Raw genomic sequence first — 45,282 nt, forward strand, 5'->3', positions numbered from 1 at the left:
GCCGCCAACTCGCCGTCCGTGCCCGCCGCCTGATCGACACCGGGGCCCTCACCCCCCGGGGGGGGGGGGGGGGGGGGGGGGGGCGCGGCCCCCCCCCCCCCCCCCCCCCCCCCCCCCGCGGCGGACGCGGACGGCCGGAGGGCCACCCGTGGGCGGGTGGGCCCCGTTCGGCGGCCCCCCACCCGGCCCCCCAGGAAAGGCGGGCGCCCCCGCCCGGCACGCACGATGCCAGAGAGGTCCGCCGCCCGGCGGGCCGTCGGGCCGCACTCGGGAGGGTCTGCCGTGACCGCAAGTCTGGAGCAGCTGCGCCGCTGCCACTTCGCCGTCGATCTGGGGGCGGCCCGCACCAGGGTGTACGTCAAGGGTGCCGGGATCGTCGTCGACCAGCCGTCCGTCGCCGCCGTGAACACCCGTACGGGCGCACTGATCGCGGTCGGCGAGTTCGCGGAGAAGATGACCGGCCGCACTCCGGGCTTCATCCGGGTCGTGCGGCCCGTGACCGGTGGCACGGTCGTCGACATCGAGATGGCGCAGCGCATGCTGCGGCAGCTGATCGGCGACCGGACCCGCCGCGCGCTGCGCCGCAAGCCCCGGCTGCGGGCCGCGGCCTGCACCCCGCACGACGCCGACCCGCTCGCCCAGCGCGCCGCGATCGAGACGCTGGTCGGTCTCGGTGCCCGCCGGGTGGAGCTGGTGGACACGCTGATCGTCGCCGCCGTCGGCTGCGGTCTGCCGGTGGAACAGCCCGAGGCGACCATGATCATGGTGTGCGGTGCGGCCGCGACCCAGGTGGCGGTGCTGTCGCTGGGGGCGATCGTGAAGGCGCAGCGCATTCCCGTCGGCGGTGAGGCGGTGGACAACGCGATCGTGCAGCACCTGCGTCATCATCACGAGCTGATGCTGCCGAGCCAGTCCGTACGGCCCCTGCAGCTCGCACTGTCCGGCAACGGGCTCACCGCGCAGGGCCCGGAGTCGACGGAGATCCACGGCCGGGACGTCGCCACCGGCCTGGCCCGGACTGTGACGGTCGACACGGCCGCCGTGCGGCAGGCCATCCAGACCCCCCTCACCGCCATCCTCGACGGCATCGGCAGGGTGCTGCGCGAGTGCCCGCCCGATCTCGTCGCCGACCTCGTCGACCGCGGCATCATGATGGTCGGCGGGAGCGCCCTGCTGCCGGGCCTGGACCAGTTGCTGCGTCAGGCCACGGGCATGCCGGTGCACATCGCCGAGCGCCCGGAACTGTGTGCCGTGGAGGGGCTGGGCGCGATGCTGGAGGGCAGGATCGCGCCGATGGTGCTGGATCCGCTGAGGGCCTGAGCCGCACGGGGCGCCTGAGCCGCACGGGGCGCCTGAGCCGCACGGGGCGCCTGAGCCGTGCGGGGCGCCGTCAGCGGGAGAACCAGCAGCGGATCGTGGTGCCCTCGTCGCCGGTGTGCACCCGTACCAGGTCGGCGAGCAGGTTGACCATCAGCAGCCCCCGCCCGCCGCGCTGGTCACGGGAGGCGGGCCGACGTCCGGCGAGCGGGTCGGTGAACCGCCCGCGGTCCCGGACCTCGCACAGCACCCGGCCCTCCTCGCCCCAGACCCGCAGCACCCCCGACCCCCCGCCGTGCAGCACGCTGTTGGTGGTCAGCTCGGCCGTGGCGAGCGCCAGGTCCTCCAGGGCGACACCGGTGAGGCCGAGCCGCCGTCCCTCGTCGGTGGCGGCGTACCGGGCACCGGGCAGCGAGTCGTCCACGAACGGGAAGGTCATGGCGTCCGCCACCAGCGGCAGCGGCTCGTTGCAGCGGGCGAGGACCGCGTCGGGGGCGTAGTGCTCGCTGGGCCGCCGCGAGCGGGAGCCGCCGGTGATGACGCTGGGGTGGGTGGCGTGGGCGTCCTCGATGACGTGCGCGGGCAGCCGCGCGGCGTCGTAGGGGCACAGAACGGTCGCCGTACGGCCCTGGAACGCCCTGTTGATCAGTGCCTCGTGCTGGACGCAGGCCGGGTACTCGCTCACGGAGCGGCCCGCCCAGATCGGCTCGCCGACGATCCGCACCCGGCGCCCGTCCGGGCAGGCGTCGGCGAAGGCGCGCAGCACGCCGGGGATGATCCGGCCGGGGTTGCGTCCGGCCTCCCGCATGTCCAGGAGCCGGAGCCGCTCCGCGTCGGCGCCGAGCGCGTCCCGGACCAGCCGCAGCCGGTCACCGGGCACGGCGACCGCCACGGGTTCGCCGGCCGCAAGGCCCTCGCGGACGAAAGGGACGACGCCGTCCAGGTACTCCTGGTCGTCCCCGTAGAACAGAGCGGGGTGGACGAAGGGATCGAAGGGATCGAAGGGATCGAAGGGGGGTTCCAGGGGCGCGCCGGCCGCGGTACTCCTCATGACATCGACACCTCGACCGCCCGCAGGCCGGGCCAGAACGTCTCCAGGACCCTGCGCAGAGCGGGCGGCGGCCGGCGCACCACGAGCCGGCGTCCGTCGCCGAGCCGCCCGGCGGCGGCCGCGAGCGCGCCGGCTCCCGCGACGTCGACGAACGTCACCTCGGACAGTTCCAGGTAGTACACGTCCTCACCTTCGCGCACGGCCTGCTCCAGTACGCCTTCCCAGATCGGGTGCGTGGCCAGACCGATCTCCCCGGCCGCGCGGATCCCCCGGCATCCCTCCAGCGGGCGCACCGTCAGGGACGGCCCCGGGCCTCCGGTTCCGTACGACGTCCGATGACTACTGCCCACGACCCGTCTCCCCACGCTCCCGGGAGCGCGCCTACCCGCACCGGTTCCCGGCCATTCCCCGCCGCGGTGTGTAGTACGCCGCAAGGTGGGCAGGCGCACCGGCAGCGCGGCCGGGACCGTGCGCAGCCTACCGCTCCGGTGCCGGCCGGACCCACCCCGAAGCCCCGGCGATGCCCCGCGCACCGACCAGGCGGTGACACGGCCTCCGCGGCATCACCCCTCTCCCGGGAAGGACGGACACCTTGGTCATCGGCGGTCGTATGGACGCGGACCGGGCGCTGCTCGCCCCGAGCGGCGAACTGGTCCGGGGCAGCGCCCAGGCCCTCTCCGAGAAACTGGACCAGCTGCCCTCCGGCACCGCCCGGATCGATCTGGACATGAGCGGCGTGTACTTCATGGACACGGCGGCGCTGGACTTCCTCGAGGTCCTGCGCGACCACGGCAGGCGGCGGTCGGTGCCGGTGACGGCCACCGGCTGGAACGGGCAGCCGCGCCGCATCCTGGAGCTGGCCGGCCTGGACACCACGGACCCGTTGCGTTCCCCCGCCCCGGAGGGCATACCGTCGCCGGTCGCCTCGGCGGTGGCGCGGGAGCGCGAGGAGCGGCTGCGGCTGCTCCAGGAGGAGGTCGAGCAGCTCCGGCAGGCGATCGCCTCCCGCCCGGTGATCGACCAGGCCCGCGGCATCCTGATGGCGACGTACGGCTGCACCTCGGACGAGGCCTGGCACATCCTGCGCGAGGCGTCCCAGCTGTCCAACACCAAACTCCGCGACGTCGCGGAGGCTCTCACCGCTTGCGCGGAGGCGGAGGGCACTCCCCCGCCCGAGGAGGTCCGCACCGCGCTGTCCCGGGCACTGGCCCGCCGCCCCGGACTCGGCGCGTAGGCCCGTATACCGGCCCGCCGCCCGGCAGGGTGAGTCCGCCCGCGCCGGGTACCCGCCGGGCACGACCGGCGCGATCAGGAGGCGGCACGATGAGCGACCACACTCCTTCCCAGGCCGAGGGCGACCGGGACGACGCCGAGTGGACCGTCCCCGACATCCCGCACACCACCCCCTCCCAGGCCGAGGGCGAACGCGACCCGGCGGACGCCACCGACCCGTCCGACGACAACGCGGAGCGGGGCTGAGATCCCCTTCGGATGCGGATACGCCTGGGTCCGGCTGACGGCCTCGACGACGAGCCGCGGTCCCGACCGGAGCGAGGGTTTCCCGGCCTCCGCGCGGGCAGCGGCGACTCCGGGGCTGTTCCCGTACGGGCCCGCCGCACCCACGTGCCGACCGCGACCGGCCGCGAACGCGCGGTCGAGGAGTTCACCGCCGCGGCCGGGGACGCCGAGCGCGCGCTCGGCGTCGACCACCCGACCACCCTCACCCACCGCGTCAATCTGAACTTCTGGCGCGGCCAGGCCGGCGAACCGGCCATGGCGCTCGCGGAGTTGGCCACACTCCAGCCCCGCATCGAGAGCGTGCTCGGCGCCGATCACCCCCGTGCGCTGCGGACCCGCCAGCAACGCGCCGAACTCCTGGAACTGCCGGGCGAAAACGACGCGGCGGCCACCCTGCTCACCTCGCTGCCGGCCGACATGATCCGCGTCCAGGGCAGCGATCACCCGCGTACACACGAGGTCGCGGAGGCGCTGGCCCGCTGCGGCGGGCGAAAGGCCCGTTGAGCCCTGCGCGGGCCCGCGGTCTGCCTGGTGGGGCGGGTGGGACTCGAACCCACGGCCGACGGATTATGAGTCCCTTGGGGATCTTGGCGACCCTTGCCGATCAACGCTCATCTTTGACGTTTCCCCAGGTCAGACGCGCTGATCAGTGTCAGTCCTGTGTGGTGCTTATCGATGTGTTTCTGTCCTTGTGGCCCCTCAATGGCCCCTGACGGTCTTCGAGGCCGACGCTTACCACAGCAACAGCCGCGTCCGCCCAGCTCAGCCGAGGGGCATGGAACCTTCGCACAGCGGAGTCCCTTACCGACGCGATGCTGCTCCATCCCAGGTACCGGGGTGGAGCATCACCCCTGACATCAAGAGGCGATCCTGCCCATCGGACTGCGCATGGCCTGGGTCTCAGCCTGTCGATCGCGTCAGCCGAGGACGTAGGTCTCATCACCGAAGTCAGCGACGATCTTCAGCTTGCCGCCGAGCGCCTTGACATAGGCAGCGAGGGTGTCGACCTCGCTGCGCTCCAGTTGACCCTTCTCGATGCGTGAGACGCGGGCCTGGGTGACACCCATGGCTTCGGCAACCTGGACCTGCGTGGTGTGCTGCCGCTTCCGCAACTCGGCGAGGCGGTGCACACGAGAGGCCAGGACCATCGCCTGAGCCCCCTTCTGGATCTGATCCTTTTCGGCATCGGTGAAGGCGAATTCCTCGGCCAGGTCTCCCCAGGAGACGGCCTGCGGGTCCTTGAGGTGATCAGTCATCGTGCCCCGTCCTCTCCATCGATTCGTTTCAGATGCTCCGCGTACGCCTGCTCCGCCTGGGGCACCGCGACGCGGTACCAGCCGGACCAGTTGCCCGCCTTGTCACCGCCCACCAGGATCACGGCCTGGCGGTCCGGATCGAACACGAACAGCAACCGCACTTCCGTGGCCCCTGCCGAGCCGGGGCGGAGTTCCTTGAGGTTCGACAGCACAGAGCCCTTGATCGTGTCCACCAGAGGCCGACCCAGCGCGGGACCTTCCTCCTGAAGGGCAGTGACAGCCTGGATGACCTGAATCAGGGTGTCGCGGTCAGTACGGCGCAGGCCGTGAAGCCACGAAAGAGCTGGCTCGACCACGACAATCTTCCAGGCCATACACGCGTCCCCCATCTGCACTTTATTACACTGACAGCATACACCACTGAGGTCATAATGGGAGTGGCTGCTGCGGTTCTCGCAGTCACCTCCGAGCTCGACGACACACCCCGAAGGCAAGAATCGTCCCCACGTTTGGCCGGGCAGTGCTGGAGTCCGTCGCGAGGGCCCGCGCGGAGAGCTTGTCCGCGAAGGAGTTGAGGCGCGGCTGGGGCTGGAACTGGGCCCGGCCTCGGCCCGGACCACCCCGACACGCTGACCACTCGCCACAATCTCGCACAGTGGAGGGCCGAGACAGGGGATGTGGCGGGCGCTGTCGTCGCTGAGGCAGAACTCTTCGGGCTGTTTCCTTGTCCCTCGGCCTGCGCACCGGACGTATCGGCATCCGCGCCGCCTCCGCTACTGGCCCGGTACTCGACTGGCCGCGCTGTGGACGGCAGCTCCATACCCACACACGCAAATGGGACAAACGAACCAGCCCGGAAACACCGCCGAGGTGGACACGTCGGCGCCGTCCTGGCCCCTGCTCGACCCCTGGATCTTGATATCGAGCCTTAGGACAGCCATCCCGGAAGTCGGCGACAACCTTGACCGCCTACTCCGCCGCAGGTCAGAGAGGTCGGAGGCCCCCCAACCAGCGCCGCACCCCAAAGACGTGAGCAGCGGATTCAGTCCGTTGAGCGAAAGTTGACGCTCCAACAGCCCACGAGGAACGTTTGCGCAAGTCAGGGCACTACTAAGGTGGGGCGGGTGGGACTCGAACCCACGGCCGACGGATTATGAGTCCTTTGAGGATCTTGGCGGTCCTTGCGTCTCTACGCCGATCCAAGGCGTTCTTGCAGGTGAGACGCGCTCTTCAGCGTTGGGATCAGCTGATCTTTGTCGGTCTGTTCCTGTCCTTGTGTCCTCAACGCGTCCTCACACGGCCATTTACGGGAGGTCTTCCCCGTGGGGTGCCTGCGGCCGGCGGTCCGCGCCCATGCGACGAGCCCGTTCTCGCGAGCCGACCGGAGCCCAATGCGGGCGGCGGATTCCGGGAGCCGCACACGTGGGAATCGTGCGCAGTGGGCAGAGCGCAGGGGCGGGCCCGATCAGTTGGCCGAGGTGTTCCGTGTCATCTCGGCTGCCTCGGTGATGGCGCGTTGTCTGAGAACGCCGAACAGTTGCATCGTGACGGCGGCCAGGACGTCGTTCCCGCCGACAGTCCGCCCGTCCCCGCGGCGGGTGGACAGGGCGAGGAGGGGGTCCTTGAGCAGCGGGGCCGGGGCCGGCTCGCCCGGCACCACCAGAGTGGCCGTCCCGAACCGCTTGACCCCGCCCTCGCGGACGGCCTTGGCCGCGTCCCGGGCCAGGGCCGTCAGGAACACGCTCGCGATTCCGTCCAGGTCACGGACCATCGCCGGGACCGCCCTCACCCCCCGGCTCCCCAGCAGCCTTCTCACCCCCGCCTCGAACCGGTGGGCGCCAGCCACACCACTCGGTGTACGCGCCCCGCGGCGCTCACGAAGAGACACGAGCGCACCATCGGCGTTGCGCACCTCGCCCATCAGGCCGTGGAAGGTCGGGCTGTGCAGATACCACGCCGATCCCACCTCCACCTCGACGTTCCGGTCGATCGCCGAGATGAGGTCCTTGGGAATCAGCCTCGTCCTGGCTTCCTCGGCCGCCGCGCTTCTCGCGCCGTCGATGATCTCCGTCAGCACGGTCCGCGTCACCGACGCGGCGGCCCACACGGCCGGCCGGGAGACGTGCAGCGAGGTCACGTCCCTGAACACCGCTTTGACGAGCTGAGGCTTGAACGGCAGGTCGGTCACGACGGAAGCGGTCTGCGGACCGCTGCGCTCGGTGCGTAGGAGTTGTGTGGTCATCGAAGAATGTGCTTTCTGCTGTCGGAGGTGTCAGTGGCCCATGCCGCACCAGGCGGCGAGAACACAGAGCTCTGCGGAGGGCGCCGAGCCGCCACAGGGCCTGCCGGGCGGGGCCGCCGGCACACAGAGGTGCAGGCGGCCCGGCCCGGATTCTCGGCGTTCCGGCGACCGGGCGTGAGGCAGGGGAGGCCACCCGGGCGACGCGCTGTGGTGCGGCGCCGTGCCGGTCAGGCCACCTGGTACCTGCCGGCTTCCAGGAAGTGGCGCAGTGCTTCGGGTGTGTCGTCGTCGAGGGCGGCGTTGGCTGCCGCGCGCAGGGCCGGGCTGATGGACGGGTCGGCGAGGACGCGGGCGATGGCGACGCGGTCGTCCTCGGCCTGGGCGATCCGGTAGCCGGTCTCCAGCCAGGCGCGCATCGCCTCGGGGTCGTTGGCGTCCAGGAGGGCGTTGGCTTCTCGTGTCACACGCCGGCCGCTGTCCGGGTCGGCGAGGATCCGGAGTATGGCCACCCTCTGGTCGTCGGCGTCCGGCTCGTCCGCGGACGAGGACACCGCGAGCGCCGTCACCGCGGTCGGTGCCGCCGTGGCGGCGAAGGACGGGGTGGCGAGCAGGAGGGCCGGGGCGAGGATGCCCGCGGCAATGCCGGGCGTTACGCGATGCAGTCGCAAGGGGAATGCTCCTCTTCGTTTGCTGCGGAGGTGAGTTGACGACGCCTCAGGGTGTTCACTTCGGTGATGCTGCCACCCGGGTCTGACAGCGGCACCTGCCCTCCTGCGGTTGCAGGGCACCGTCGCCGCGGACGTGGTCGGTGTTTCATGGCGGCACGCCTTCGGGAAGGGCGGCCTCGGGCGCGGCTCGTGGCTGTCGGGGCATGATCGAGGCGAGACGATTCCTGGGGGCGGTCGTGGTGTGGTCCGAGCGTGGCACCGGGCCGCGCTCGGCGCCGCCCTCACCGTGGCCGCGTACGGCATGTCCTTGCTGCTGGCCGGCAAGGACGCGTTGAGGCCAGGACCTCTGCTGCCTTCCACCGCGGACCATATACAAAAGATCTTGTATCTTGGTATACTCCAGTTGATATACACAGGAGGGCACCCATGAGTCGTACCGTGATCGACCTCGACGACGATGCCTTGGAAGAAGCGGCCAAGGAACTCGGCACCACCACCAAGCGCGAGACGATCAACACCGCCCTGCGGGAAGTCACGGCCCGTTACCGGCGTCTGCGCGCGCTCGACGAAGCCCGCGAGCTGGTGACCGACGGCGCGCTGGACATGGACCTTCTCCTGGACAAGAGCAAATACCGCCCCACGAGCACAGCCGACGCCGCCTCCGACACCGGAGCGCATGAGTGACCGTCGCCGATTACCTCATCGACACCTCCGCGCTCGCCCGCGTCCTGCTCCGCCAGAACACGACCGACTGGGATGACAGGATCGGCGCCGGCCTCGTCGCGATCTGCGACCTCACCGAACTCGAGGTCCTCTACTCAGCCCGTTCGGCCGCAGACCGTACGCGTGTGAAGGCGGCGCTCGACGCCCACTACGTCTGGTGCCCCATGCCGGACGGCGTCTACCGCCGCTCCCGCGTCGTCCAGGAACAGCTGACCGCCAAGGGTGAGCACCGCAGCGCGGGCCCCGTCGACCTCCTAGTGGCTGCCGCCGCCGAGGAAGCGGGGCTCACACTGCTCCACTACGACCGCGACTTCGACACCATCGCCCGCACCACGGGACAGCCGGTCCGCACGATCGACCTCAGGCAGTAGAGCCTCCACAGCCGCACAGTCGCCGATGAGGAACGGGGTCGCCCGCGGCAACGGCCTGACGACGACTCAGCCGAAGCCCGAGCGCACGAGCCACGGGAATGACTGGCCAACCAGGGAACTCACCCGCGGCCCGTACCGTTCGTCAACCTCGCTCGTGACCCCTTGCTCTCGGTCCCGGGTAGCCGAGGACGGGCACTTCGGATTGGTGCCAGGCAGCCATAGCACTGAGCCCGCACCGTGCACGCTGCCTTGAGGTGACCTCGAAGGCAGACTTCACGGTACCTGCGTCCTCACAGCGTCCTCAATGACGCCTCCGGCTCCTCGCTGAGGCCGCTCTTGGGCTCCTCCCCCACCACGCTCCGGCGCATTCACGCAGGTCAGCGCAATGCCTACCGCCACCCGCCGCCCGCCGTCGAACTCGCGAGCAGCGGATTCAGTCCGATGAGCCCGAGTTGACGTTCCGACACCTCAGAGGAGACGTTTCCGCAGGTCAGCAACGCGGCGCACCTTCGGTGCGCGCCGGGGGCGTGGTAAATCCCGTGGCGCGCGCCGAGGATGCTTCTGTCTGCCCTGACGTGGGCTGATACCGGTCCGGGACGCTGGAGGAGTTCGTTCCGGCCGAAACCGAGGTCTCTGTGATGCCCGCGAGCTCGCAGGTCAGCATGGTGCCGAGGGCCGTCCACGGGAACCGTGGAGTGTTGCTGTGAGCACGTGCGTCAGAATCCCTGATTCACCCTGGCCCTCCCGGAACGGCGTACCGCTCGGCCGTTGAGGGAGGGAGCGCGACATGGACGTACTGCACGAACGCTGCGCCGGTGTCGACATCAGCAAGAAGGACGCCAAAGCGTGCGTCCGCACCCCAAGCACGAAGCGGCGGGGGTCGTTCACCACCGAGACCACGACCTGGGGCTCGACGACGAACGCGGTGCTCGCCCTACGAGAACACCTGATCACCGCCGACGTCACCCTGGTAGTGATCGAGGCGACATCGGACTACTGGAAGCCCTTCTACTACCTGCTGGCCGACGAGTTGAACGTGATCCTGGTCAACGCGCGGCACGCCAAGAACCTGCCCGGCCGCAAGACGGACGTCTCGGACGCGGCCTGGCTGGCCCAGCTAGGCGCCCACGGCCTGGTCCGTGCCTCGTTCGTGCCCGACCAACCGGTACGCGAACTGCGGGACCTGACCCGCTCCCGCACCCAGATGACCCGCGAACGCGGCCAGATCGTCCAGCGCCTGGAGAAGCTGCTGGAGGACACCGGCATCAAACTGGCCGCAGTCGCATCCGACATCATGGGCGTCTCCGGCCGGGCCATGCTCGAAGACCTCATCGCCGGGGAACGCGACCCGCAACACCTCGCCCAGCTGGCCAAGCGCAAGCTCCGCAACAAGATCCCCGAACTCACCGAGGCGCTGACCGGACGCTTCCGCGAACACCACGCGTTCCTCACCCGGCTTCACCTGGACCACTACGACCAGCTCACCGACGCGATCCGGCAGCTCGATACGCGGATCGAAGAGTCGATGGCCCCCTTTCGTCCCGCCCTCGACCTCCTGGACACCATCCCCGGAATCAACCAGGCCGTCGCCGAGGTGATCATTGCGGAGACCGGCGGCGACATGAGCCGGTTCGCCTCCGCCAAGCACCTCGCCTCCTGGTCCGGCGTCTGTCCCGGCCATCACGAGTCCGCCGGCCGCACCAAGAGCGCCAAGGTCCGCCCCGGCAACCCCTACCTCAAAGGCGCCCTCGGCCTCGCCGCTTTCGGCGCGGTGAGAACCAAGGACACCTACCTGCAGGCCCGCTACAAACGACTGGGCGGCACCTACTTCGCCCAGCGCGACCCCGAACGCGCCACCCGCCGCGCGGTCAACGCGCTCAACCAGCTCGGCTACACCGTCACCCTCAACCCGATGCAAGGCACGGCCTGACCAGCCAGAGCCAGGACACCCGGCGACCGCCACGGCCACCGGGCACTCAGACCTGCCCACACCCACCCTGACCTGCTGCTATTTACGCGTCAGAAGCCTGCGCAGTGGGGCGGGTGGGACTCGAACCCACGGCCGACGGATTATGAGTCCGCTGCTCTAACCGGCTGAGCTACCGCCCCATCACGGCGTGTCGCGTACATGTGTGCGCGCCGTCTGCCGCAGCATAGCCGCTCATACGATCTCCTGCTTCGGGTGGTCGGCTGCGTACGGCTGCCTCGTGACCATGGAGACTTCGCCGAGGCCCGCGCGGTTCCCCCGGACATGAAAAAGGACCCCTGAGGGGTCCTTGTTCAGCATGCTCCCCCGACTGGACTCGAACCAGTAACCTGCCGGTTAACAGCCGGCTGCTCTGCCAATTGAGCTACAGGGGACCGAGCTCCCCCGACTGGACTCGAACCAGTAACCTGCCGGTTAACAGCCGGCTGCTCTGCCAATTGAGCTACGGAGGAATGCCTCGTTGCATCGAACGCATCCACCTGGGTATCCGCCAGGGGGCGCGCGCTCGCTGCGACACATACATTAGCGCAAGCAGGGGGGTGCTCCGCCAATCGGTACTCCTCGGCGCTGTCGCCGCACCGGAGACCTGAGCAGACCAGAACAACGGAAGGTGGCCGCCATGCGTTACCGGCTCACGTTCGTCGCCGGAGCCGTCCTGGGTTACGTGCTGGGCACGAAAGCCGGGCGGGAGCGTTACGAGCAGATGAGGAGGTCCGCGCAGCAGTTCACACAGAATCCCGCGGTCCGCAACACGGCGGAGAGCGCGGGCCGGCAGGGCCGCGAGTTCGCCGACAAGGCCTACCAGGCGGTGAGCCACAAGGTCGGCGACCGCATGCCCGACTCCGTCGCCCAGCGGGTCTCCGCCCTCCGCGAGCGTACGAACCACCGCCCGGCGGAGGACGACTGGGGCACCAGTAACACCTAGCAGCGGTACCCGGCCGTCACTCCAACGGCGCCCGCACCCGCACCCCGAGGGGTGCGTGCGGCAAAATTGCGCGCATGGGGATAGTCGCCGGGCTGGACAGTGCGCCCGATTTCACTCGCATCGTCGTCTGTGACGCGGACACCGGAGCCGTGGTCAGGCAGGGCTACGCCCCGCATCCGGTGCAGGGTCCCGGCGGCGGCCGTCCGTCCGACATCGACCCGCAGGCCTGGCTGCTGTCCCTGGGCGAGGCCGCTGGTGGCGGACTGCTGGAGGGTGTGCAGGCCATCGGCGTGTCCGCGCAGGCCAACGCGCTGGTGCCGCTGGACGCGCAGGGCAACACCGTGCGGCCCGCGATGACCGGCGGGGACAAGCGCGCCCAGGTCGCGGCGGCCGATCTGATCGACGCGCTGGGCGGCCGCGAGGCCTGGGCGCAGGCCGTCGGCAGCGTGCCGGGGGCCGCGCAGCCGGTGACCAAGCTGCGCTGGATGGCCCGCAGCGAACCGGAGAACGCGGCGCGCACCGCCATCCTGCTGCAGGCGCACGACTGGCTGGTGTGGCAGCTGCTCGGCCGGCCGGTACGGCGGACCACCGACCGGGGTGGCGCGTCCGGCACCGGCTACTGGGCGGCGGCCACCGGCGGTTACCGGCCCGACCTGGTGGAGATGGCGCTCGGCCGCCAGGCGATGCTGCCCGAGGTGATCGGCCCGGCGGACGCGGCCGGTACGACGCCTGAAGGGCTGCTGATCTCCGCCGGTACGGGCGAGACGCAGGCGGCGGCCTTCGGGCTGGGGATCGGTCTCGGCGACGCCGTGGTGTCGCTCGGCGCGTCCGGGTCCGTGATGGCCGTGCATCCCGAGGCGCTCGTCGACCAGTACGGAATGATCACCTCGCTGGCCGACGCGACCGGTATGCACTTGCCCGTCGTCACCACCCTCAACGCCGTACGGGCCCTGCGCGGGACCGCGGAGCTGCTGGGGCTACCCGATCTGGAGAGCCTGTCCGAGCTGGCGATGAAGTCGACGCCGGGCTCCCACGGGCTGGTGCTGCTCCCCTATCTGGAGGGCGAGCGCACCCCGAACCTGCCGCACACCGCCGGGACGCTGGCGGGGCTGCGGCGCGAGTCGATGAAGGCGGAGCATCTGGCGCGGGCCGCGTTCGAGGGGATGCTGTGCGGCCTCGCGGACGCGCTGGACGTGCTGCGCGGCCGGGGCGTGGACGTGCGGCGGGTCTTCCTGCTGGGGTCGGCCGCCGAGCTGCCCGCCGTGCAGTCGGCGGCGCCCTCGCTGTTCGGGGCGCAGGTGGTGGTGCCGCAGCCGGCGGACTACGCGGCGATCGGCGCCGCCCGGCAGGCGGCATGGGCGCTCGGTGTGTCGCAGGGCACCCTCGATCCGCGGAACCCGCCCGTCTGGCAGGGCGCCGTGGCCCAGGTGCTGGACCCCGGCGAGGAGCTGGCGGTGGGACAGGCGGTGCGCCAGCAGTACGTGACGGTGCGCGAGCAGACCCACCCGGGGGCGTTCCGGCCGTAGGGGCTGTCGCCGGACTCCCGTCCGCGCTTTCACCCCCGGCAGGGCGCGTATTAATTCGCTTGAGGTAACGCGGGTGGAGTGTTCGACGATAGGGGCCACGGGCAACCGAACCGCCCCCCGCCGACCACCCGAGAGATCCCACGTGCTCATACGACTCCTGCGGACCTACCTCAGGCCCTACAAGAGACCCCTCGCCCTTCTGGTGCTGCTGCAGTTCCTGCAGACCTGCGCCTCGCTCTACCTGCCCACACTCAACGCGGACATCATCGACAACGGTGTCGTCGAGGGGAACACCGGCTACATCCTGGGGCACGGCGCCCTGATGATCGGCATCTCGCTGGTCCAGGTCGTCTGCAATGTGGGGGCCGTGTACGTCGGCGCCCGGACCGCGGCGGCCCTGGGGCGGGACGTGCGCGCCGCCGTCTTCGACCGCGTGCAGTCGTTCTCCGCGCGTGAGGTGGGTCACTTCGGGGCGCCCTCGCTGATCACCCGTACGACGAACGACGTCCAGCAGGTGCACATGCTGGCCCTGATGACGTTCACCCTGATGGTGACGGCACCGATCATGTGTGTGGGCGGCATCGTGATGGCGCTCGGACTGGACGTCCCGCTGTCCGGGGTGCTGGTCGGGGTCGTGCCGGTGCTGGCGATCTGCGTGACGCTGATCGTACGGAGGCTGCGTCCGCTGTTCCGGACCATGCAGCAGCGGCTCGACACGGTGAACCGGGTGCTGCGCGAGCAGATCACCGGCAACCGGGTGATCCGCGCCTTCGTGCGGGACGCGTACGAGCAGCGGCGGTTCAGGAAGTCCAACACCGAACTGACCGACGTCTCGCTGGGCGCGGGCCATCTGCTCGCGCTGATGTTCCCGGTGGTCATGACGGTGGTGAACCTGTCGTCGATCGCGGTGGTGTGGTTCGGCGCGCACCGGATCGACAGCGGCGGGATGCAGATCGGTGATCTGACGGCGTTCCTCGCCTATCTGATGCAGATCGTCATGTCCGTGATGATGGCCACCTTCATGTTCATGCAGATGCCGCGCGCCGAGGTGTGCGCCGAGCGCATCCGCGAGGTGCTGGACACCTCCTCCAGCGTGGTGCCGCCCGTCGCGCCCGTCACCGAACTGCGCCGGCACGGGCATCTGGAGATCAGGGGCGCGGGCTTCCGCTATCCGGGCGCCGAGGAGCCGGTGCTCAGGGAGGTCTCGCTGGAGGCGCGGCCCGGCGAGGTCACCGCCGTGATCGGTTCGACCGGCAGCGGCAAGTCCACGCTGCTCGGGCTGGTCCCCCGGCTGTTCGACGCGACCGGCGGCGACGTCCTCGTCGACGGAGTGCCGGTGGCGGACGTCGAACCGCGGCTGCTGGCGAGGACGGTCGGTCTGGTGCCGCAGAAGCCGTACCTGTTCGCCGGCACGGTGGCGACCAATCTGCGCTACGGCAATCCCGACGCCACCGACGAGGAACTGTGGCACGCACTGGAGGTGGCGCAGGGCAAGGACTTCGTGGAGCGGCTGGAAGGCGGCCTCGACGCCCCCGTCGCCCAGGGCGGGACCAACGTCTCCGGCGGTCAGCGCCAGCGCCTCGCGATCGCCCGCACGCTGGTGCAGCGGCCGGAGATCTACCTCTTCGACGACTCCTTCTCCGCCCTGGACTACGCCACCGACGCGGCCCTGCGGGCGGCTCTCGCCCGGGAGACGGCCGAGGCGACCGTGGTGATCGTCGCCCAGCGGGTGGCGACCATCAGGGACGCCGACCGGATCGTGGTCCTGGACGAGGGCCGGGTCGTCGGCACGGGCCGGCACCACGAGCTGATGGCGGACAACGAGACCTACCGGGAGATCGTGCTCTCCCAGCTGACGGAAGCGGAGGCCGCCTGATGGCCGGGCCCGGAGGACGGATGATGGCCGGGGGCGGCCCCGACCAGCGCTCGATCGACTTCAAGGGGTCGGGCAAACGGCTGATCGCCCGGTTCGGACCGGAACGCCTGACGATCTACGGGCTGCTGGCCTGTGTCGTCCTGAGCGTGGGGCTCAGCGTGATCGGGCCGAAGATCCTCGGCGAGGCCACCGACCTGGTCTTCGCCGGCATCGTCGGACGCGACATGCCGGAGGGCGCCACCAAGGAACAGGTGCTCGACTCCATGCGGGAGCGGGGCGAGGGCGATGTCGCCGACATGCTCCGCAGCACCGACTTCACCCCCGGCGAGGGCATCGACTTCACGGCGGTGGGTCACGTCCTGCTGTTCGCCCTGGCGGTGTTCCTGTTCGCCGGTCTGCTGATGGCCGTGGCGACCCGGCTGGTGAACCGGGCCGTCAACCGCACCATGTTCCGGATGCGCGAGGACGTGCAGACGAAGCTGTCGCGGCTGCCGCTGTCGTACTTCGACCGGCGGCAGCGCGGTGAGGTGCTCAGCCGGGCCACCAACGACATCGACAACATCGGGCAGACGCTCCAGCAGTCGATGGGCCAGCTGATCAACTCGCTGCTCACGGTCCTCGGTGTGCTCGCGATGATGTTCTACGTCTCGTGGATCCTGGCGCTGGTCGCACTGGTGACGGTGCCGCTGTCGTTCGTCGTCGCCACGCGCGTCGGCAAGCGGTCGCAGCCGCACTTCGTGCAGCAGTGGCGGAGCACCGGCACGCTCAACGCGCACATCGAGGAGATGTACACCGGGCACACCCTGGTGAAGGTGTTCGGACGGCAGGACGAGTCGGCGACGCGGTTCGCCGAGGAGAACGACGCGCTCTACGAGGCCGCGTTCCGGGCGCAGTTCAACAGCGGCATGATGCAGCCGCTGATGTTCTTCGTGTCGAACATCAACTATGTGCTGGTGGCGGTCGTCGGCGGCCTGCGGGTCGCGTCGGGCACCCTGTCCATCGGTGACGTGCAGGCGTTCATCCAGTACTCCCGGCAGTTCTCGATGCCGCTGACACAGCTCGCGTCGATGGCGAACCTGGTGCAGTCCGGTGTCGCCTCGGCCGAGCGGGTCTTCGAACTGCTGGACGCCGAGGAGCAGGAGGCCGACCCCACCCCGGCCGAGAAGCCGGAGCGGCTGCGCGGACGGGTGGCGCTGGAGCATGTGTCGTTCCGGTACGACCCCGAGAAGCCGCTGATCGAGGACCTGTCGCTGACGGTGGAACCGGGCCACACGGTGGCCATCGTCGGTCCGACGGGCGCCGGCAAGACGACACTCGTCAATCTGCTGATGCGGTTCTACGAGGTGTCCGGCGGGCGGATCACGCTCGACGGGGTGGACATCGCCCGGATGTCCCGGGACGAACTGCGCGCCGGAATAGGCATGGTGCTCCAGGACACCTGGCTGTTCGGCGGCACCATCGCGGAGAACATCGCGTACGGGGCGTCCCGCGAGGTCACCCGGGAGGAGATCGAGGAGGCGGCACGGGCGGCACACGCCGACCGGTTCGTCCGCACCCTGCCCGACGGGTACGACACCGTGATCGACGACGAGGGCAGCGGGGTGAGCGCGGGTGAGAAGCAGCTGATCACCATCGCGCGGGCGTTCCTGTCGGACCCGGTGATCCTCGTCCTGGACGAGGCGACGAGTTCCGTGGACACGCGTACGGAGGTGCTGATCCAGCGGGCGATGGCGCGGCTGGCGCACGGGCGTACGTCGTTCGTGATCGCGCACCGGCTGTCGACGATCCGGGACGCGGACACGATCCTGGTCATGGAGGACGGGGCGATCGTGGAACAGGGCGCACACGGGGAGCTGCTGGCGGCGGACGGCGCGTACGCCCGCCTCTACAAGGCGCAGTTCGCGGAGGCGGTGGCGGTGGTCGACTGACGTGGAGGGGCTGATGTCAGCCCTTCCGGCGTTTGAGGAGCGGGGTCTGGGGCGGAGCCCCAGGGTCGGGACGGGAAGGGGCGGCGGGGGCGGGGAAACTCAGTCCAGATACCCCCGCAGCTGATCGGCAAAGGCATGGTCCCGCAGCTTGTTCAGCGTCTTGGACTCGATCTGCCGTATCCGCTCCCGCGTCACACCGAAGATCCGCCCGATCTCCTCCAGCGTCCGCGGCCGCCCGTCGATCAGCCCGTAGCGCAGCTGCACGACCTTCCGCTCCCGCTCGCCCAGCGTGGACAGCACCGCCTCCAGATGCTCCCGGAGCAGCAGAAACGCCGCCGACTCGACAGGGCTCGCCGCGTCCCCGTCCTCGATCAGGTCACCGAGCGCGACATCGTCCTCCTCCCCCACCGGCGCGTGCAACGACACCGGCTCCTGCGCCAGCCGTAACACCTCCCCCACCCGTTCGGGCGGCAGATCCAGGTGCGCGGCGACCTCTCCCGGCGTCGGCTCGTACCCGCGCTCCTGGAGCATCCGGCGCTGCACCCGCACCACGCGGTTGATGAGCTCGACCACATGCACGGGCACCCGGATCGTGCGGGCCTGATCGGCCAGCGCCCGGGACATGGCCTGGCGGATCCACCAGGTGGCGTACGTGGAGAACTTGTAGCCGCGCGCGTAGTCGAACTTCTCGACCGCCCGGATCAGCCCGAGGTTGCCCTCCTGGACCAGGTCCAGCATGGTCAGCCCCCGGCCCACGTACCGCTTGGCGACGGAGACGACGAGCCGCAGATTCGCCTCGATCAGCCGCCGCTTGGCCATCCGGCCCATGACGACGAGCCGGTCCAGGTCATGGGCAAGACTGCTGTCCAGGTCGGGGGCGCGGCGCAGCTTCTCCTCGGCGAAGAGTCCCGCCTCGACGCGACGGGCGAGCTCGACCTCCTCGGCGGCGGTGAGCAGCGGGATGCGGCCGATCTCCCGCAGATACTGGCGGAACAGGTCCGAGGACGGGCTCCCGCTCTCGGTGCGCACGGGCGCCGGCGTCTCCACAGGGTCGGCGGGCTCGACCGGATCGGCGGGCTCGGCGGACTCGACCGGCTCGACGGACCCGACGGACCCGACGGACCCGACGGACCCGACGGGATCAACCGGATCGGCGGGCTCGGCGCGCTCGCCGGACGCTCCGCCGGGTTCGGGCGGCGTCCCGGGGTGGTGCGCGACACGGCCCCGCGGAGGCACGGCGACGAGCACGTCCGCGTCGGGCTGGGTGAGGGTCTGGGTCTGGGTCTGCACGGGGGCGACCTCCAGGATGATCGCTGCCGGGGGGTGGGGCAGCGCTGCTTCGGGGGCGGAGTCGGCGGCCTCGCCGCTGTCCGTCCCGTACGCGATGAACGGAACCGCGGATGTCCGGGACCCGTCGGTGACGGATCGGCCGCGCTCCGAGGACTCAGGCACCGCCACCCAGTGTGGAGTACGGCACATCGTCCCCACGAGGGGCGTGCGGTGACTTTTTGCGTCCGGTCGGTGACCCGGCGGTTACTGCGGCCGGGTCCGCGCCGCCCCGGCGGGCCTCACAGCGCCGCCGCTCCGTGCGTGCGCAGCGTCTGGTCGTACTGCTGGAGCACCCACAACTCGTTCTGCACGGAGGCCAGTTCAGCCGGGTCCCCGTGGGCGCCGAGGCGGGTGAGGCGGCCGGTGATGTCCCGGATGCGGCGCTCGACCGCACGGCGGCGGACCGTGACCAACTGGGCGCCCGCGTAGGTCTCGTCGACCTCCTTGACGCCCCGGTGCAGCATGATCGCCTCGACGGCGAGTTCGGTGACCATGGCGCGGACCGCGTCGTCGGGGGCGGCCTCGCGCACCCGGATCAGATACTCCTGCGGATCCTGGACGCCGTGCTCCGCGCCGCCCGCGTCCATGATCGCCTGGCGTACGGCGGCGTAGGGCGCGGCGGTGAACTCGTCGACGCCGTACGCGTCGAAGGCCGGGGAGACCAGTTCCGGGCGCTGGAGGGCGAGTTTGAGCAGTTCGCGTTCCGTGGCGAAGACCGCGTTGCGGAGGTTGAGGGCGGGGCCGCGCGGGCCGGTCCCGCCGGGCGCGTGCTGCTGCCGCGGTCCCGCGCCGCCGGGCTGCTGCCGGTCGGGGGCGGGGCCCTTGCCGCCCCGGTCGCGGGCCCAGCGGGCCAGCTGGGCGACCCGTTTGACGACGAACTGGGTGTCGAGGATGCCGAGCATCCCGGCGAGCTGGACGGCGACCTCGTGCTGGGCGCCGCTGTTCTTGATGCGCGCCACGATCGGGGCGGCCTCGTCGAGGGCGCCGGCCCGGCCGGCCGGGGTGTCCAGGTCGTACCGGCCGACGATCTGACGGAGGGCGAACTCGAAGAGCGGGGTGCGGGGTTCGGCCAGCTCGGCCACGGCCTCGTCGCCCTTGGCCAGGCGCAGGTCGCACGGGTCCATGCCGTCGGGGGCGATGGCGATGTAGGTCTCGGCGGCGAACTTCTGGTCGTCCTCGAAGGCCCGCAGGGCCGCCTTCTGGCCCGCCGCGTCACCGTCGAAGGTGAAGATCACCCGCGCGCTGCCGTTGTCCATGAGGAGCCGGCGCAGGATCTTGATGTGGTCGCCGCCGAAGGCGGTGCCGCAGGTGGCGATGGCGGTCGTGACGCCCGCGAGGTGGCAGGCCATGACATCGGTGTAGCCCTCGACGACGACCGCGCGGGACGCCTTCGCGATGTCCTTCTTGGCCAGGTCGATGCCGTAGAGGACCTGGGACTTCTTGTAGATCGCCGTCTCGGGGGTGTTGAGGTACTTGGGGCCGTTGTCCGCCTCGTAGAGCTTGCGGGCGCCGAAGCCGACGACCTCCCCGCCGATGTCGCGGATGGGCCACATCAGCCGGCCGCGGAAGCGGTCGATGGGGCCGCGGCGGCCCTCCTGGGACAGACCGGAGAGGACGAGCTCCTTGTCGCTGAAGCCCTTGCCGCGCAGGAAGCGGGTGAGGTGGTCCCAGCCCTGAGGGCTGTAGCCGACACCGAAGTGGACGGCCGCGGCCTGGTCGAAGCCCCGGTCGGCGAGGAAGATCCGGCCGGTGTCCGCCTCGGGGGAGGTCGCGAGCTGTTCCGCGTACCACTCGGCGGCGATCTTGTGGGCCTCGACCAGGCGGATGCGCTCACCGCGCTGGTGGGCGGGGTTGTACCCGCCCTCCTCGTAGCGCAGGGTGATGCCCGCCTGTCCGGCGAGACGCTCGACCGCCTCCGAGAAGGAGAGGTGGTCGATCTTCATCACGAACGTGATGGTGTCGCCGCCCTCCTGGCAGCCGAAGCAGTGGAAGAACCCCTTGCTCGGGCTGACCTGGAAGGACGGCGACTTCTCGTCGTGGAAGGGGCAGAGACCCTTGAGGTTCCCGCCGCCCGCGTTGCGCAGCTGGAGATACTCGGACACCACGGCGTCGATCGGAACCGCGTCCCGAACCGCCTTCACGTCCTCGTCATTGATCCGCCCAGCCACGCGTCGATTCTACGGGTGCGCTCTGACATCCCCGGCCGGAGCGGGAGCGCCCGGTGACGCTCCCGCTCCCGCGCTGCGACGCATGCCGGCGGACGCCCAGGGGGTGTCCGCCGGATCGGATCAGGCCGGGGCGCCCGGCGGGATCCGTCCAGCACGCCCCCCGTCCCGGCGTGATCCGGCGGACGCCCCACGTCCCGGCGGGACCCGTCCAGCACCCCCGTCCCGGCGGGACCCGTCCAGCACCCCCGTCCCCGCGGGATCCATCCAGCACCCCCGTCCCCGCGGGATCCGTCCAGCACCCCCGTCCCGGCGTGACCCGGCGGACGCCCCTAAGCGCCCACGCTCTCCAGCGGCACGCGCGGATCCGCCAGCGCCTCCGTGTCCACCCGCGCCCGGGACCGGATCAGCCGCTGGATGGGGTCCGTGACGTCCCACACGTTCACGTTCATCCCCGCGAGGACGCGCCCCTCCTTCACCCAGAAGGCGATGAACTCCCGCTTCCCCGCGTCGCCCCGGATGACCACCTGGTCGTACGATCCCGGCGGCGCCCATCCCGAGTACTCCATCCCCAGGTCGTACTGGTCGCTGAAGAAGTAGGGAACGCGGTCGTAGGTCTCCTCCCGGCCCAGCATGGAGCGCGCTGCCGCCGGCCCGCCGTTCAGCGCGTTGGCCCAGTGCTCCACCCGCAGCCGCGTGCCGAAGAGACCGTGCGGGAAGGACGCGACGTCCCCGGCCGCGTAGATGTGCGGGTCGGACGAACGCAGCCGCTCGTCGACGAGGACACCCCCGCCGTCCGCGCGGTCGGCGAGTTCCAGGCCCGCCGCCTCCGCGAGGGAGACCCGCGGGGCCGCGCCGATCGCCGCCAGGACGGCGTGCGCCGGGTGCTCCTCGCCGTCGTCGGTACGGGCGGCGAGCACCATGCCGTCCTGCCCGGTGATCTCGGTGAGCGTGGCACCGAAGTGGAAGCGCACCCCGTGCTCGCGGTGCAGGTCGGCGAAGAGCTGGCCGAGTTCGGGGCCGAGGACCGAGTGCAGCGGGGTCTGCCTCCGGTGGACGACGGTGACCTCCGCGCCGTAGTGACGCGCCGCCGCCGCGATCTCCAGGCCGATCCAGCCGGCCCCGGCGATCACCAGATGGCCGTTGTCCCGGCCGAGGGAGGAGAGCACACCCTTGAGGCGCTCGGAGTGGGCGAGGCGCCGCAGGTGGTGGACGCCCGCGAGGCCCGTGCCCGGGATGTCCAGGCGGCGCGGCTCGGCGCCGGTGGCGAGCAGCAGCTTGTCGTAGCGGACGGTCGTGCCGTCGTCGCCGAAGCGGACGGTCCTCGCGGCACGGTCGATGGCGTCGACGGTCTGGCCGAGGTGCAGCTCGATGTCGTGGCGCGCGTACCAGGCCGGCTCGTGCACGAAGACGCTGTCGCGTTCCTCCTTGCCGAGGAGGTAGCCCTTGGACAGGGGCGGACGCTCGTACGGGTGGTCACGTTCGTCACAGATCAGTATCACCCGGCCGGTGAAGCCCTCCGTTCTCAGCGTCTCGGCCGCCTTGGCGCCGGCCAGTCCGCCTCCGACGATGACGAAAGTCTGATCCGCGTCGACCACGTGATGCCTCCTCTTGAGGGTGTTGCCACTTGTGAGCGTCCCGCACGCGGAATGATGCCGTAAGGGGGAGCGCGTTGATCAGGCCAAGCGGGTCATGGTCGTCCCGCTATCGCCGCATGCCCATGACCCGTCCGCCTCATGACCGGTCCGCCTCATGACCGGCCCGCTCATGACCGGCCCGCTCATCCCGCTCATGACTGCCGCCCCGTGAGCCGGGCGTGCAGTGAGCGGGCCGAGGCGTCCGTGAGGGACGCGATCTGGTCGACGATCACCCGCTTGCGGGCGCGGTCGTCGCCGGCCCGGTCGAACAGCGTGCGGAACTGCGGGTCCAGGCCGTCGGGGGCGCGGGCGGTGAGCGCCTCGGCCAGTTCGAGCACGACGACGCGCTGGTCGGCGCGGAGCAGTTCCTGTTCGGCGCGCTGCATGACGTAGCGGTCGGCGACCGCCTTGAGGACCGCGCACTCCATGCGGGCGCCGCGCGGTACGACCAGCTCGGCCCCGTAACGGGTGAGGCGGCCGGTGCCGAAGGCCTGCCGGGTGGCGCCCTCGGCGGCGAGGCAGAAGCGGCCGATGAGCTGGCTGGTGGCGTCCTTGAGACGGGCCTGGGCGACGGCGGTGCCGTCGTAGCCGTGCGGCCACCACTCCTGGGCGAGGAGGCGGTCGAGAGCCTCCGCGAGTTCGGCGGGGTCGGTGTCCGCGGGGACGTAGCGCCCGACGGCGACGGCGAAGACGGCGTCCCGCTCCGGATCGGCGTGCAGGACGTTGGGGTCGATGTGCCCGGCGTGCAGGCCGTCCTCCACGTCGTGCACCGAGTAGGCCACGTCGTCGGACCAGTCCATGACCTGGGCCTCGAAGCAGACGCGGGTGCCGGGGGCCTCCTTGCGGACCCAGTCGAAGACGGGCTGGTCGTCGTCGTAGACCCCGAACTTCGGGGAGGCCGGGTCGGTGGGGTGGGCGCCGCGGGGCCAGGGGTACTTGGTGGCGGCGTCGAGCGTGGCGCGGGTCAGATTGAGACCGACGGAGCCCTCGGGGGTGAACCGTTTGGGTTCGATGCGGGTGAGGAGGCGCAGCGACTGGGCGTTGCCCTCGAAGCCGCCGCAGTCCTGCGCGAACGCGTTCAGCGCCTGTTCGCCGTTGTGCCCGAAGGGCGGGTGTCCCAGGTCGTGGGAGAGGCAGGCCGCCTCGACGAGGTCGGGATCGCAGCCGAGGGCGGCGCCGAGCTCGCGGCCGACCTGGGCGCATTCGAGGGAGTGGGTGAGGCGGGTGCGGGGGCTGGCGTCCCACACCTGGTGCTGTGCGCCGGGGGTGACGACCTGGGTCTTTCCGGCGAGGCGGCGGAGAGCGGCGGAGTGCAGGACGCGGGCGCGGTCGCGTTGGAAGGCGGTGCGGCCGGGGCGTTTGTCGGGTTCGGGGGCCCAGCGGGCGACTGACGTCGGGTCGTATGCGGTGGGGGGTGTGGTGAGGGGTGCGGTGCCTTCCATGTGATGACAGTACGGGTGTGGTGTGACAGGGGGCTTGGGGTGGGGTGGGGTCGTGGGGTGCGTCGGGGCTTGGGGTTTTCGGGTTTTCGCCCCCGCCGCCCCTTCCCGTCCCGTCCCTGGGGCTGCGCCCCAGACCCCCTTTTGCGCAGTTCCCCGCGCCCCTCTATGCGGAGGCCAGTTGCAGGGGTGTGGTGGACGGGGTGCTTGCTGTGCGGTCGTAGCGGTGGAGGAGGAGGCGGGGCAGGGCCGGGTGGGTGCCCAGGGGGGTGGAGGCGATCCAGGGGGCCAGTGCCGCGGACTCCGTGGCGAAGCGGCCGGGGGCCGTGAAGTAGGAGGCGACGGCGACCCGGGTGCGGCCTCGGGCGGCCAAGGCGTGGAGGGCGTCGGTGACGGTGGGGGCGGCCGCGGAGGCGTAGGCGGGGACGACGGGGACGCCGAGGCGTTCGGCGAGCAGCCGCGCGGTGCGGCCGGTGTCGGCCTTCGCGTCCGGGTCGCGGGATCCGGCGGCGGCGAGGACGACGCCGCTCGCCCGGCGGGTCGCCGCGTCCGCGGGGGTGCGCCAGCCTGCCTCGGTGAGGCGGGCGTGCAGGGCGTCCACGAGCAGGGGGTGCGGCCCGAGGGGGGCGGCCACGCGTGTGTGCAGCCGTGCCCCGGCGGCCATCTCCGGAATGTCCCGCTTGACGTGGTAGCCCCGGCTGAGCAGCAGCGGTACGAGGACGGCGGCCCGGGTCCCGCGCGCGTCCAGCTCGGCGAGGGTGTCGGGGAGCAGTGGTGCGTTGAGTTCGATGTGGCCCAGGTGGACGGACAGGCCGGGGCGCAGGGCGCGGACCCCGTCCAGGAGCTGCCGTACGGTGCCCAGCGCGCGCGGGTCGCGGCTGCCGTGGGCCACGACGACGAGAGCGGGCCGGGCGGTGCGGTGGTGCATGGGGTACGCCGTCATACGGCGATCGTGACGGCGGTACGTTGCCTGCCTGTTGCGCGGGCGTGACGAGGGCTTTCCGTCGGTACACGATGCGGGGCGCGGCCGGTGTGAGGCCGTGGACCTGCGACGTTCTCCCGGGCTGTGAAGCGGGTCACAGAGCGTAAGGAGAACCGGAGGGGTCGTGCGGGGCGTCTCTGCGGGTCGAGGAGCGACCGGGAGGGGCCCGTCCGATGCGCCGTTTCGGATTCCGCCGTCCGCGTCTGCCCCGTACCCGCACGGGGCAGCGGCGGCTGGTGCGGACGGTCGTCGCGGTGTGTGTGCTCGCTCTGCTGCCGGCCACCTGGCTGCGCCTGACGACGGACGGCCGGCTGCGCACCACCGCCGACGTGCCGCGCACCGACGTCGCCGTGGTCTTCGGGGCGGGCCTGTGGGACGGGGAGCCGTCGCCCTACCTCGCCCACCGGCTCGACGCGGCGGCGGAGCTGTACCGCGCGGGGCGGATCGAGGTGGTACTGGTCACCGGCGACAACAGCCGCGAGGACTACGACGAGCCGGACGCGATGCGCGCGTACCTGATCCGGCACGGCGTGCCCGGCACCCGCATCGTCAGCGACTACGCGGGGTTCGACACCTGGGACTCCTGCGTCCGCGCGAAGAGGATCTTCGGTGTGGACCGCGCGGTACTGATCAGCCAGGGTTTCCACATCCGGCGGGCGGTGGCGCTGTGCGAGACGGCCGGGGTCTCCTCGTACGGCGTCGGCGTCGACGAACCGCACGACGTCACCTGGTACTACGGAGGCGTCCGGGAGGTCCTCGCCGCCGGGAAGGCGGCGACGGACGCGGCGTTCCGTCCCGATCCCCACTTCCTGGGCCCGGAGGAACCGGGGGTGGAGCGGGCGCTGGCGAAGGCCCGAGCCGGGCATCCGCAGGAGTGACCGGCCACGCATACTGCGGTATGCTTTCTTTATGGCGGACACTACACGCATCACGGTGACGCTCCCCACGGAACAGGTCGCCGAACTGAGGAAACTCACCGACAACGTCTCCGGCTACGTCGCCGAGGCGGTGGCGCGTCAGCTGCGCCACGAGCTGCTCGGCGCCGACCTGCTGCGCCATCAGGAGGAGTACGGGGCCTTCACCGACGAGGAGTTGGCGGAAGCCCGTTCCCGGATCCTCAGCGGCACCGATGCCGGTGGCTCCCAGAACGCGGCTTGAACGTGCACATCGAGACCCTCGTCCTCGATTCCGAGGGCCTCTCCGCCTGGATCGCGCAGGACCGCAAGATCCTCGCCATGTTCCAGGTCTTCCATGACATGGGTGCGGACATGGTCGTCGGAGCCAACACCATCGTGGAGGTCAGCCACGGACGGGTGAACACGGCCCGAATGCGGTGGGCGCTGTCCCGGGTCAGGGTCGAGCCGGTGACCGAGCAGGCGGCGAAGGCGTCGGCGGAGCTGCTCAAGGCCACTGGCCTGCACGGGCACAAGTACGCGATCGACGCGACAGTGGCCGAGATGGCGCTGCGGCAGCCGGGCCCTGTGGCCATACTGACCTCCGACGTCGACGACATGTCCCGGCTGTGCGGTGACCGCATCCGGCTGATCGGCGTCTGAGCGGGAGGGCCGGCGCCTCACCGCGGGCCGTCGGCGGCGGGGAGGTCGCCGTACCGGGCGTGTAACGGGGGCCGGTGGGAGGCGTAACACCGGGGACGCAGCCTGGACCGTATGCAGAACACCGTGACGCCCACGCACTGCCCCTACTGCGCCCTGCAGTGCGGGATGAACCTGACGCCGTCCCCGGACGGGAGCACCGTCGAGGTGAGTGAGCGCGCCGACTTCCCGGTGAACCGGGGGGCGCTGTGCGGGAAGGGGCGTACCGCACCGGCGGTACTGTCCTCGGCCGTGCGGCTGACCTCACCGCTGGTGCGGGCCGAGGGGGGCGCGCTGGTGCCGGCCTCCTGGGAGGAGGCGCTGGAGCGGGTCGCCGCGGGGCTCGGGCGGACGCGCGCGGAGTACGGGGCGGACGCGGTCGGGGTGTTCGGCGGGGGCGGGCTGACCAACGAGAAGGCTTACAGCCTGGGGAAGTTCGCGCGCGTGGTGCTGGGGACCTCGCAGATCGATTACAACGGGCGGTTCTGCATGTCGTCGGCCGCGGCGGCGGGCGGCAAGGCGTTCGGGCTCGACCGTGGGCTGCCGTTTCCGCTGGAGGACATTCCGAGGACCGGCTGTGTGATCCTCGTCGGGTCGAACCCGGCGGAGACGATGCCGCCGTCGCTTCGCTACTTCACCGAGCTGAAGGAGAACGGCGGCACACTGATCGTCGTCGATCCCCGCCGCACGAAGACCGCCGAGCACGCCGATCTGCATCTGGCGCCGCGTCCCGGCACGGATCTCGCACTGGCGCTGGGCCTGCTGCACCTGATCGTCGCCGAAGGACGCACCGACGAGGCGTACATCCGGGAACGCACCAGCGGCTGGGAGGAGACCCGGGCCGCCGCGATGGCCCACTGGCCGGAGTACGTGGAGCGGATCACCGGTGTGTCCGTACCCGAACTGCGGGAGGCGGTGGAGCTGTTCTGTGCCCCGGAGGCGGCGATGGTGCTGACCGCCCGCGGCCCCGAGCAGCAGTCCAAGGGCACCGACACGGTGGGCGCGTGGATCAACCTGTGCCTGGCGACGGGGCGGGCGGGGCGCCCGCTGTCCGGGTACGGCTGCCTGACCGGGCAGGGCAACGGGCAGGGCGGGCGTGAGCACGGCCAGAAGGCCGACCAGTTGCCCGGGTACCGCAAGCTGACCGACCCCGTGGCGCGGGCGCATGTCGCCGAGGTGTGGGGCGTGGAGCCCGACTCGCTGCCGGGGCCGGGGCGCAGCGCGTACGAACTGCTCGACGCGCTGGGCACGGACATCCGTTCGCTGCTGCTGATGGGCTCCAACCCGGTGGTGTCGGCGCCGCGCGCCGCGCACATCGAGGAGCGGATCCGCTCACTGGACTTTCTGGCGGTGTGCGACGTCGTCCTGTCGGAGACGGCGGCGCTCGCCGATGTCGTCCTGCCGGTGACGCAGTGGGCGGAGGAGACGGGGACGACGACGAACCTGGAGGGACGGGTGCTGCTGCGCCGCCGCGCGATCACGCCGCCGGCGGGCGTCCGCAGCGATCTGGAGGTCCTGCACGAACTCGCCGCGCGGCTGGGCGGGGAGGGGAATCTGGAGAAGAAGTTCCCGACCGACCCCGAGGAGGTCTTCGAGGAACTGCGCCGGGCCAGTGCGGGCGGCCCCGCGGACTACTCCGGGATCACCTACCGGAGGCTGGCCGAGGAGAACGGCGTGTTCTGGCCGTGCCCGGCGCGGACGGAGGGCATCGGGAACGCGGACGGCACCGGTACGGGGACCGGGACCGGGACCGGGACCGGGACGGCGACAGGGACCGGCACGGAACCTCTCGGCAGCGGCGGGCACGCCCCACGGGACGTCACCGGGCTCGACGACCCGCTCGACCGCCCGACGCGGGCCCACCGTACCGGTCGGCCCGCCACCACCGACGGTGCTCCCGGCGTCCACCCGGGCACCCCCCGGCTCTTCCTCGACCGGTTCGCCACCGAGGACGGGCGGGCGCGGTTCGTACCCGTCGCGCACCGGGCGATCGCCGAGGAGCCCGACGACGAGTACCCCGTACTGCTGACCACCGGGCGGGTCGTGGCGCAGTACCAGTCCGGCGCCCAGACCCGGCGGGTCGACGAACTGAACGCCGCCGCGCCGGGCCCGTTCGTGGAACTGCACCCCCGGCTGGCGGAGCGCCTCGGCGCGGCCGAGGGCGAGCCGGTGGCCGTCGTGTCCCGGCGGGGGCGGGCGGTGGCACCGGCGCGGATCACCACGGCGATCCGCCCCGACACGGTCTTCATGCCGTTCCACTGGGCGGGCGAGGGCCGCGCCAACACCCTCACCAACCCGGCCCTCGACCCGACCTCCCGAATGCCGGAGTTCAAGGCGTGCGCGGTACGGCTTGAGGCGGTACGGCCCTGAAGCCCTGAACGCCGAGCCCCGCCGCGTGCGCCGACTCCGCTCCGAGGGCCCGGGGCCGGCCCACGAGGGGCGAGAATCGTTGCCGCAAGGCCCCCGGCGCCACACCGGCGCAGCGGGCTCCGCCGACCGTCCACGCAGGTGAACGAGTGATCCTCCCCTTCTTCGTCTACGGCACGCTCCGCCCCGGCGGGCGCAACCACGACCTGCTGCTGCGCGGCCGCGTCCGGAGCGAGGAACCCGCCCGGTTCCGGGGCGCGAGGCTGTACGAGGGGCCCGGGTATCCGTACGCCGTCGAGGAGCGCGGCGCGCTGGTGAGCGGGGAGCTGGTGACCGTGCTGCCGGAGGCGTATCCGGGGCTGCTCGCCGAGCTGGACCGGCTGGAGGAGTACGTACCGGGTGACCCGCGCAACCTGTACGAGCGGGTGGTCGGGGAGGTCGTCCGGGAGGCGGACGGGGCGGCGGTACGGGCCTGGGTGTACGTCGCCGCTCCCGCCGTCGCCGCGCGGCTGCGGGCCGGGGGGAGACCGGTCGAGGGCGGCAACTGGCGGGGGTGACGGCCGGGCGCGCGCCCGCACCGGGGACCCGCGCCCGCACCGGCGGACGGGGCACACAGCCGCACCCTCCGGCGGGGGAACGCCCTCGCCCGCCGGCTCCGGTGCGGGCCCTCACCCCGGCCCCGCCCCGCCTCCCTGCCCGCCCGGGCCCCACCCACTCCCCACCCACCCCGGTCACCCGTTCACAGCCCCGCCGCCCGCCCTTCGGGAGCTTTCCGTGGTCCGGTCCGCACGGAGTCGGTGACCTGCTGAAACGTGCCGTCGGCCGCCCCCGGCCGACGGCGCCTGACACCCGTTCAGCCGCTGCCCTGACGCTTCCTCAGGAAGCGGCGGCGGTCCGGTGGCACTTACCTCGGAGAGGCAGGGACGCGTCCGACGGCGGCACATGGGGGTGCACGCGGGCCGGGTCCCCTCCGTGAGCCTGAGGGAGCACCGATGCGACGTACCGCCCGGCCGCTGACCGGCGTCACCGGTATGACCGGTCTGACCGGCGCCGCGCTCGCCGTGGCCACCGCGGGGCTGCTCGCCGCACCCCCCGCGTACGCCGTGGAGTCGCACGGCCCGCCGGCCGGGACCCTGGAGGTGTACCCGTCGTCGGTCGCGCCCGGCGCGCAGGTGACGGTGAACACCGCGGCGTGCGGTGGCGAGGAAACGGCGGCCGGGGACGCGTCCGCCGTGGGCGCGGGCCGGTTCACGCTGACGCCGAGCGCTCACGAGCAGGATGCGATCGGGCAGTTCCAGGTGCCGCCGAGCGCGCAGCCGGGGACGTACGAGATCGTCGCGGCGTGCGCCGGGAGCGGCCGGCGGGTGGCCGGTGACCTGATGGTCACGCTGACGCCCGAGGCCCAGCCGGCGCGCCCCCGGGGGAGTGTGAAGACGGGGGTCGGTGGTGCGCTGGGCACCGACCCCGTACAGACCGCGGCCGGGGTGACGGCTCTCGCCGTCGCCGCCGCGGGCGGTACCTGGCTCCTGCATCGCCGGGCGAGAGGCGACGGGATCTGACGGGGTCGACGGGCACCCTCCGCTGCCCGTCCCCCGCCGGTACCGCAGTTCCCCTCCCCCTCCGGGTCCGACGCCCCTCGCGGCCCGGAGGGGGAACGGGGCCGAACTCGAGATGAGGTCAGTCCGCGATGCGCCGCAGGTTCCGCCGGGCCGGGGGTCCGGGCAACGTAGCGATAGCCGCCGTCACGGTGCTCGCCCTGTGCGCGGGGGCATGGCTGCTGCACGACGGGACCGTGACGCACGCCCCGCCACAGCCCTCCGCCGCGCAGGCGCACACGGGCGACGACGACCGCAGTGCGGGCGGGTCCTCGGCACCCGCGCTGCCGCTCTCCCCGCCCGAACGCGTCCGCATCCCCTCGATCGACGTGGACGCGCCCCTGACACCCCTCGGTCTGACGGGGACCGGCAGCCTCGACGTCCCTCCCGCCGACCGCGAGAACCTGGCCGGGTGGTACGAGGCGGGCACCGCCCCCGGCGAGCGGGGCACCGCGATCGTCGCGGGTCATGTCGACAACGCCGACGGCCCCGCCGTCTTCTACTCCCTCGGTGCCGTGCGCAAGGGCAGCACCGTCGAGGTGGACCGGCGGGACGGCAGGACGGCCGTGTTCACGGTGGACGCCGTCGAGGTGTACGCCGCGGAGGACTTCCCCGACCAAAAGGTGTACGGGCCGGCCGACCGCCCCGAGCTACGGGTCATCACCTGCGGCGGCGGCTGGTCCCGGACCACCGGATACCGGGGCAACGTGGTCGTCTACGCCCACCTGACGGGCAGCCGCTGACCCGCCGACGAGGACGGGGACGGACGGCGGACGACGGCCGGCGGACGACAGACGGTGGACGGTGGACGGTGGACGGCGTACGCGCGCCGCACCCGCGCCCGGGGCGTCCGCCGCACCTGTGCCCGAGGCGTCCGCCATACCCGCGCCCGGAGCGCCCGCCGGTCCATGGACGGCGCGGGACCCGCCGGTCCACGGACGCCGCGGGGCCCGCCGTCCCCTGTCCGTGCGGGGAGGAGGCTTCTCCCCGCGGTTCGGCCGACGGGACGCGACGGGCCCGGTCACCTCACCACTGCCCGTGGGCCCGCCGTAGGCCTTAAGCCGTAGGGCCGTCGGCCACCGGCCGGCCTCGCCCCGCCGGCTCAGGCCACCCACTGCTCGTACGCCAGGTTCGCCACCAGGGCGAGGACGACCGTCAGCAGGACGACGCGGACGAAGCCGCTGCCCCTCTTCAGGGCCGTGTGCGCGCCGAGCGTGCCGCCCGCCAGGTTGAACACCGCCATCAGCGCCGCCAATTGCCACAGCACCGCGCCCTGCCAGGCGAACGTCGCGAGGGCGCCGGCGTTGGTGCAGCAGTTGACGATCTTGGCGGTGCCGGAGGCGGTGACCAGGTCGAGGTGGAGCACGGCGGTGAGCGCCAGGACGAGGAACGTACCGGTGCCGGGGCCGATGAGGCCGTCGTAGAAGCCGATACCGAGGCCGGCCAGGCCGATCGCGGCGAGGATCTGGCGGCGGGTGGCCGGGCCGGCGGCGGGGGTCGTGCCGAAGGCGGGGCGCAGGATGACGAAGGCGGCCACCGCGAGCAGCACCACCATGATCACCGGTTTCAGGACCTCGGTGCTCATCCCGGCGGCGAAGAAGGCTCCGGCCGACGAACCGACGAGGGCGGCCAGACCGATGCGTACCGCGTTCTTGACGTCGACCGGGGCCTTGCGGGCGTAGGTGATCGCCGCGCCGGTGGTGCCGACGATCGCGACCGCCTTGTTGGTGCCCAGGGCGTGCGCGGCGGGGGTGCCGGCGGGCAGGCCGAGCAGCAGGGCCGGCAGGAGGAGCAGCCCACCGCCGCCGACCACGGCGTCGACCCAGCCGGCGGCGAGTGCGGCCAGACAGAGCAGAACGACCGTGGTCAGGGAGATGTCGGGCATGGCCGTGAGCCTACGGACGGGGTAGATGCTGCGTCCATCAAGATGAGCGTTTGTTGAGGTTGGCACGGGGGCCGGCCCCGCCGGCCTCCTCACAGCGCCGCCCCGGCCGGCGCCCCGAACCCTCACATCCGGCCCGTGCCGCCGCTGAGGGCAGCGTTCCGCGCGGGAAACAGAGGGGATGCTGCCGGGTAACACCCGCACCGCACGCTCAAGGACATGACCTCGAACGAGCGTGTGGTGGTGATCGGCTCCGGCCTCGCGGGTGTACGACTCGCCCGGCGGCTCGGCGAGCTCGGCACGCCCGTGACGCTGATCGGCGAGGAGGAGCACCGGCCGTACAACAGGGTGCTGCTCGCCGAGGTACTCGCCGGGCGCTACAGCCCCGAGGTGATCGCCCTGCCGGCGCCCGCCCGGCTCACCCGGGCCCGCGTCACCGGCATCGACCGCGCGGCGCGCACCGTCAGCTGCGCGGACGGCACGGTGACCGGGTACGGCCGGCTGGTCCTGGCCACCGGCTCCAACCCGGTGCTGCCGCCGCTGCGCGGACTGTTCACCGCGGACACCGCGGACACCGCGGACCACGAACTGCCCGAGGGCGTGCACGCCTTCCGCACCATGGACGACTGTCTGGGCCTGGCCAAGGCGGTACGGCCGGGGGTGCGGGCGGTGGTGATCGGCGGCGGGCTGCTCGGCGTCTCCGCGGCCCGGGCGCTCGCCGTGCGCGGCGCGCAGGTCGTCCTCGCCCAGCAGTCCGAGCGGCTCATGGAACGCCAGCTGGACCCGGCCGCGTCCGTGCTGGTCGAGCGGCATCTGACCGGCCTCGGCGTCGAGGTGCACACCGAGTGCCGGGTGCGGGACGTGCGCTGCGTCGGCGGCGCGGTCCGCTCGGTGGAGCTGGCCGACGGATACGCCCTGGACGCCGACCTCGTGGTCCTGGCCTGCGGGGTGCATCCGAGGGTCGGTCTCGCGCAGGCCGCGGGACTGGACGTCCGCAAGGGTGTCGTCGTCGACGACGAGCTGCGCACCTCCGACCCGTACATCCACGCGATCGGTGACTGCGTCCAGCACGCCGGCACGGTATACGGGCTCGCCGCCCCGGCCCTGGAACAGGCCGACGCGCTGGCCGCGCTGCTCGCCGGGGACACCGCCGCCCGCTACACCGGCACCCGTTCCCTGACCCGGCTCACCCTCACCGGCCGGCCGGGGCCCTTCGACCTCGCCGCCTTCGGTGACACCGAGGCGTTGCCGGGCGACGACGTCGTGCAGCTCACCGACGCCACCCGGGGCACCTACCGCAAGGTCGTCGTCCGCGACGACCGCCTGGTCGGCGGGGTCCTGGTCGGCGAACTCGGCACCGTCGGCGCCCTCGCGCGCGCCTGGGAGGGAGCAGAGCCGCTCCCGTCCGCCGGCGGGCCCCTGCTCCACCTGCTCACCACTGACGGAGGCTCCTGATGTCCACGGACACACCGACCATCGTGCTCATCGGCCACGGCATGGTCGGCCAGCGTTTCCTCGAGGCGCTCGCCGGGCGCGGCCTGACCGCCACGCACCGCGTGGTCGTGCTGTGCGAGGAGCCGCGTCCGGCCTACGACCGCGTCCAGCTCACCTCGTACTTCTCGGGGAAGACCCCCGAGGACCTGTCCGTGACGGACCTGAGGCTCATCGAGGACCACGGCATCGAGCTGCGCGTCGGCGACCCGGCGGAGACCATCGACCGCCAGGCGCGCGAGGTGACCGCCCGCTCGGGGCTGGTCGTGCACTACGACATCCTGGTCCTGGCCACCGGCTCCTACCCGTTCGTACCGCCGGTGCCGAACAAGGACGCGAAGGGCTGCTTCGTCTACCGCACGATCGAGGACCTGCTCGCGATCGAGGAGTACGCGCGGAGGTCGACCACCGGTGCCGTGGTCGGCGGCGGACTCCTCGGTCTGGAGGCGGCGGGCGCGCTCAAGGGTCTCGGACTCACCTCGCACATCGTGGAGTTCGCGCCGCGCCTGATGCCGGTGCAGGTCGACGAGGGCGGCGGCGCGGCACTGCTGCGCACCATCGAGGACATGGGCCTGAGCGTCCACACGGGCGTCGGCACGCAGGAGATCGTGGTCGGCGACGACGGCGCGGTCACCGGCATGAAGCTGTCCGACGGCAGCGAACTCTCCACCGACCTGGTGGTGTTCTCCGCCGGTGTCCGTCCCCGCGACCAGCTCGCCCGGGACTGCGGTCTCACCGTCGGCGAGCGCGGCGGCATCACCGTCGACGAGCAGTGCCGTACGGTCGGCGACCCCCGGGTGTTCGCGATCGGGGAGTGCGCGCTGGCCGCCGACGGCCGGGTGTACGGCCTGGTCGCACCCGGTTACGAGCAGGCGGAGACGGCCGCGGCGGCCATCGCCGGGGACGCGTCCGCGTTCACCGGCGCCGACCTGTCGACCAAGCTGAAGCTGCTCGGCGTGGACGTGGCGTCCTTCGGCGACGCGCACGGCGCCGCCGAGGACTGCCTGGACGTCGTCTACTCCGACTCCCGGGCCGGTCTGTACAAGAAGCTGGTCATCGGCCGCGACGGCACGCTGCTCGGCGGCATCCTGATCGGCGACGCGGACGCGTACGGCACGCTGAAGGCCTTCACCGGCTCGGTGCCGCCGGTCTCCCCGGAGTCACTGGTGCTGCCGGCCGGCGCCGGGGCACCCGTCCAGCTCGGCCCGTCCGCGCTGCCGGACGACGCGATCATCTGCTCCTGCAACAACGTCCGCAAGGGCACCATCCGCGAGGCCGTCACCGAACACCACTGCACCACCGTGCCCGAGGTGAAGAAGTGCACCAAGGCCGGTACCACGTGCGGCAGTTGCGTCAAGGTCCTCGGCCAGCTGATCAACGCCGAGTTGGAGGCGAGCGGCGTCGAGGTCGACAAGGGCCTGTGCGCCTGCTTCGCCCAGACCCGCGAGGAGCTGTACGAGATCGTCCTCGCCCTGCGCATCACCTCCTACCGTGAGCTGCTCGACCGGCACGGCCGGGAGGCCGCCCGGGACGGCGACGGCTGTGAGGTCTGCAAGCCGGCGGTCGGCTCGATCATCGCCTCCCTCGCCCCGACGATCGGCGCGAGCACCCACGTCCTGGACGGCGAGCAGGCGGCCCTGCAGGACACCAACGACCACTTCCTGGCCAACCTGCAGAAGAACGGCTCGTACTCGGTCGTGCCGCGCATCCCCGGCGGGGAGATCGCGCCGGAGAAGCTGATCGTGATCGGCGAGATCGCCCGCGACTTCGGCCTGTACACGAAGATCACCGGCGGTCAGCGGATCGACATGTTCGGCGCCCGGGTCGAACAACTCCCCCTCATCTGGGCCCGCCTGGTCGACGCCGGCTTCGAGTCCGGCCACGCCTACGGCAAGTCGCTGCGCACGGTGAAGTCCTGCGTCGGGCAGACCTGGTGCCGCTACGGTGTCCAGGACTCCGTACGCATGGCGATCGACCTGGAGCTGCGCTACCGCGGGCTGCGCTCCCCGCACAAGCTCAAGTCGGCGGTCTCCGGCTGTCAGCGCGAGTGTGCGGAGGCCCAGTCGAAGGACTTCGGTGTCATCGCCACCGCGAGCGGCTGGAACCTCTACGTCGGCGGCAACGGCGGCGCCACCCCGCGCCACGCGGATCTGCTCGCCCAGGACCTCTCCGACGCGGAACTGATCCGCCTCATCGACCGGTTCCTGATGTTCTACATCCGCACCGCCGACCGCCTGGAGCGCACCAGCGTCTGGCTGGACCGGATCCCCGGCGGCCTGGACCACGTGCGGGACGTGGTGGTCCACGACTCGCTCGGCATCTGCGACGAACTGGAGTCGCTGATGGCCGCTCATGTCTCCGCCTACCGCGACGAGTGGGCCGAGACCATCAACGACCCGGAGAAGCTGGCCCGGTTCGTGTCCTTCGTGAACGCGCCCGACACCCCCGACCCGGTGGTCGCCTTCGTCCCCGAACGCGACCAGATGAAGCCCGACCTGCCGCTGCTGACCATCGGTCTGCGACCTGCCGACGACATCCTGGAAGGAACCGCCACGCGATGACCCTGGTACTGGAGACCACCGACCTCAAGGTCCGCATCCGCCTGACGGACGACTGGTTCACGGTCTGCGACCTGAGCACGCTGCTCCCCGGCCGGGGTGTGGCGGCCCTCCTGCCCGACGGACGCCAGGCCGCCGTCTTCGCCGACCGCACCGGGCGCCTCTACGCCATCGACAACCGCGACCCCTTCACCGGCGCCGCGGTCCTCTCCCGCGGTCTGACCGGCACCCACCGGGGCCGCCCGTTCGTCGCCTCCCCGCTGCTCAAGCAGCGCTTCGACCTGGAGTCGGGGCAGTGCCTCGACGACGAGACGGTGCGGGTGACGGCGTACGAGGTGAAGGCGGCCTGACCGGCCCGTGCCCGTCCGGCATCCGGTAGGCGGGTTCCGTGGACCGGGGAGCGGGTGAGGTGGGTGCGGTCCGGCCCGGTGACGGGCGGACAGGCCGGCGGGGGTGGCGCCGGCCGGGGCCCCCACGGTCACCGGCCGGCGCCCGCCTTCCCGGACCGGCCGGCGCACGCACCGGCCGCGAGACCCGCGGGCCGTGGGACTCACAGGCCGCGCGGCGCGGTCGCACGGTGCGCCGGCCACGGAAAGGCCGCCGGAGAGGGTCGCTCGGGTCCGGCCGGGGTCCCGAGGGCTCCGCCCCGGTCCGGGACCGGCCGTCGGCCCCCTGTGCGGCTTACGGAGGGGTACGACGGATGCTCCCCGTGGAAGGTTCACCGTTCGCGGGGAATTCCGGTGAGCACGGATGTTCCGGCCGAGCACGCTCCCGGCCTGTCGAGTTCCTGTCGGATTCGGCCCGTCGCGGCCCACGGGCGGGGTTCATCGGGTTACATCGGTTCCGCCCCGACCGTTTCAGGCCCCACCCCCATCCGTCACGGAGGCCCGAACCATGACCCGGAAGCACCCGCAGACGTCTCCCCTCTCCCGGCCCTCCCGGCGTGCTGTGCTCGGCGGTGCCGCCTTCGCCGCGTTCACGGCGGCGGCCGGCGCCGGTACCGCGCGGGCCGGCGGACACCGGCCCGCCTGGCCGGCCGAGTTCCCGCTGCCGGACGGCTGGCTGCCCGAGGGCATCGCCATCGGCCGCGCGCCCTACGCCTACCTGGGCTCCCGCGCCGACGGCGCGATCCTCCGGACCGACCTGCGCACCGGCAAGGGCACCGTCCTCCACCAGGGCACCCCCGGCCTCGCGGCCATCGGGCTCAAGATCGGCCACGACGGCCTGCTGTACGTCGCCGACGGCGGGGGCGGCACCGCACGCGTCGTGGACGCCCGCACCGGCGGGCTGCGGCGGACCCATCAGCTCACCGAGAGCACCGGCCAGTTCATCAACGATGTCGTCCTGCTGCGGGACCGCGCCTGGTTCACCGACTCCCGTGGCGCGGTCCTGTACGGCGTCCCGCGCGGCCGGGGCGGCACGGTGCGGGAACTGCCGCTCACCGGCGACTGGGAGCAGGTGCCGGACGTCATCAACGCCAACGGCATCGTCAGCACCCCCGACGGCCGCGATGTCATCGTGGTCAAGAGCACGCCGGGCGAGCTGTACCGGGTGAGCCTGCGGACCGGCCGCGCCACCCGGATCGCCCTGGCCGGCGCGGAGAACGTGGTCAACGGCGACGGTCTGGTCCGCGTCGGCCGCACGCTGTACGTCGTACAGAACCGGCTGAACCTGGTCACCGTGTTCGACCTGGACGCCCGGGCGACGACGGCGACCCTGCGGCGCTCGATCACCGACCCGCGTTTCGACGTCCCCGCGACCGCCGCCCGCTTCCGTGACCGCCTCTACCTGGTCAACGCCCGCTTCACCAGTCCCCAGACCCCGGAGACGACGTTCACGGCGGTGGCGGTGCCGCTGTAGGTCCCGAAGCCGCCTCCCCCCGCGCATGGCGGAGAGCCATGCCCCCGTCACGTAACGTTCACATCACGGGTTCTTCATATCTCCCATACGCCACGGGCCCCCCACTAGCTTCGTCTCTCTCGCACCAAGCACACCCATACGCCCGATCCGGGGGGATCCTCACCATGCATCCGTTCCGTACCTCCGCCGCCGCGGTCCTCGCCGCCCTCGCCCTGGCCGCCGTACCGGCCACCGCCGTGGCCCACGACGGCGACCACCCGTTCAAGAACTGCACCGAGGCCTACAGCAACGGCTACAGCAACATCGCCCAGGGCGACGACCACTACGGCAAGCACCTGGACCGCGACAATGACGGCGTCGGGTGCGACCAGCCACCCGCGGACTTCACCCCGCACGAGGAGGATGCGGACACCGGGAGCGACAGCACCGGGAGCACCGACACCGGCAGCAAGGCGGAGAGCGGCGGCGGCACCGACCTCGCCGAGACCGGCGGCAGTGACGCCACCCCGTACATCGCGGCGGGCGGTGCGGCCGTGGTGCTCCTGGGCGGTGGCGTGATGATCGCGGCCCGCAGGCGCCGCGACACCGATCACTGACGCCGTCCCGCACGCCGACCGGCCCCCCGGTTCCCGCATACGACGTCGGGCCGGTCTCCCACTGTCGGGGCTCAGGCCTCACCCGTCCAACTACTGCCCTCGCGAAGGGCGTTCGGGGGTGAGGCCCCGCCCCTGCCGCACGGACGGCGCGGGCGGCCCCCACGTCTCCGGCCCCGGAGGGCACCCTCTCCCGAGGCGCCGGGGGAAGGCGCCGCGGTGAATGATGCCTTCCGTTTGTGGCGCTCCGCCACGAAATCATCACATCACGTTCACATCACAAGTACCGCATAGCTCTCTGCAACAACACGAAACCCCCAGTAACTTCATCACGCCATAGCCCGGTACCGGCACCCGTATTCGATCTGGGGGGCTACTTCCATGCACCCGATTCGCTCCTTCGCCACGGTTCTCGCAGCCCTCGCCGTGGCCGCCCTCCCCACCGCCGCCATGGCCCACGACGGCGACCACCCCTTCGCAAGCTGCTCCGACGCCTACGCGAACGGATACAGCAGCATCTCCGGAGGGGACGACCACTACGGTCCTCACCTGGACGACGACGGCGACGGCATCGCCTGCGACCAGCCACCCGCGGACTTCACCCCGCGCGACATCACGGAGATCGGCGACGACACCACCGCCGTGACCGACACCAGCACGGCCGCCCAGGACGACGACCTCGCCGAGACGGGCGCCGGCAAGAGCGACAGCGACAACAACACGTACCTGGTCGTCATCGGGGTCTCCGTCGTCGTCATCGCGGGAGGCACCGCACTCGTCATCGCCCTCGCGCGCCGCAGCTGACCGCACCCAACAGGCTCCGGACGCCGATCACCCGACGACAGCGGGGCGATCGGCGCCCGCGGACGCACCGACCGTGCCGTCCCCGGGGAGCGGAGCGACGCCGCCGCGCGCGTGCGCGCACACGAAGAAGAGGACGGCACCCCCGCACGGGTGCCGTCCTCTTCTTTCGTGATCCGGAGCCGCCGCCGATCGGTGAGGGTGGTCGGGTGACAGACAGCGGCTCCGGGGCTTCGCGCGGCCCTACCGGTGGTCGCTGCCCGCCGAGGTGACCGCCGCGCGGCCGGCCTCCAGCCGGGCGACCGGGATGCGGAACGGGGAGCAGGAGACGTAGTCCAGGCCCACCTCGTGGAAGAAGTGGACGGACTCCGGGTCGCCGCCGTGCTCACCGCAGACGCCGAGCTTCAGGTCGGGGCGGGTCTCGCGGCCGGCCTTGGCGGCGAGCTTCACCAGGGAGCCGACGCCGTCCCTGTCGATCGTCTCGAACGGCGACACCCCGAAGATCCCCTTCTCCAGGTACGCCGTGAAGAAGGAGGCCTCCACGTCGTCCCGGGAGAAGCCCCAGACCGTCTGGGTGAGGTCGTTCGTACCGAAGGAGAAGAACTGCGCCGCCTCGGCGATCTGGCCGGCAGTCAGCGCGGCGCGCGGCAGCTCGATCATCGTGCCGATGGAGAGCTTGAGCCGGGTGCCGGTAGCCGCCTCGACCTCCGCGATGACCTTGTCGGCCTCCTCGCGGACGATCTCCAGCTCCTGGACCGTGCCGACCAGCGGAATCATGATCTCCACACGGGGGTCCGCCTTGGCGCCCTTGCGCTCGGCGGCCGCCTCCGCGATGGCCCGTACCTGCATGGTGAACAGGCCGGGGATGACCAGACCGAGACGGACACCGCGCAGACCCAGCATCGGGTTCTGCTCGTGCAGCCGGTGCACGGCCTGGAGCAGGCGCAGTTCGTTCTCGTGCGGCTCCTGCCGGGACTCGGCGAGGGCGACCCGGACCGACAGTTCGGTGATGTCGGGCAGGAACTCGTGCAGCGGCGGGTCGAGCAGGCGGATGGTGACCGGGAGGCCGTCCATCGCCTCGAAGAGCTCCACGAAGTCCCGCTTCTGGAGCGGGAGCAGGGCCTTCAGGGACTCCTCGCGCTCGGCCTCGGTGTCGGCCAGGATCAGCCGCTCCACCAGCTCGCGCCGGTCGCCGAGGAACATGTGCTCGGTACGGCACAGGCCGATGCCCTGGGCGCCGAAGCGGCGGGCGCGCAGCGCGTCCTCGGCGTTGTCGGCGTTGGCGCGCACGCGCAGCCGGCGCTTGCGGTCGGCGAAGGCCATCATGCGGTGCACGGCCTCGACGAGCTCGTCGGCGTCGTCGGCGCCCGGGTGCATCCGGCCCTCGAAGTACTCCACCACCGGGGACGGGACGACCGGGACCTCGCCGAGGTAGACCTTGCCGGAGGAGCCGTCGATGGAGACGACGTCGCCCTCCTCCACCACGTGCCCGCCCGGGACGGTCATCCGGCGGCGCTTGGTGTCGACCTCCAGCTCCTCGGCACCGCAGACGCAGGTCTTGCCCATGCCGCGCGCGACGACGGCCGCGTGGGAGGTCTTGCCGCCGCGCGAGGTGAGGATGCCCTCGGCCGCGATCATGCCGTCGAGGTCGTCGGGGTTGGTCTCCCGGCGGATCAGGATGACCTTCTCGCCGGAGCGGGACCACTTGACGGCGGTGTAGGAGTCGAAGACCGCCTTGCCGACCGCCGCGCCCGGGGAGGCGGCGATACCGCGTCCGACCGGCTCGACCTTGGCGTCCTCGTCGAAGCGGGGGAACATCAGCTGGGCGAGCTGGGCGCCGTTGACCCGGCAGAGCGCCTCGGCCTCGTCGATCAGGCCCTGGTCGACGAGCTGGGTGGCGATCCGGAAGGCGGCGCCCGCGGTGCGCTTGCCGACGCGGGTCTGGAGCATCCACAGCTGGCCGCGCTCGATGGTGAACTCGATGTCGCAGAGGTCCAGGTAGTGGTTCTCCAGCGTCTCCATGATCTGCATCAGCTGGTCGTACGACTTCTTGTCGATCGACTCCAGCTCGGCGAGCGGCACGGTGTTGCGGATGCCCGCGACGACGTCCTCGCCCTGCGCGTTCTGCAGGTAGTCGCCGTAGACGCCCTGGTGTCCCGAGGCGGGGTCGCGGGTGAAGGCGACGCCGGTGCCGGAGTCGGGGCCGAGGTTGCCGAAGACCATGGAGCAGACGTTGACGGCGGTGCCGAGGTCGTGCGGGATGCGCTCCTGGCGGCGGTAGAGCTTGGCACGGTCGCCGTTCCAGGAGTCGAAGACCGCCTTGATGGCGAGGTCCATCTGCTCGCGCGGGTCCTGCGGGAAGTCCCGGCCGGCCTCGGTCTTGACGATCTTCTTGAACTTGGTGACGAGCTTCTTGAGGTCGGCGGCCTCCAGCTCGGTGTCGACGGTGACCTTCTTGGCCGCCTTCGCCGCCTCCAGCGCGTCCTCGAAGAGGTCGCCGTCGACGCCGAGGACGGTCTTGCCGAACATCTGAATGAGGCGCCGGTAGGAGTCCCACGCGAACCGGTCGTCGCCGGCCTGCTTGGCCAGGCCCTGCACGGACTTGTCGGACAGACCGATATTGAGGACGGTGTCCATCATGCCCGGCATGGAGAACTTGGCCCCGGAGCGGACCGACACGAGGAGAGGGTTGTCGGCCTGGCCGAGCTTCTTGCCCATCTTCTCTTCGAGGGCGTCGAGGTGAGCGCTCACCTCGTCACGCAGTGCCGCCGGCTCCTCGCCACTGTCGAGGTAGGTCTTGCAGGCCTCGGTGGTGATGGTGAAGCCGGGCGGGACAGGAAGACCCAGGTTGGTCATCTCGGCGAGGTTGGCACCCTTGCCGCCGAGCAGGTCCTTGAGGTCCTTGTTGCCCTCGGTGAAGTCATAGACGAACTTCACGCCCTCAACGCTCGTGCCCGGCTGAGCTACGTGGGGTTCTTTGTTTTCCGACACGGGTCTCGACTCCTCGAGGACGCGGTGGCTGCCCTGACGGCGAGGAATCTACCCAGATCAAAGGCGTCTGGGTACGGCCACTTGTGCGTCATGCGCCTGTAACCACTCGTGCGCCAGCGGATTGAAAGTCAAAGCTTGGCAAGCCATGGCGAGCGCATGTTTTCACTTCTTGAACGCATCCTCTCACCATCAGGGCTTCCCTTCGCTCATATGAGCGTCAATCTCCACGCTTGTTTTCGCTCGATGAACGATCAAACGGGTGGCACTGAGTGCCAACCTTTGAGAAGTACAGTCGCTCGTAAATCGCTCATCTGAGCGCCACCCCTATCAAGGGTGGCGAGAATCACGCTGTCACACGGCGCCGGATTTCACCATGCGGACGGAGACCGGCCGGGCGGCCCGCCCGGCCGCGGGCGCCCGCCCCAGGCACGAAATCCCCGGTCAGGTGAACGCACCGGTCGGCCCGCCCGTACGGAACGATGGCGGATCCGGACCCCCACGCCGGGTCCGCCACCTTCACCGGCCTCGGTACGGAAGGAACCTCCGGGTTGCCCGCCTTCACACGTGTCCTCGCACGCCTGCGCGCCCTGCGGCGCCCGCGCGTCCCCGGGCGTCCGCGCGTCCCCGGGCGTCCGCGCGTCCCCGGGCGTCCGCGCGTCCTCGCCCGCCTGCGCGACGCGCGTGACGCGCACCCCGCCGCCGTCCGCACCCTCCGGCGCACCGTCCACGTCCTCGCCGCCGTGCTGGTCGTCGCTGCCCTCCTGATGCCGAACAACGCTCCGGGGCTGACCGCCGAACGCTTCACGCGCATACCCGGTGAGGCGATCATCGGCGCCGTCCTGCTGCTCGCCCTCCCCCGCCGGCCGCGCATCGTCGTGGCCGCGCTGTACGGGGCGTCGCTGGGCGTGCTGACCGTGCTGAACCTGCTCGACATCGGGTTCAAGGAGTATCTGGGCCGTGGCTTCAACCTCGTCCTCGACTGGGGCCTGCTCGACGACGCCCAGTCCTACATCGAGGACTCGATGGGCCACGCGGCGGCCGTCGGCGCGGCCGTCGGCGCGGTCCTCCTCACCCTGCTGCTCGTGGTCGTCATGGCGCTGGCCACCGTCCGGCTCGGCAACCTGCTGGCCCGGCACCGCGCCCACGCGACCCGGGGCGCGCTGATCGCGGGCACCGTGTGGATCACCTGCACCGCGCTCGGTGTGCAGATCGCCGGGGTGCCGGTCGCCTCCGACCTGGCCGCCGACGCGGTGAAGGGACAGACCAAGCGCGTGGTCGAGACCCTGCGCGACGAGGCGGCGTTCGCGAAGGAGGCGCGCTCCGACACCTTCGGGGCCACTCCCCCCGGCCAGCTGGTCCCGGACCTGCGCGGCAAGGACGTCGTCTTCGCCTTCATCGAGAGCTACGGCCGCAGCGCCCTGGAGGACCCGCTCATCGCCCCCGGGGTCACCGACACCCTCGACACCCGCACCGCCGCGCTCGCGCGGGCCGGCTACCGGGCGCGCAGCGGCTGGCTCACGTCGGCGACGTACGGCGGCAGCAGCTGGCTCGGCCACTCCACGGCCCTGTCCGGCCTGTGGATCGACAACCAGCAGCGCTACCGCACCGCCACCAACAGCGACCGTCTCACCCTCACCAAGGCGTTCCGCAAGACCGGCGCCTGGGACACCGTCGGCATCATGCCCGGCGTGCAGAAGGCCTGGCCGGAGGCGAAGTGGTACGGCCTCGACAAGGTCTACGACGCCTTCGAACTGGGCTACCGCGGACCGAAGTTCAGCTGGTCGACCATGCCGGACCAGTACGCCCTGGAGGCGTTCGAGCGGCTGGAGCACGGCAGGAAGCGCGACCGGCCGCTGATGTCGGAGGTCATCCTCACCTCCAGCCACCAGCCCTGGGCGCCGCTCCCCGAGATGGTCGACTGGGAGGACCTCGGCGACGGTTCGCTCTTCGACGCCATCGAGAAGGCGGGGAAGGAGTCGTCGGACGTCGTCGCCGACTCCACGCAGTCCCGGGAGGAGTACGGCAAGTCGGTCCAGTACTCCGTCACCAGCCTCACCGAGTGGCTGGAGCGCTACGGCACCGACGACACCGTGCTGGTCTTCCTCGGCGACCACCAGCCCATCGCCCGGGTCAGCGGCCACGGCGCGAACCGTGACGTGCCGGTGACGGTCGTCGCCAAGGACCCGAAGGTGCTGGAGAAGATCGAGGACTGGAACTGGACCGAGGGGCTCCGGCCGGCGAAGGACGCGCCCGTGTGGAAGATGGACGCCTTCCGTGACCGCTTCCTCGCGGCCTACGGATCCGTCCCCCACCCCACCGGGAACTGAGCCGGCCGCCACGGGCGCCGGTACGGCGGAAGACACCCGAGCAACCACCCGGGGGCGCGGGACGCCGCCGGACGCGGGGGCAGCCGCCGGACGCGGGGGCCAGCCGCCCGGACGCGGGGGCCAGCCGCCCGGACGCGGGGGCCAGCCGCCCGGAAGCAGGGACAGCCACCAGAGGCAGGGGCAGCCACCGGACGCGGAGACAGCCACCCCAGGCGGGGCCAGCCACCCGAGGACAGGACAACCCCCGGAGGGCGGGCCAGCCACCGGACGCGGAGACAGCCACCC

The 45,282-nt window shown here is 71.7% G+C and carries 38 protein-coding genes and 3 tRNA genes; 25 read left to right on the top strand and 16 right to left on the bottom strand.

All coding sequences use genetic code 11. The annotated features are described in order from the left end of the window. The first annotated feature begins 282 nt into the window (after positions 1–282). Positions 283–1,320: a rod shape-determining protein gene (locus tag ACIF9R_RS26100; protein WP_399984661.1), complete on the top strand. Its 1,038-nt coding sequence runs from the start codon at positions 283–285 to the stop codon at positions 1,318–1,320. Positions 1,321–1,390: 70 nt separating this feature from the next. On the opposite strand, the gene ACIF9R_RS26105 is transcribed toward ACIF9R_RS26100, so the two are convergent. Both ACIF9R_RS26105 and ACIF9R_RS26110 read right to left on the bottom strand, forming a co-directional pair. Further along, the gene (locus ACIF9R_RS26105) at positions 1,391–2,368 is read right to left on the bottom strand and encodes an anti-sigma factor RsbA family regulatory protein (protein WP_399984664.1); all 978 of its coding nucleotides are present in this window, start codon (positions 2,366–2,368) and stop codon (positions 1,391–1,393) included. Further along, positions 2,365–2,718 carry an STAS domain-containing protein gene (locus ACIF9R_RS26110; protein WP_399984667.1) on the bottom strand — a complete coding sequence of 118 codons (354 nt, stop codon included), beginning with the start codon at positions 2,716–2,718 and terminating at the stop codon, positions 2,365–2,367. Before ACIF9R_RS26110 ends, ACIF9R_RS26105 begins: the two co-directional genes overlap by 4 nt. 260 nt (positions 2,719–2,978) lie before the next feature. Here ACIF9R_RS26110 and ACIF9R_RS26115 point away from each other — a divergent pair, with 260 nt between their 5' ends. The 3 genes from ACIF9R_RS26115 to ACIF9R_RS26125 all read left to right on the top strand — a co-directional run bounded on the left by ACIF9R_RS26115 (position 2,979) and on the right by ACIF9R_RS26125 (position 4,390). Continuing rightward, positions 2,979–3,602 (top strand): ANTAR domain-containing protein, encoded by a 624-nt coding sequence (locus ACIF9R_RS26115; protein WP_399984873.1) that lies wholly within the window; start codon positions 2,979–2,981, stop codon positions 3,600–3,602. 89 nt (positions 3,603–3,691) lie between these two features. Next, positions 3,692–3,847: a hypothetical protein gene (locus ACIF9R_RS26120; RefSeq protein WP_399984670.1), complete on the top strand. Its 156-nt coding sequence runs from the start codon at positions 3,692–3,694 to the stop codon at positions 3,845–3,847. A gap of 12 nt (positions 3,848–3,859) precedes the next feature. Then, a complete protein-coding gene (locus ACIF9R_RS26125) occupies positions 3,860–4,390 on the top strand; it encodes a hypothetical protein (RefSeq protein WP_399984673.1) in 531 nt (176 codons plus the stop codon). Between the two features lie 413 nt (positions 4,391–4,803). Here ACIF9R_RS26125 and ACIF9R_RS26130 read toward each other — a convergent pair whose 3' ends face one another. The 4 genes from ACIF9R_RS26130 to ACIF9R_RS26145 form a co-directional block, all read right to left on the bottom strand. Beyond that, positions 4,804–5,142 carry a helix-turn-helix domain-containing protein gene (locus ACIF9R_RS26130; RefSeq protein ID WP_399984676.1) on the bottom strand — a complete coding sequence of 113 codons (339 nt, stop codon included), beginning with the start codon at positions 5,140–5,142 and terminating at the stop codon, positions 4,804–4,806. Then, positions 5,139–5,516, bottom strand: coding sequence for a type II toxin-antitoxin system RelE/ParE family toxin (locus tag ACIF9R_RS26135; RefSeq protein ID WP_399984678.1), 378 nt, complete (start codon positions 5,514–5,516; stop codon positions 5,139–5,141). The genes ACIF9R_RS26130 and ACIF9R_RS26135 overlap by 4 nt, the downstream gene beginning before the upstream one ends. 1,091 nt (positions 5,517–6,607) lie before the next feature. Beyond that, positions 6,608–7,384: a hypothetical protein gene (locus tag ACIF9R_RS26140; RefSeq protein ID WP_399984681.1), complete on the bottom strand. Its 777-nt coding sequence runs from the start codon at positions 7,382–7,384 to the stop codon at positions 6,608–6,610. A 227-nt stretch (positions 7,385–7,611) separates the two neighbouring features. After that, positions 7,612–8,052: an ALF repeat-containing protein gene (locus ACIF9R_RS26145; RefSeq protein WP_399984684.1), complete on the bottom strand. Its 441-nt coding sequence runs from the start codon at positions 8,050–8,052 to the stop codon at positions 7,612–7,614. 426 nt (positions 8,053–8,478) lie between these two features. On the opposite strand from ACIF9R_RS26145, the gene ACIF9R_RS26150 reads away from it, so the two are divergent. The 3 genes from ACIF9R_RS26150 to ACIF9R_RS26160 all read left to right on the top strand — a co-directional run bounded on the left by ACIF9R_RS26150 (position 8,479) and on the right by ACIF9R_RS26160 (position 11,076). Next, complete coding sequence (locus ACIF9R_RS26150; RefSeq protein WP_399984687.1) at positions 8,479–8,736, top strand: type II toxin-antitoxin system VapB family antitoxin; 258 nt, start codon at positions 8,479–8,481, stop codon at positions 8,734–8,736. Beyond that, positions 8,733–9,146, top strand: coding sequence for a PIN domain nuclease (locus ACIF9R_RS26155; RefSeq protein WP_399984690.1), 414 nt, complete (start codon positions 8,733–8,735; stop codon positions 9,144–9,146). The genes ACIF9R_RS26150 and ACIF9R_RS26155 overlap by 4 nt, the downstream gene beginning before the upstream one ends. A 787-nt stretch (positions 9,147–9,933) precedes the next feature. Then, positions 9,934–11,076 (top strand): IS110 family transposase, encoded by a 1,143-nt coding sequence (locus tag ACIF9R_RS26160; RefSeq protein ID WP_399984692.1) that lies wholly within the window; start codon positions 9,934–9,936, stop codon positions 11,074–11,076. Between the two features lie 105 nt (positions 11,077–11,181). On the opposite strand, the gene ACIF9R_RS26165 is transcribed toward ACIF9R_RS26160, so the two are convergent. The 3 genes from ACIF9R_RS26165 to ACIF9R_RS26175 all read right to left on the bottom strand — a co-directional run bounded on the left by ACIF9R_RS26165 (position 11,182) and on the right by ACIF9R_RS26175 (position 11,585). Continuing rightward, a tRNA-Ile gene (locus ACIF9R_RS26165) sits at positions 11,182–11,255 on the bottom strand. A gap of 179 nt (positions 11,256–11,434) precedes the next feature. After that, positions 11,435–11,507 (bottom strand) — tRNA-Asn (locus ACIF9R_RS26170). 5 nt (positions 11,508–11,512) lie between these two features. Then, a tRNA-Asn gene (locus ACIF9R_RS26175) sits at positions 11,513–11,585 on the bottom strand. Positions 11,586–11,752: 167 nt separating this feature from the next. Here ACIF9R_RS26175 and ACIF9R_RS26180 point away from each other — a divergent pair. From ACIF9R_RS26180 to ACIF9R_RS26195, 4 genes are all read left to right on the top strand, one after another. Further along, positions 11,753–12,058 carry a YtxH domain-containing protein gene (locus ACIF9R_RS26180; protein WP_399984695.1) on the top strand — a complete coding sequence of 102 codons (306 nt, stop codon included), beginning with the start codon at positions 11,753–11,755 and terminating at the stop codon, positions 12,056–12,058. A gap of 74 nt (positions 12,059–12,132) precedes the next feature. Continuing rightward, the gene (locus ACIF9R_RS26185) at positions 12,133–13,584 is read left to right on the top strand and encodes an FGGY family carbohydrate kinase (protein WP_399984697.1); all 1,452 of its coding nucleotides are present in this window, start codon (positions 12,133–12,135) and stop codon (positions 13,582–13,584) included. Positions 13,585–13,726: 142 nt separating this feature from the next. Continuing rightward, positions 13,727–15,460 (top strand): ABC transporter ATP-binding protein, encoded by a 1,734-nt coding sequence (locus tag ACIF9R_RS26190; RefSeq protein ID WP_399984700.1) that lies wholly within the window; start codon positions 13,727–13,729, stop codon positions 15,458–15,460. After that, complete coding sequence (locus ACIF9R_RS26195) at positions 15,460–17,388, top strand: ABC transporter ATP-binding protein (RefSeq protein ID WP_399984702.1); 1,929 nt, start codon at positions 15,460–15,462, stop codon at positions 17,386–17,388. Before ACIF9R_RS26190 ends, ACIF9R_RS26195 begins: the two co-directional genes overlap by 1 nt. Positions 17,389–17,487: 99 nt before the next feature. Here the strand turns inward: ACIF9R_RS26195 and ACIF9R_RS26200 are convergent, their stop codons facing one another. From ACIF9R_RS26200 to ACIF9R_RS26220, 5 genes are all read right to left on the bottom strand, one after another. After that, positions 17,488–18,840 carry a sigma-70 family RNA polymerase sigma factor gene (locus tag ACIF9R_RS26200; protein ID WP_399984705.1) on the bottom strand — a complete coding sequence of 451 codons (1,353 nt, stop codon included), beginning with the start codon at positions 18,838–18,840 and terminating at the stop codon, positions 17,488–17,490. 116 nt (positions 18,841–18,956) lie between these two features. Further along, positions 18,957–20,885, bottom strand: coding sequence for a DNA primase (gene dnaG, locus ACIF9R_RS26205; RefSeq protein WP_399984708.1), 1,929 nt, complete (start codon positions 20,883–20,885; stop codon positions 18,957–18,959). A 329-nt stretch (positions 20,886–21,214) separates the two neighbouring features. Further along, complete coding sequence (locus ACIF9R_RS26210) at positions 21,215–22,480, bottom strand: NAD(P)/FAD-dependent oxidoreductase (protein WP_399984710.1); 1,266 nt, start codon at positions 22,478–22,480, stop codon at positions 21,215–21,217. Positions 22,481–22,671: 191 nt separating this feature from the next. Further along, complete coding sequence (locus ACIF9R_RS26215) at positions 22,672–23,961, bottom strand: deoxyguanosinetriphosphate triphosphohydrolase (protein WP_399984713.1); 1,290 nt, start codon at positions 23,959–23,961, stop codon at positions 22,672–22,674. A gap of 163 nt (positions 23,962–24,124) precedes the next feature. Beyond that, the gene (locus ACIF9R_RS26220) at positions 24,125–24,901 is read right to left on the bottom strand and encodes a sirohydrochlorin chelatase (RefSeq protein WP_399984715.1); all 777 of its coding nucleotides are present in this window, start codon (positions 24,899–24,901) and stop codon (positions 24,125–24,127) included. A 212-nt stretch (positions 24,902–25,113) separates the two neighbouring features. On the opposite strand from ACIF9R_RS26220, the gene ACIF9R_RS26225 reads away from it, so the two are divergent. The 7 genes from ACIF9R_RS26225 to ACIF9R_RS26255 all read left to right on the top strand — a co-directional run bounded on the left by ACIF9R_RS26225 (position 25,114) and on the right by ACIF9R_RS26255 (position 31,237). Beyond that, on the top strand, positions 25,114–25,818 hold the full coding sequence (locus ACIF9R_RS26225) for a vancomycin high temperature exclusion protein (protein WP_399984717.1): 705 nt from the start codon (positions 25,114–25,116) through the stop codon (positions 25,816–25,818). 31 nt (positions 25,819–25,849) lie between these two features. Then, positions 25,850–26,098, top strand: a complete 249-nt coding sequence (locus tag ACIF9R_RS26230; RefSeq protein ID WP_399984719.1) for a hypothetical protein — start codon at positions 25,850–25,852, stop codon at positions 26,096–26,098. Next, a complete protein-coding gene (locus tag ACIF9R_RS26235; RefSeq protein WP_399984721.1) occupies positions 26,095–26,496 on the top strand; it encodes a DNA-binding protein in 402 nt (133 codons plus the stop codon). Before ACIF9R_RS26230 ends, ACIF9R_RS26235 begins: the two co-directional genes overlap by 4 nt. Positions 26,497–26,607: 111 nt before the next feature. After that, a complete protein-coding gene (locus ACIF9R_RS26240; RefSeq protein WP_399984724.1) occupies positions 26,608–28,902 on the top strand; it encodes a molybdopterin oxidoreductase family protein in 2,295 nt (764 codons plus the stop codon). A 146-nt stretch (positions 28,903–29,048) separates the two neighbouring features. After that, positions 29,049–29,456 carry a gamma-glutamylcyclotransferase family protein gene (locus ACIF9R_RS26245; RefSeq protein WP_399984726.1) on the top strand — a complete coding sequence of 136 codons (408 nt, stop codon included), beginning with the start codon at positions 29,049–29,051 and terminating at the stop codon, positions 29,454–29,456. 435 nt (positions 29,457–29,891) lie between these two features. Then, the gene (locus tag ACIF9R_RS26250; RefSeq protein ID WP_399984729.1) at positions 29,892–30,458 is read left to right on the top strand and encodes a hypothetical protein; all 567 of its coding nucleotides are present in this window, start codon (positions 29,892–29,894) and stop codon (positions 30,456–30,458) included. Positions 30,459–30,586: 128 nt separating this feature from the next. Beyond that, positions 30,587–31,237 carry a class F sortase gene (locus ACIF9R_RS26255; protein WP_399984732.1) on the top strand — a complete coding sequence of 217 codons (651 nt, stop codon included), beginning with the start codon at positions 30,587–30,589 and terminating at the stop codon, positions 31,235–31,237. A 359-nt stretch (positions 31,238–31,596) separates the two neighbouring features. On the opposite strand, the gene ACIF9R_RS26260 is transcribed toward ACIF9R_RS26255, so the two are convergent. Continuing rightward, positions 31,597–32,379 (bottom strand): sulfite exporter TauE/SafE family protein, encoded by a 783-nt coding sequence (locus tag ACIF9R_RS26260; RefSeq protein ID WP_399984734.1) that lies wholly within the window; start codon positions 32,377–32,379, stop codon positions 31,597–31,599. A gap of 216 nt (positions 32,380–32,595) precedes the next feature. On the opposite strand from ACIF9R_RS26260, the gene ACIF9R_RS26265 reads away from it, so the two are divergent. The 6 genes from ACIF9R_RS26265 (at position 32,596) to ACIF9R_RS26290 (ending at position 39,682) form a co-directional block, all read left to right on the top strand. After that, complete coding sequence (locus ACIF9R_RS26265) at positions 32,596–33,831, top strand: NAD(P)/FAD-dependent oxidoreductase (RefSeq protein WP_399984737.1); 1,236 nt, start codon at positions 32,596–32,598, stop codon at positions 33,829–33,831. Then, positions 33,831–36,428, top strand: a complete 2,598-nt coding sequence (nirB, locus tag ACIF9R_RS26270) for a nitrite reductase large subunit NirB (protein WP_399984740.1) — start codon at positions 33,831–33,833, stop codon at positions 36,426–36,428. Before ACIF9R_RS26265 ends, nirB begins: the two co-directional genes overlap by 1 nt. Beyond that, entirely contained in the window at positions 36,425–36,775 is a 351-nt protein-coding gene (gene nirD, locus ACIF9R_RS26275) for a nitrite reductase small subunit NirD (RefSeq protein WP_399984743.1), read from the top strand. The genes nirB and nirD overlap by 4 nt, the downstream gene beginning before the upstream one ends. A gap of 544 nt (positions 36,776–37,319) precedes the next feature. Continuing rightward, positions 37,320–38,285, top strand: coding sequence for an SMP-30/gluconolactonase/LRE family protein (locus ACIF9R_RS26280; RefSeq protein WP_399984746.1), 966 nt, complete (start codon positions 37,320–37,322; stop codon positions 38,283–38,285). A gap of 164 nt (positions 38,286–38,449) precedes the next feature. Continuing rightward, positions 38,450–38,881, top strand: a complete 432-nt coding sequence (locus tag ACIF9R_RS26285) for an LAETG motif-containing sortase-dependent surface protein (protein ID WP_399984748.1) — start codon at positions 38,450–38,452, stop codon at positions 38,879–38,881. 378 nt (positions 38,882–39,259) lie between these two features. Then, positions 39,260–39,682: an excalibur calcium-binding domain-containing protein gene (locus tag ACIF9R_RS26290; protein WP_399984751.1), complete on the top strand. Its 423-nt coding sequence runs from the start codon at positions 39,260–39,262 to the stop codon at positions 39,680–39,682. A 240-nt stretch (positions 39,683–39,922) separates the two neighbouring features. On the opposite strand, the gene ppdK is transcribed toward ACIF9R_RS26290, so the two are convergent. Beyond that, a complete protein-coding gene (gene ppdK, locus ACIF9R_RS26295) occupies positions 39,923–42,670 on the bottom strand; it encodes a pyruvate, phosphate dikinase (protein ID WP_399984753.1) in 2,748 nt (915 codons plus the stop codon). A gap of 548 nt (positions 42,671–43,218) precedes the next feature. On the opposite strand from ppdK, the gene ACIF9R_RS26300 reads away from it, so the two are divergent. Next, positions 43,219–44,997 carry a CDP-alcohol phosphatidyltransferase gene (locus ACIF9R_RS26300; RefSeq protein ID WP_399984756.1) on the top strand — a complete coding sequence of 593 codons (1,779 nt, stop codon included), beginning with the start codon at positions 43,219–43,221 and terminating at the stop codon, positions 44,995–44,997. Positions 44,998–45,282: the final 285 nt, after the last annotated feature.

The organism is Streptomyces sp. NPDC086080 (genome assembly GCF_044540255.1).
Classification (GTDB): domain Bacteria; phylum Actinomycetota; class Actinomycetes; order Streptomycetales; family Streptomycetaceae; genus Streptomyces.

Bases quoted from the DNA above. Each gene is read 5' to 3' on its own strand.
- ACIF9R_RS26280 (WP_399984746.1), top strand. From the start codon at position 37,320: ATGACCCGGAAGCACCCGCAGACGTCTCCCCTCTCCCGGCCCTCCCGG.
- ACIF9R_RS26185 (WP_399984697.1), top strand. From the start codon at position 12,133: ATGGGGATAGTCGCCGGGCTGGACAGTGCGCCCGATTTCACTCGCATC.
- ACIF9R_RS26225 (WP_399984717.1), top strand. From the start codon at position 25,114: ATGCGCCGTTTCGGATTCCGCCGTCCGCGTCTGCCCCGTACCCGCACG.
- ACIF9R_RS26255 (WP_399984732.1), top strand. From the start codon at position 30,587: ATGCGCCGCAGGTTCCGCCGGGCCGGGGGTCCGGGCAACGTAGCGATA.
- ACIF9R_RS26160 (WP_399984692.1), top strand. From the start codon at position 9,934: ATGGACGTACTGCACGAACGCTGCGCCGGTGTCGACATCAGCAAGAAG.
- ACIF9R_RS26125 (WP_399984673.1), top strand. From the start codon at position 3,860: ATGCGGATACGCCTGGGTCCGGCTGACGGCCTCGACGACGAGCCGCGG.
- ACIF9R_RS26260 (WP_399984734.1), bottom strand. From the start codon at position 32,379: ATGCCCGACATCTCCCTGACCACGGTCGTTCTGCTCTGTCTGGCCGCA.
- ACIF9R_RS26105 (WP_399984664.1), bottom strand. From the start codon at position 2,368: ATGAGGAGTACCGCGGCCGGCGCGCCCCTGGAACCCCCCTTCGATCCC.
- ACIF9R_RS26115 (WP_399984873.1), top strand. From the start codon at position 2,979: ATGGACGCGGACCGGGCGCTGCTCGCCCCGAGCGGCGAACTGGTCCGG.
- ACIF9R_RS26180 (WP_399984695.1), top strand. From the start codon at position 11,753: ATGCGTTACCGGCTCACGTTCGTCGCCGGAGCCGTCCTGGGTTACGTG.
- ACIF9R_RS26120 (WP_399984670.1), top strand. From the start codon at position 3,692: ATGAGCGACCACACTCCTTCCCAGGCCGAGGGCGACCGGGACGACGCC.
- ACIF9R_RS26215 (WP_399984713.1), bottom strand. From the start codon at position 23,961: ATGGAAGGCACCGCACCCCTCACCACACCCCCCACCGCATACGACCCG.
- ACIF9R_RS26290 (WP_399984751.1), top strand. From the start codon at position 39,260: ATGCACCCGATTCGCTCCTTCGCCACGGTTCTCGCAGCCCTCGCCGTG.
- ACIF9R_RS26195 (WP_399984702.1), top strand. From the start codon at position 15,460: ATGGCCGGGCCCGGAGGACGGATGATGGCCGGGGGCGGCCCCGACCAG.
- ACIF9R_RS26285 (WP_399984748.1), top strand. From the start codon at position 38,450: ATGCATCCGTTCCGTACCTCCGCCGCCGCGGTCCTCGCCGCCCTCGCC.
- ACIF9R_RS26230 (WP_399984719.1), top strand. From the start codon at position 25,850: ATGGCGGACACTACACGCATCACGGTGACGCTCCCCACGGAACAGGTC.
- ACIF9R_RS26240 (WP_399984724.1), top strand. From the start codon at position 26,608: ATGCAGAACACCGTGACGCCCACGCACTGCCCCTACTGCGCCCTGCAG.
- ACIF9R_RS26250 (WP_399984729.1), top strand. From the start codon at position 29,892: ATGCGACGTACCGCCCGGCCGCTGACCGGCGTCACCGGTATGACCGGT.
- ACIF9R_RS26150 (WP_399984687.1), top strand. From the start codon at position 8,479: ATGAGTCGTACCGTGATCGACCTCGACGACGATGCCTTGGAAGAAGCG.
- ACIF9R_RS26220 (WP_399984715.1), bottom strand. From the start codon at position 24,901: ATGACGGCGTACCCCATGCACCACCGCACCGCCCGGCCCGCTCTCGTC.
- nirD (WP_399984743.1), top strand. From the start codon at position 36,425: ATGACCCTGGTACTGGAGACCACCGACCTCAAGGTCCGCATCCGCCTG.
- ACIF9R_RS26130 (WP_399984676.1), bottom strand. From the start codon at position 5,142: ATGACTGATCACCTCAAGGACCCGCAGGCCGTCTCCTGGGGAGACCTG.
- ACIF9R_RS26135 (WP_399984678.1), bottom strand. From the start codon at position 5,516: ATGGCCTGGAAGATTGTCGTGGTCGAGCCAGCTCTTTCGTGGCTTCAC.
- ACIF9R_RS26265 (WP_399984737.1), top strand. From the start codon at position 32,596: ATGACCTCGAACGAGCGTGTGGTGGTGATCGGCTCCGGCCTCGCGGGT.
- nirB (WP_399984740.1), top strand. From the start codon at position 33,831: ATGTCCACGGACACACCGACCATCGTGCTCATCGGCCACGGCATGGTC.
- ACIF9R_RS26140 (WP_399984681.1), bottom strand. From the start codon at position 7,384: ATGACCACACAACTCCTACGCACCGAGCGCAGCGGTCCGCAGACCGCT.